Here is a 57671-nt window from a genome sequence, read left to right as displayed (position 1 = left end):
GAGGCGGCGCTCCGTCTCGGTCGCGGCCCACTCCAGGCTGGCCAGGGCGCCGGTCAGGCCGCACTCGACGGCCAGCACGCCGTCCCGGCCGGTCAGGCAGGCGTACTCGCCGGTGCCGCCGCCGTCGACGATCACCACGTCGCCGTGCTGGAGGGCCTGGAGGGCGATCGACCGCAGAAGCGTGGACGTGCCGCTGCCCGGCTGGCCGAGGGCGAGCAGATGGGGCTCGGTCGAGCGCAGGCCGGTGCGCCACACGACCGGGGGCACGTCCCGCTGCTGCTCGCCGTAGGTGAGGGGGAGGGTGCGCCGGACCTCGGTCGGGTCCGTGAAGCCGAGGACGGTCTCGCCGGGAGCGGTGACGAAACGCTGGGCGGCGATGTCGACGGGGAGCGGCAGGAGGACGCTGAGCGTCAACTGGTTGCCTTCCTCGTCCCACGTGAAGTGGTATTCGCGGCCCCGGCCCGACTTGGCCGCGAGGAGATGCTCGATCCGGGCACGGGCCTCGGCCTCGCCGTCGGTGAAGTACGCCGGGTAGCGGACCACCAGGTGCGAGATCCGGCCGCCGCCGTCGAACGCGTAGGTGGGGAAGGCCTTGTCCCAGGCGCCGCCGTGCGCGTACAGCGGCTCGGGGTCCTCGGCCGTGGAGAAGTACGGCACGAGCGCCTCGTACAGCGACTTCAGGCGCTGGGCCTGGGTCTCGTCGGGCCCGTCGGGCGACGCCGGGGCGCGGTCCCGGCCCTGCCAGGCCGCCGCCGCCATCAGGGTGATGGCGGCGAGCAGCGGCCCGTACGGCACCAGCGCCACGACCAGGATCACGGAGGCCACCAGGAACAGCAGCGCCCCCCGTCGCTCCTTGGGGGTCTCGGTCCATCTGCGCCGCCCGGCCGCTGCCAGCCGGCGCAGACCGCGCGCGATCGTGATCAGTGGGTGGAGGACGTCGGTGGCGCTGTCGGCGGCCGTCCGGGCCAGCTCCCGGCTCCGGGCGAGCTGCGCGCCGCCGTTGCTCAGAATGCGGGGGAGGGGGCGCCGGGCCACTGCTGTCTCCAGTCGGTGCGTACGGGCGGGATGCGTCCGAGGAGCGGGGTCGTCAGAACCTGATCCCGCCCAGGAGGCTCGCCAGGCTCTCGCCGCCCGCCTTGATGCTCGGGGCGATGGCCGTGCTCGCCAGGTAGAAGCCGAACAGCATGGCGACCACGGCGTGCGAGGCCTTCAGTCCGTCCTTGCGGAGGAAGATGAAGACGACGATGCCGAGCAGGACCACGCCTGAGATGGAGAGGATCATTTGAGATCTCCTGGTTCGCGGGGACAGTCACCATGAGTACTTCCAGGCTCACAGCATGTATCCATACGATAAAAGGTGCAACTGGGTGAAATTCGGACTATTTTCCCTGCAGTGATCTTTACCTCGGGCACATCGGGTCATGTGCCGCGCGAGCCAGTACCCTGGCGATTCACCCGTACGGCTGCGGCACGCGCAGGCGTACGCACCCGACGCTGCGCACTGGAGAGGCGGTCCGTCCGATGACCGAAGTCCCCGACCCCGAGGTCGTGGAGCTGGCGACCAAGATCTTCGATCTGGCCCGGCGGGGACAGACCGAGGCCCTCGTGGCGTACGTCGACGCGGGTGTTCCGGCCAACCTCACCAACGACCGCGGCGACTCGCTCGTGATGCTCGCCGCCTACCACGGCCACTCCGACGCGGTGCGCGCGCTGCTCGCCCGCGGCGCCGAGGGCGACCGGGTGAACGACCGAGGCCAGACCCCGCTCGCGGGAGCGGCGTTCAAGGGCGAGACGGAGGTCGTCAAGGCCCTCCTGGAGGGCGGCGCCGACCCGTCCGCCGGCACGCCCTCGGCCGTCGACACCGCCCGGATGTTCGGCCGGACGGAACTGCTCGAACTGTTCGGCGAGCACTGAGCCGAGCAGTCTGACCTGGAACGACTAACAAAACGGGGGAGGCGGTAAAGGGCCGCCGAAATTTCGGTCGCGGCAGGTGTAAGTGCCGAGTCATCATGACGACGTGGTTCACGGACGTGATGGTTGGGCAGGTGTTGCCGCACCGCGCGGGCCGTGACGCGGTCCGCAAGGGCCACCGACGAGAGGCAGAGGAAGATGGTCTACAGCAAGCAGGAAACGGCGGGCACTCCGACGTGTCGTCACGCGGCCAGGTAGTACACGTCCCCGGTTGCGTCGACGCTTGATGTGAGGCTGTTTCCCATGTTCGATCCGGTCATAGCGCCCAGCGGTACGCTGCTCGGCCTGCTCCAGCGGGGCCGCGGCGACGGCACACTGCACGCGCTCACCGCCCCGCGCCCCGAGGCGCTCGCGGCGTTGAACCACTGCGTGCTGCGCGATCCCCGCCACGACTGGCAGGTGGAGAACCGCTCCCTCTACTACGCCCGCCTCTACCTCGACCTGAACGGCGAGCTGGACGAGATCGAGGCCCATCTCTTCGACGCCGAGGACATCCTCGACACGGACGAGTCGCGCACCGGCCTCGCCCTCGCCGTCCTAGGGCACCTCGCCTCCTACGGCAGGCGGGACGCGCTCGAACTGCTGCGCAGGTACGCCGCCCACGGCTCCAACTGGGCCTGGGCCCTCGACGAGCTCGCCCTCAGGGACGACGACGCGGGCCTGCGCGCCCTCGCCGCGCCCGTCCTCGCGCGCTTCCCGGCCGATCCGGAGGGCGACGCCGAGCTGGCCGCCGTCGTCCGCGACGCCTTCGAGCCCCGGCCGTGGCGGCTGTGGGCGGAGGACCCGCGCGAATCGGTCGCCACGCGCGTGCGTGCCGCCCATGAATCCGGCTGTTTCGACCGCTGGCAGCGGCAGATGCGACCCACCGGGCCCCGCCCCGGGTGGAGCGTGCAGGCCGTCTTCGCATGGGCCCAGCAGGGCATCGAGCGGGGCGCGGCACTCCATGTCCCGGCCGCCCGCTGCCTCACGGCCGTGGCGGGGCCCGAGGACCGGGCCGAGATCGTCCAGGCCGCCAAGGACGGCACCGACGGGGCGCGGTGCACGGCCCTGCGCTACCTCGCCGACGGCAACGATCCCGACGCCCTCGGCCTGATCGAGGACGCCGTGGCCACCGGCTCGACGCTCGTCGTGGACGCCGCCGTCGACGCCTTCGAACGCATGCGCTCCCTCGCCGCCATCGACCGGGCCCGCGGCTGGGCCCGGCGGCCGGACGCGCTGGGCGCCGCCGCCGGACGCCTCCTCGCCTGCCGGGGCGGAACGCAGGACCGCGACCTGGTCCTCGCGGCGCTACGGGAGGCCGTACGGGGCGAAGGCCCCGACGCACCGACCCTGTGGACGCTCGTCGACGGCACCGGACGGCTCGGCATCGCCTGCGCCGCACCCGTGCTCCGCCACGTCTACCGTGAGACCGCCTCCTCCCATCTGCGCGGCCGGGCCGCCCGGGCCCTCGCCGCCACCGACCCCTCCTTCGCCACCGGCTTCGCCGTCGAGTGCCTGTGGGACTGCGAGGAGACCACCCGGGAACTCGCCGCCCGGCATGCCGAGACCGGCGACACCCGCGTCGTCGAGCGCTTGCGCCGGCTCGCCGCCGACCCGGCCGAGGAGGCCGAGGTGCAGACGGCCGTACGCAGCCGGATCGGTCCCGAGGAGACCGCAGTGTGACCCCTTGCGCGAGAACACCAGGGCGGAATCAGGCCGCGCAGGTGAACATGGGGTGACTCGCGGGTCAGGAGGGCATGTACACCGCCTGGCCTGCGCGGGTGCGCCTCAGAACGCTCATAGGACGTTCCTCGTCCGGAAAGATCCACGTTGACGCGCCCACGTCCGGCACGGCGACAACTCGGGTATGCGTGTCGTCATCGTGACCGAATCCTTTCCCCCCGACGTGAACGGCGTGGCCCACTGCGCGCTCCAGACCGCCCGGCACCTCGTCGAGCGCGGTCACGACCCCGTCGTCGTCGCCCCGGCCCCCGCACCCGGGAACAAGCTGCACGCCGCCCAGGCGCCGTGCCCCGTCGTCCATGTCCCCTCCCTCCCGCTCCCCGGCTACCCCCAGGTCCGCGTCGCCCTGCCCAGCCGGCGCCTGGCCGCCACCCTCATCGAGCACCGCCCCGATGTCGTCCACCTGGCCAGCCCCTTCGTCCTCGGCGTGCGCGGCATGGCAGCCGCCGCCCGGCTCGGCATCCCCGCCGTCGCCGTCTACCAGACCGACCTGGCCGGATACGCCCGCACCTACATGGGCGCCGGAGAGGCCGCCGCCTGGCGGCGCATCCGCTCCGTCCACGGCGCCGCCGACCTCACCCTCGCCCCGTCCAGCGCCTCGCTGCACGACCTGGAGACGCACGGCGTGCCCCGGGTCAAGCTGTGGCAGCGCGGCGTGGACACCGAACGGTTCCGGCCCGACCGCCGCGACGAGGCCCTGCGCCGCGAACTCGCCCCGAACGGAGAGCTGATCGTCGGCTACGTCGGCCGGCTCGCCCCCGAGAAGCAGGTCGAACTCCTCGCCGGTGTCTGCGGCCTGGAGGGCGTCCGGGTCGTGGTCGTCGGCGACGGCCCCAGCCGGCCCGGCCTGGAGCAGGCGCTGCCCGGCGCCGTCTTCCTCGGCCGGCGCACCGGTGACGACCTCGCCCGGGTCTTCGCCTCGTTCGACGTCTTCGCGCACACGGGCCCCTTCGAGACCTTCTGCCAGACGGTCCAGGAGGCCATGGCCAGCGGCCTGCCCGTCGTGGCGCCCGCCGCGGGCGGACCGCTGGACCTGGTCGCGCACGGGCACACCGGGCTGCTGGTGCCGCCGCGCGACGCGACCGCCGTCCGGGACGCGGTGCGCGCCCTGGCCGCCGACCCCGGGCTGCGGACCGCCTTCGGCGCCGCCGGGCGGGCCACCGTCGAGGGCCGCACCTGGGCGGCCGTCGGCGACCAGCTGATCGGGCACTACGCGAACGTGCTCGCCGGGCGCAGGACGGCGGTGGCGGCATGAGTGACTCCCGTGCGGGCGGCAGCAGCCGCCAGTCGCTGCGGATCGTCCGGCTCGCCAACTTCGTCGCGCCCGCGTCCGGCGGGCTGCGCACCGCGCTGCGCGAACTCGGCAAGGGCTTCAAGGCGGCGGGCCATGAGCCCGTCCTCGTGATCCCCGGCGAGCGGATGACCGACCAGGAGACCGAGCAGGGACGGGTGATCACCCTGCCCGGGCCGCTGCTGCCCGGCACCGGCGGCTACCGCGTCCTCGCCGACAAGCGGCGGGTGGCCCGGCTGCTGGAGGAGCTGGCGCCGGACCGGCTGGAGGTGTCCGACCGGACGACCCTCAGGTGGACCGGCAAGTGGGCGCGGCGCGCCCGGGTCCCGGCCGTGATGGTCTCCCACGAGACCGCCGACGGCGTGCTGCGCACCTGGGGCCTGCCCGAGGGGGCCGCCCGGCGGGCCGCGGACGCCCTCAACGTGCGTACGGCCCACACCTACGCGCGCGTGGTGTGCACGACCGAGTTCGCCGAGCGGGAGTTCGTGCGGATCGGGGCACGCAACGTCGTCCGGGCCCCGCTCGGCGTCGACCTGGTGCAGCGGCACCCCGCCCTGCACGACCCGGAGGTGCGGGCGCGGCACGCGCGCGTGGACGAGACGCTGCTCGTGATGTGCTCGCGGCTGTCCGTGGAGAAGCGGCCCGGTACGGCGCTGGACGCCCTGGAGGCGCTGCGGCGGCGCGGACGGCGGGCGGTGCTGGTGGTGGCCGGGGACGGTCCGCTGCGCGCCCGGCTCGAACAGCGGGCCCGCGAGAGCGGCCTGCCGGTCACCTTCCTCGGGCACGTCTCCGACCGCGGGCTGCTCGGCGCTCTGCAGGCGTCCGCCGACGTGGCGGTGGCGCCCGGGCCCGCCGAGACCTTCGGGCTCGCCGCGCTGGAGTCCATGGCGTGCGGCACGCCCGTGGTGGCGAGCGCGTCGTCCGCGCTGCCGGAGGTGATCGGCTCCGCCGGAGCCGTCGCCGCGGACCACGGGGACGCCTTCGCGGACGCCGTGGACCTGCTGCTGGAACGCCCGGAGGCGGACCGGCGCGAGGCGGCACGCGCGCGTGCGGAGTGCTTCGGCTGGAACGCGGCGGTCGACGCCTTCCTCGCCGCGCATGACGCGGCCGTCCCCGTGCGTCCGTACGTGCCCGGAGGCGTGGCATGAGACCCGCGCGGTGCGAGGGGCCCGGGCGCTTCGACGGGCCCCCGAGGTTCGTGGCCCTCGGCGACTCGCTGACCGAGGGCGTGGGCGACCCCGTCGGTGACGGGTGGCGCGGCTGGGCCGCGCTGCTCGCCGCCGGGCTCACCGAGGGGCCTGCGCGTTTCACCAACCTGGCGGTGAGCGGATCGCAGACCCGGGACGTGCTGGAGCGGCAGCTCCCCGCCGCGCTGGAGCTGCGGCCCGACCTCGTGTCCGTCGTCATCGGCGTCAACGACACCCTGCGCTGCACCTTCGACATCCAGGCCGTGGCCGCCCGGCTCGACCGGGTGTACGCGGCCTTCACCGAGCGGGGCGCGGTCCTGCTCACCGCCTGCCTGCCCGACCCGGGCGCGATGCTCGGCCTGCCGGGGGCCCTGGCCCACCCCCTGGCCCGGCGGCAACGGGCCGTGAACACCGTGGTGCACGCCCTGTCCGACCGGTACGGGGCCCTGCACCTGCACGCCTGTGAGGGCGACTGGATCACCGACCGCGCCCTGTGGAGCGCGGACCGGCTCCACCCCGGAGAGCGCGGGCACCGGCAGCTGGCCCTGCGCTTCCACGCACTGCTCGCCGAGCACGGCCTCGCGACCGGGCCCGCGCCCTCGCCCGAGCCGGAGTTCCCCGCCCCGACCAGGACGGCGAGCCTGTGGTGGCTGGCCACGGCCGGTACCGGCTGGGTGGCCCGCCGGTGCACCGACCTGCTGCCCCAGCTCCTGACCCTCGCCGCCGACGAACTCCGGCACCGCGCCCGGGGCACGAGCGCCCGGCTCGACCTGAGGGCCTCCGCGGCGGTGTCGGCGGCCCTCGCCGCGCTCTCGGTGGCGGAACAACCGGACGCGGCCTGACAGGGGCAGAGCCCGCTGTCTGTTCGGTCAGCACACCCGGAGGCGCCGCACCGCCACGAAACGCACCGGTGTGCCGGGAACCGCCTGGGCGGCGGCCGGGAGGTCGGCGGCGCGGACCACCGCGATCACCGGATAGCCCCCGGTGGTCGGATGGTCGGCCAGGAACACCACCGGCCTGCCGTCGGGCGGAACCTGGACGGCTCCCAGCACCATGCCCTCGCTGGGCAGTTCCCCGGCCTGGGCCCGCTCCAGGGCGGGTCCCTCCGTGCGCAGGCCGATGCGGTTGCTCGCGGCGGACACCCGGTAGGTGCCCGAGAGGAAGGCGCGTATGGCCTCCGGCGTGAACCAGCCGTCGCGCGGGCCGAGCGTGACCCGCAGGACCAGCTCGGCCGGTGGCGCCGGCTGCGGGGCGACGTCCACGCGCGCGTGCACGCCGGTCGGCCGGCCCAGCGGCAGCACCGTGCCGTCCGTCAGAGGGGGCGGGCCGAGCCCCGACAGCAGGTCGGTCGAGCGGCTGCCGAGCACGGGCTCGACGGCGATCCCCCCGGAGACACCCACGTAGGCGCGGACGCCCGACACGGCGGGCCCGACGTCCAACAGCGCCCCGGCGGGCACGCGCACCGGCGCGCCCCAGGCCACGGGCCGTCCGTCCACCGTGACCCGGCAGGGCGCGCCCGCCACCGCCACGGTGACGGCCGATCGGGGCCGCACGGCACAGCCGTTGAGGGTCGTCTCCAGCACGGCCGTCCCGGACGGGTTGCCGGCCAGCCGGTTGACGAGGTCCGCGGCCGGCCCGTCCAGCGCCCCGGAGCGGGGCACCCCGAGGTGGGCGTGCCCGGGGCGGCCCCGGTCCTGCACGGTGGTCAGGGCGCCGGACCGTACGACGACGAGCGCGCGATCCGTCATGGGCCCGCCTCGGGGACGAACCGCACGCGCGTGCCCGGCGACAACAGCGCCGCCGGCACGCGCGCGTGGTCCCACAGCACGGCGTCCGTCGTGCCGATCAGCTGCCAGCCCCCCGGCGAGGAGCGCGGGTACACGCCCGTGTACGGGCCCGCCAGCGCCACCGACCCCGCCGGGACGGCCGTGCGCGGGGTGCCCCGGCGCGGGACGTCGTAGCGCGGCGGCAGGCCGGTGAGGTAGCCGAAGCCGGGCGCGAAGCCGCAGAAGGCGACCCGGAACTCGGTCTCGGTGTGGATGCGGGCGACCTCCCGCTCCGGCACGCCCCAGTGCGCGGCGACGTCGGCCAGGTCCGGGCCGTCGTAGCGCACCGGGATCTCGACCACCTCACGCGCGCGTGGCGGGACGGGCGGCAGCTCGGTGGCGGTCAGTTCGGCGGCCAGCCGCGCGGGGGAGTCGAGCCCGTCGAGGAGGACCGTGCGGGCCGCGGGGACGATCTCGCGGACCGACAGCGAGCCCTCCGCGCGGCGGCGCAGCAGCTCCGCGTGCAGGGCCTGGGCCTCGTCGCCCGAGGAGACCTCGACGAGCAGCGCGTCCTCGCCGACGGGCAGCACCTTCATGCGAAGGCCTCCACCCGGATCCCCGACGTCTCCAGCCGCTCCCGCACGCGGCGCGCCAGCTCCACCGCGCCGGGCGTGTCGCCGTGCAGGCACAGGGAACGCGCCCGGACCCCGATCCGCGCCCCCGAGTGGGAGGTGACCTCGCCGGAGCGGGCCAGGCTCAGGGAACGCTCCACTACGGCCTCCGGGTCGGTGACCACGGCGCCCTCCTGGGAGCGGGGTACGAGGGTGCCCGCGTCGGTGTAGGCGCGGTCCGCGAACGCCTCCGTGACGACCGGCAGACCGGCCTTCCCGGCCAGCTCCAGCAGGCGCGAGCCGGGCAGGCCCAGCACAGGCAGCGCGGCGTCCGCGAGGAGCACGCCGTCGACGACCGCGGCGGCCTGCTCCTCGTCGTGCACGACCCGGTTGTAGAGCGCGCCGTGCGGTTTGACGTAGGCCACGCGGGCGCCCGCCGCGCGCGCGAACACCTCCAGGGCGCCGATCTGGTAGGCCACCTCGGCCGCCAGCTCGGCGGGCGGCACGTCCATCGCGCGCCGCCCGAACCCGGCCAGGTCCCGGTAGGACACCTGGGCGCCGATCCGGACCCCGCGCGCGGCCGCCAGCTCGCACACCCGGCGCATGGTGGCCGCGTCCCCGGCGTGGAAGCCGCACGCCACGTTGGCGCTGGTGACGACGGACAGCAGCCGTTCGTCGTCGGTGAGCCGCCAGCGGCCGAAGCCCTCGCCGAGGTCGGCGTTCAGGTCGATCGAGGTCACGAGTCGGGTCTCCTGTCAGGCCACGCGGTACTGCTCGTCGCGGGCGTCGGTGAGGAACATCTGCCCCGGTGCGTGGGTGAGGGCGAACGGCGGACGCGAGGCCATCACGGCCGCCTGCGGGGTCACCCCGCAGGCCCAGAACACCGGGATGTCGTCCGGCTCGGCGTCCACCGCGTCGCCGAAGTCGGGGCGGCCGAGGTCGTCGATGCCGAGCCCGGACGGATCGCCGCAGTGTACGGGGCTGCCGTGCACCGCCGGCAGCAGACTGCTCTCCCGGATCGCCGCCGCCAGCTGCCGGGGCGGCACCGGCCGCATCGACACCACCAACGGTCCGTGCAGCCGCCCCGCCGGACGGCACTGCCGGCTCGTCACGTACATCGGGACGTTGCGGCCCTGCTCGAGATGGCGGATCGGCACGCCCGCCTCGCCCAGCGCCCACTCGAACGTGAAGCTGCACCCGATCAGGAACGACACCAGGTCGTCCCGCCAGTGGGCGCGCACGTCCGTCGGCTCGTCCACCAGCTCGCCGTCCCGCCACACCCGGTAGCGCGGCAGGTCCGTGCGCAGATCAGCGCCCTGAGCGAGCACGGTGGTCCAGGAACCGGCGTCCGTGACGTCGAGGACCGGGCACGGCTTGGGGTTGCGCTGGCAGAACAGCAGCATGTCGTAGGCCCAGTCGGCGGGCACCGAGATCAGGTTGACCTGGGTGTGGCCCGCCGCGACCCCGGCCGTGGGGCCGGTCAGTCCTGCGCGGAAGCGGGCCCGGGCCGATTCCGGGCTCCACGCGCGCGCGTGCTCGTCGACGAGGACCACGGGACGGTCCCCGGTCCCGGTGCTCGTACCGTTCACCGTGCTCGTACGGTTCACGTCAGCTCCTTCCCGCGCGTCTCCGGCAGCCCCAGCAGGGCCAGCGAGCGCGCCGCCCACGCCCCAGCTGTCCGCCAGGAAACCGACCGTCGTCGGGAACACGGCACCCACCGCGCGCCCGGTGTTGTACGTGAAGCCCTGCCCCGTGCCGCGCACCGCCGTCGGGTACAGCTCGCTCAGGTAGGAGCCGAAGCCGCTGAAGATCGCCGACATGCAGAACCCGAGCGGGAAACCGAGCACCAGGACCAGGGTGTTGGCGCCGCTCGGGATGTTCGCGTACGCCAGGATGCAGATCGCCGAGAGCAGGGCGAAGAGCCAGATGTTGCGCCGCCGGCCCAGCTTGTCGGTGAGGTAGCCGCCGGTCAGATAGCCGATGAAGGCGCCCGAGATGAGGAACGTCAGATAGCCGCCGGTGCCGACGACCGACAGGTCGCGCTCGGACTTCAGGTACGTCGGCACCCAGGTGGCCAGGGTGTAGTAGCCGCCCTGGACACCGGTCGACAGCAGTCCGGCGAAGAGCGTGATCCGGAACAGGCCGGGCTTGAAGATGGCCTTGAACGAGCCCTTCTCCGCGCTCTGTTCACGAGCGGCCGCCGCCTCGGGCGCGTCGTGCACACTGCGCCGCAGCCAGATGACGAGCAGTGCGGGCAGCGCCCCGGTCCAGAACATGATGCGCCAGGCCAGATCGTCGCCGGCGATCGAGAAGACGAACGTGTACACGATCACGGCGAGGCCCCAGCCCACGGCCCAGGAGCTCTGGATCACACCGAGCGTACGGCCTCGGTGCTTGGCGCTCGCGTACTCGGCGACCAGGATCGCGCCGACCGCCCACTCGCCGCCGAAACCGAGGCCCTGGAGGGCGCGGAAGACCAGCAGCGTCTCGTAGTTGGGCGCGAAACCGCAGGCGACGGTGAAGACCGCGTACGTGATCACCGTGAGCATCAGCGCCTTCACACGGCCGATGCGGTCCGCGAGGACGCCCGCGAGGGCGCCGCCGATCGCGGAGACCACCAGCGTGACCGTCGTGAACAGGCCGGTCTGGCCGCTGTTCAGGCCGAAGTACGCCGACAGCGCGACCATGCTCAGCGGCAGCGTGAAGTAGTCGTACGAGTCCAGGGCATAGCCGCCGAAGGCACCCGCGAACGCGCGGCGGCCGCGCGGGCCCAGGGCCCGCAGCCAGCCGAACGCCCCGTCGCCGGCGGTGCGTTCGGCTGCCGCGGGGGGCGTGTCATCGGTGAGGGCCTGGGGTGGAGGGGTTGTGCTCATCTGCACCTCGCAGAGGGAGGACGGAGGGTGCTTCAGGGAGCCGTGCCGTGCGGAGTTGGCCGGCGCCGCGGTGAGGGAGGCGGCGCCGTGCGTAGCACCGTAGAGGATTGTTCAACGATCCCTCAATACCCACGTTGTTTCGTTCTTGTTTTCTGCGATTGAATTCCGGCATGGCAGAGCAGCTGAAGGACCTCGCCGACGACCGGGCTCTCCTGGGGCGCACCAGTACCGCGGAACGGGTCTCGGACATCCTCAGGAGCCGGATCGCCGAGGGCTACTTCCCGCCCGGCACCCGCCTGTCGGAGGACAGCATCGGCGGGGCGCTCGGCGTCTCCCGCAACACGCTGCGCGAGGCGTTCCGGCTGCTCACGCACGAACGCCTGCTCGTCCACGAGCTGAACCGGGGCGTCTTCGTCCGCGTGCTGACCGTGGAGGACGTCGAGGACATCTACCGCACCCGGCGGCTCGTGGAGTGCGCCGTGGTCCGCGGCCTGGGGGAGCCGCCGTACGACCTCGACGGGCTCGCCGGTGCGGTGGAGGAAGGGCGGCGTGCGGCCCGCGAAGGCGACTGGAAGGGAGTGGGTACGGCCAACATCCACTTCCACCGGGAGTTGGTGGCGCTGGCCGGGAGCGAGCGTACGGCGGAGCTGATGCGCAGTGTCTTCGCCGAACTGCGCCTCGCGTTCCACGTGGTGGACGAGCCGCAGCGGCTGCACGAACCCTATATCGCGCGAAATGTCGCCATACTCCAGGCTCTTCAGGACGGGGACCGCGAGCAGGCCGAGAGCCTGCTCGCCGGTTACCTCGACGACTCGCTGGAGCGGGTCGTGGAGGTGTACCGCCGTCGCGTCGGTGACGACGGCTGAGGGCCGGGCGGCGGGAGAGGCGCACCGCGTCGTTTGGGTCGATGTCAGACCCAGGACCTAGTCTGTGCACCGTGACTTCGCCTGCATCGACGGACAGCGTTCCGCCCCAGCTCAGCGCGGGGCCGCGCCCCGCCCCGGGGCCGGCCGCCGACGAGGGCCTGGCGCGGCGCCTGCGCGCGCTCGCCTGCACCGCGCCGCTGCACGACCTGGACGCGCGCAAGGCCAACCTCGCCGGCGAGTACTCGGTGTACGGCATGGCGGAGGTGGCCCTCGCGGCCATCGACCTCGTCACGCTGAACATGGACTTCGACACGGGCGCGGACTACGACCAGATCGTCGCCCGGCTCATCCCGCGCATCGCCGCCCAGGCCCCGCAGCGGCCCGCCGCCGAGCACGAGCGGGTGGCCCGCTGGGTCCTGGAGAACCTGATCAACGTCGGCAGCGTCGACCGCGGCTTCCGCGCGGTGTACGGCACCTTCGGGGCGGACGGCAGCTATGTGCGCCGCGACTACGACTTCAAGCTGATCGAGGAGGTCCCCGGCCCCGGCGGCACGGTCTACCTCCGTACGACGGACGAGGCGGTCAACGTCCTCGTCGGCGCCCTCGACACGGACGTCACCAGCGCGCAGATCGCCGCCGAGGTCAAGCTAGAGGTGCTGATCAGCCGCGGCCGGCTCGCCGACGCCCAGCTCGCGGCCGAACAGGCCCGCTACCGCACCGTGCAGTACTCGGAGACCTTGCGCAGGGCCCTGGACGCGACCCGGCGCAATGTCCGCGCGGTGGACTGGCTCACCGCGGTGCCCGACATGATCGCCGAGGCCCTGGAGCACGTGGCCGACCGCTACCGCCACGAGAACGCGATCCTCACGAACATCCGCAAGGCGCGCGACGAGTCCGAGGACCCCGAGCACAAGCGGCGTGCCGCCGAGCTGGTCGACATCGTCAAGGACTGCATCCGCCGGCACACGCAGCTGCAGTCCCGGCTGCTGGAGGCCGGACCGCTGTTCCGCGCCGAGCAGGACCGGCAGGCCTTCGCCACGCCCATGACGACGTCGGGGATCGACCTGTACGGGCATCTCGTCTCGCCCGTCCTGCCGCTGCCGCTGGAGCAGGCCGTGCGGGTCACGGACGCGTTCTTCGGACGCGGCACCGGGTTGCGCACGCCGGTGTCCGTCCGGGTCGGGGACCTCGTCGACATACTGCTGACGCCGCCGGTGGAGCGGGAGCATCTGGGTGCGGAGATGCCCGAGCCGGATCTCATCGCCACGCCCGACGACAGCCGGTTCAGCGAGGAGCAGATGGCGGCCGCGCAGGAGCTGCTCGACCTGCCGGCGGATGCGCCGCGCCGGTTGTCCGGGTTGCTGGCCGAGGCCCGGCGGCAGGATCCCGAGCTGCCGTATCTGGTGGCCCTGCTGGCGGTGCATGCGGCGAGTCCGCCGGTCGGTACGGCCTATCGCCAGGGCGAGCAGAAGCTGCTGTTCGCCGTGGACGACGGGACGGAGCTGGACGATCCGGAGTTCGGCGGGGCGGACCTGATCGTCGGCACCGCGCTGCTGGACGCGGCGGGGATGGCGGCGGACCGGACGGAAGCGGCATGAGTCAGTACGAGTGGCACAAGGAGTCCCGACCGTGAGCGAGCACGTCGAGTGGAGTGATCCGGAGGCGACGGCCCCCGCGGCCACCGCCGCCGTCACCCCCGCCGACGCCGCCGACGCGGCGCGGCTCGTGTCCTTCGGGCTGCAGCCCAAGCTGCAGCCCGCCCGCGACCAGGAGTACGCGGACCTGCTGCGGCGCTACCGCGAGGACCCGTCCTTCGCCCGGCTCGCCGACGCCGTGGCGACCGGGCTGGGGCTGATCGTGCTGGAGGTGTCCCCGCGCGCGGGCATGGCCGTGACCGCCGCCGAGGACTCGGTGTTCGCCGTCCGCATGGGGGACTACGCGCGTCGCACGTCCGCCGACGGCGGCGACCGCTTCCTGCACGGACTCGCCCATCTCGCCGTCGCCGCCATGGCGTTCCCGCGCCCCGAGGACCTCGCCGACGACGGCTACATCGGCCGCGTCACGGTCAACGGCGTCGACGCCTTCGTCCGCCAGGCCTGCCGCCGCCTGGAGGAGCGCGCCGCCGAGCAGGGCGAGAACACCGACCCGGCGACCGACGCACCCGGCCTGGAGGCCGCCTGGCGGATCTGGGTCCGGCGCAGCGCGACGGGCGCCACCAAGGACGCGCGCCGGCTGGCCGGTTCGACCACCGGCATCGTCGCCAAGGCCGTCGCGTTCCTCACCGACTCCGGCTTCCTCCAGCGCACCGGCGACGACAACGGCGGCACGTACCGCACTACCGCCCGCTACCAGCTCCAGGTCCGCGACATGGCAGGCAGCGCCGCCCTGGCCGAACTGCTGGAACTGGGCGTCGTCCCGGTCACCGACGGCACGCCGACGCTGCTGCCCCCCGAGGAGAGCGACGACCTGGACCTGGTCGCCGACGCCGGGCTGCCGTTCCACTCCTCCTGAACTCCCCCCACCTGACGAAGACTTACGAGAGTCCGCCATGTACGAGCTGTCCCGCGTCCGCCTCTACTCCATCGGGCCCGCCGGTGCGCGCTACGCCGACACCGTGCTCGACCTGCGGGGCGTGGGCGACATCGTGCCCGACCCCGCGCCCACGCAGGCGGAGTTCTTCGAGGAGGAGCCCGTCGGCCCGCCGCGCCGGCCCGCGCCCGCCGGCGTGCTCTTCCTGGAGAACGGCGGCGGCAAGTCGGTGCTGCTCAAGCTGATCTTCTCCGTGATGCTGCCGGGCCACCGGAACACCCTCGGCGGCGCCAGCTCCGGCGTGCTGCGCAAGTTCCTGCTCGCCGACGACTGCGGACATGTGGCACTGGAGTGGCAGCACGTACTGACCGGCGAGTGCGTCGTCGTCGGCAAGGTCAGCGAGTGGCGCGGGCGGCAGGTCTCCAACGACCCGCGGAAGTTCGCCGAGGCCTGGTACTCCTTCCGGCCCGGGCCGGGACTGAGCCTCGACAACCTCCCGGTGGCCGAGTCCACCGCCGTACGGGCCCCGGTCGAGGGCCAGTCGGGGGCGCGCGGGCGGCGGCGCACCATGAAGGGCTTCCGCGACGCCCTCACCGAGGCGGGCAGGACCTACCCGCACCTGGAGGTGCACTGGGAGGAGATCCACGACCGCTGGATCGAGCACCTGGGCGACCTCGGCCTCGACCCCGAACTCTTCCGCTACCAGCGCGAGATGAACGCCGACGAAGGCGAGGCCGCCGGCCTCTTCGCGGTCAAGAAGGACGCCGACTTCACCGACCTGCTGCTGCGCGCCGTCACCGACACGCGTGACACCGACGGGCTCGCCGACCTGGTCAGCGGCTTCGGCAACAAGCTGGGCCGGCGCGCCGAGCTGATCGCCGAGCGCGACTTCACCGCCGGGTCGGTCGACCTGCTCGGCCGGATCGTCGAGGCCGCCGAGGCCCGCTCACGCGCGCGTGACATCCACGCCGGAGCCGAGCGCCGTACCCGGACCCTGGCCCGCAGGCTGTCCGCACGCGGCGCCCAGGAGCGGGTCCGGGCCGCCGACCTGGCCCAGCGGGTCACCGCCGCCGCGTACGCCGTCACGCACGCCGAGGCGGCCCGCGAGCGCAGCGCGCTCATCTCCGCCGAACTCGCCTACCGGCACGCCTCGCTGGCCCTCGCCGCCGCCGAGAAGTCCGCCGCCGCGCAGAAGCGTGAACTCGCCGACGCCCGCACGCTGTACTCGGCGTGGCAGGCCGCCGAAGCCGTGCTGCGCCACCGCGCCGCCGCCGACCGCGTCGCCCGGGTGTCCGCCGCGATCCAGGAGGCCGAGCGGGACGCCGCCCCCGCGCTGGCCGCCCGCGCCAAGGCCGCCGTCGACCTCGTACGGGCCCTGCACGCCGCCGCGGAGAAGGCGGAGAGCCACGCCAACGAGGAGGAGGAGCGGTCCGCCGCCCTCCAAGAGGTCAGCGACGCGGCCTACCGGGACTCCACCGCCGCCGCCACACAGGCGCAGCGGGCCCGCAGCGAGGTCGGACACCTCAAGCAGCGCCTCGCCGAGGTCGAGCAGGAGACCGCCGAGGCGGTCCGGGCCGGCTGGCTCGACGACAGCGCGCCGGACGCCGACCCGGCCCGCGCGGCCCTCGCCGCCAGCGACGCCGAGAAGACCGCCGTCGCGGCCTGGGACTCCGCCCGCGAGGCGTCCCGCCGGGCCACGGAGCACGCGCGCGAGGCCGCCGCCACCGAGACCCGGGCGGAACTGACCGCGGCCCGCGCGGCGGACGCGGCGACGGCGGCGGAGCGGTCGTACGAGGCCGAGCGCCGCACCGCCGAGGCCCTCGCGGCCGAGGAGCGGCTGGCGGAACTGCTCAGCCTGACCTCGGAGACCCGCCCGGGCATTCCGCAGCCCCGCCAGGGCACGGACCGCGAGCAGCCCGCCCCGTCCGGGTCGAGCGAGCAGGGGCTCACCCCCGCGGAACTCGACCGCTTCGCCGACGACCTGCGCGAGCTGCTCGACGACGCCGTCTCCTCCGCCGAGCGGCAGCTGTTCGAGCTGCGTACGGCCGCCGCCGACGACGCCCGCATCCTCGGCGCGCTCGGTGACGGCGGGCTGCTGCCGCCCGGCCCGGACGTGCTGGCCACGGTCGAGTTCCTCGGCGAGCACGGCATCCCGGCGCTGCCCGGCTGGCGCTATCTCGCCCAGGCCGTCGACCCGGCCGACCACGCGCGCGTGCTGGCCGCCCGGCCCGAACTCGTCGACGGCGTGATCATCACCGACCCGGACTCCCACGCCCGCGCCCGGGAGGCGCTGGGCGACGCGGCGCTGCTGCCGCGCTCCGCCGTGGCCGTCGGCACCGCCGCCGCGCTGCTCGCCCCGACCCCCGCGCCGGACACCGACAGCGGCGAGGTGTTCCTCGTGCCGCCGAACCCGGCCATGCACGACGAGCACGCCGCCGACGAGGAGCGGCAGGCGCTGCGCGCCCGGGCGACCGAGCGGGACGAGGAGATCCGCACGCTCGCCGCCCGCCTCGGCAAGGACCGGGAGCTGGCCGCCCGGCTCGCCTCCTGGCGCACCGGCTGCCCGGCCGGCCGACTGGCCGAGCTCGCGCAGGCGGCGCACGACACCCGCGTGTTCGCCGAGGAGTCGGAAGCCGAGCTGGCCGAGGCGCGCACCGTCCGGGCCGAGGCCGACGAGGCCGCCGCCGAGGCCGCACGCGTCCGGGACGAGCGGCAGGAGGCCGCCCAGAAGGCCCGCCGCTCCGCCGACGCCCTCGCCGGACTCGCCTTCCGGCTGCGCGAGCGGGCCGGCTGGCAGGTCAAGCTGCGCGAACTGGCCGACGAGGCGGCCGAGGCCGAGGCGAGCGCCCAGGCCTGCCTGGAGCGGGCCCGGGCCGCCGACGAGGACCGGCGGGCCGCCCAGCGCGCTGCCGACGACGCCCGCCGCACCGCCCGCGCCCTGCGCGCCGAGCGCTCCGAGATCGCGGGCGCCCCCGACGACGTACCCGAGGACGACGCCCAGACCCCGAAGGCCTCCCTGCCTGCCCTGCGCGAGGCCTACCGGGCGGCATCACAGCTGTACGAGAAGGTCGGCGTCGGCGCCGACCTGCGCGCCGAGCAGGCCCGCGCGGAGAGCGACGAGAGCGCGGCCCGCGCGGAGCTGGACCGGCTGAGCAACAAGGTCCGCACGCGCGCGGAGCAGCTCCTCGAATCCCCCGACGGATCGGACGGGCCCAGCCGCCAGGCCGCCGCCGCCCGTGCCGAGGAGCTGGTGCAGCTCCTGGAGACCCGTATGTCGAGCGCGAGCGAGCAGCTCGGCCGGCTGCGTGGCGAGGCGGAACGGCACGCGCCCGAGGACGGCGAGGCCCACACCGACCTCCCCGAGGAGCTCCGGCCGCGCGACGCCGAGCACGCGCAGACCCTGCTGCGCACCGCCACGGCCGAACTCGCCTCCCACACGGAGGCGCTGAACCAGGCCAGGGAGGCGCACGCCGAACTCCTCGACGCCCACCGCGCCGCCGAGGACGCCGCGAGCGGCTTCGACGAGATCGCCGCCATGCTCCGCGACCTGCTGCGCGAACACGGCACCGAGGAAGAGCAGGAGGAGACGGAGCCGTACCCCGGCAGCCCCGAGGAGGCCCGGCAGTCCGCCGCCGAGGCCCGCCGCTCCCTGCGCGGCTGCGCCGCCGACCTGTCCGCCGCCGAGGCCGCGGTCCGCGAGGCCAGCGACATCCTCGTCCGGCACGCCAACTCCACGCGCTACGAGCAGGTCCGCACCCCGGCCCGGCAGCAGATCCGCGAACTGCCCGCGTCCGCGCTGCCCGAGCACGCCCAGAAGTGGGCGGACGCCTTCGCGCCCCGCCTGCGGGTCCTCACCGACGAACTGGAGCAGCTGGAGCGCAACCGCGACTCGATCGTGGACCGGCTGCGCGGACTGGTCGAATCGGCCCTGGCCACCCTGCGCTCCGCCCAGCGGCTCTCCCGGCTGCCCGAGGGCCTCGGCGAGTGGTCGGGGCAGGAGTTCCTGCGCATCCGCTTCGAGGAGCCCGACCAGGCCACGCTCACCGAACGGCTGGGCGAGGTCATCGACGAGGCGACCCGGGCCGCCGTGAAGAAGAACTCCGACCTGCGCCGCGACGGCATGTCCCTGCTGCTGCGGGGCGTCGCCGCGGCCCTCCAGCCCAAGGGCGTCGCCGTCGAGATCCTCAAGCCCGACGCGGTACTGCGTGCCGAGCGCGTCCCCGTCGGGCAGATGGGCGACGTCTTCTCCGGCGGCCAGCTCCTCACCGCGGCCATCGCCCTGTACTGCACGATGGCCGCGCTGCGCTCGAACGACCGCGGCCGCGACAAGCACCGGCACGCCGGCACGCTGTTCCTCGACAACCCCATCGGCCGCGCCAACGCCACGTACCTGCTGGAACTCCAGCGGGCGGTGTCGGACGCCCTGGGCGTCCAGCTCCTGTACACCACGGGCCTGTTCGACACCACCGCGCTGGCCGAGTTCCCCCTGGTCATCCGCATGCGCAACGACGCCGACCTCAGGGCCGGCCTGAAGTACATCAGCGTCGAGGAACACCTCCGCCCGGGCCTGCCGCAGCAGCCCCAGGCGGGAGAGGCGGTCCACAGCGAGATCACGGCGACCAGGATGTACAAACGCCCGGTGTCCTAGGCTCGGGTGTCCTCCCGCAGGAGATCCGCGCACTTCTCGCCGATCATCATGGTCGTGATGCAGGGGTTGACGGTCACAAGGTCGGGCATGACCGACCCGTCTGCGAGCCGCAACCCCTCCACCCCCTTCACGCGCAACCGCGCGTCCAAGGGGGCCGAAGGATCGTCGTCCGCACCCATCTTCACCGTGCAGGACGGGTGATAGACGGTGTTGTGCGTCTTGTGGATGTAGTCGAGCAGTTCCTCGTCGGTCCGGACGTCCGGACCGGGGGCCAGCTCCGCGCCCGCCCACCCGCTCAACGCGGGCTGTTCCGCGATCCGGCGCGCCAGTTTCAGCCCGTACGTCATCACCCGCACATCGTGCTCGTGCGTGAAGTACCGCGGATCGACCCTCGGTTTGTCCCGGTAGTCCCGGGTCCGCAACCGCACCGTCCCCCGCGACCTCGCCCGCGTCACGTTGGGTGTGAGGCAGAACGCGTTCTCAGAGGTGGGGTAGCCGTGCCGGGCCGTGTTCATGTCGAACGGCACCGACCCGTAGTGGAACATCAGGTCCGGCCGGTCGAGCCCCGGCTCGGTGTCGTAGAAGATGCCCGCCTCCCACCACTGGCTGGACGTGGTGGTCATGGGCTGCCGGGCCTCCCACATGATCACGCCCTCGGGATGGTCCTGGAGGTTCTCCCCGACACCCGGGGCGTCGACGACGACCTCCACACCCGCCTCCCGCAGGTGCCCGGCCGGGCCGATGCCCGACAGCATCAGCAGCTTCGGCGAGTCGATCGCCCCGCACGATACGATCACCTCGCGCCGGGCCCGTACCGTCCGGGTGTGGATCAGGTCCGGGTCGAGGTACTCGGCGCCCACGCAGCGCCGCCCGTCGAGGACCAGCTTCTTGGCGCGTACTCCCGTCCGTACCTCCAGGTTGGGCCGCTTGCCGAGGACCGGGTGCAGATAGGCGACCGAGGAGGACTGGCGGATGTTGTTCTCGTCGGCGTTGATCTGGAACCAGTTGGCGCCCCGGACCACCGTGCGGCCCGTGTTGAAGGCGACCGTGGGGATGCCCGCCTGCGCGCACGCCTCCAGCAGGGCCGTGCCGCACGGGTCGTCGCTCTTCAGCGTGCGCAGCTTCACCGGGCCGGTGCGGCCGTGGTGGTCGCCGGGCGCGTCGTTGTTCTCCAGCCGCCGGTACAGCGGGAACAGGTCGGCCGCGCTCCAGCCCGTGCAGCCCGCGGCCGCCCAGTCGTCGAGGTCCTCGGCCGGCGCCCAGAAGGCGATGCAGGAGTTGTGGGAGGAGCAGCCGCCGAGCACCTTCGCCCGCGCGTGCCGCATGAAGCTGTTGCCGCTGGCCTGCGGCTCGACGGGGTAGTCCCAGTCGTAGCCGGACTCCAGCAGCCCCATCCAGCGCTCCAGCCGCAGGACGTCGTCGTCGCCGACGTCGCTGGGGCCGGCCTCCAGCACGCACACCGTGACGGAGGGGTCCTCGGAGAGCCGGGCCGCCACCACGTTGCCCGCGGTGCCGCCGCCGACCACGACGTAGTCGAACTCATGCGTACTCATGGGCCTCCTTCGGTCCTCAGTCGGCCGCCGGTGCGGCGAGGGGAGCGGCGGCCGGGACCTCCGAGCGGTGCTCGGCGAGCACGCCGGTGCGGTGCCGCTGGACGAACCAGTAGTAGGCGAAGCCGCCGCCCGCGATGACCGCGACGAACAGCACCGCGCCCCAGCGCAGGTACCAGTGGTAGGGCTCCGTGGCGTTGTAGACGGCGGCCCGCGGCCAGATCAGGTTGAGCGTCATGGCCGCGCCCCACAGCACGGCCAGGATGTTGACCGGCAGACCCCAGCGGCCCAGCGAGAAGCGGCCCCCGTCCGCGGGCTGCCACTTTCCGCGCAGCCGGGCGACCAGCAGCGGCACCGTGACGCCCAGGTAGGCGAGGTAGATCATGATGATGCCGATGCTGGTGACGACGGTGAAGATCTGCGGCTGGCGGATGTTGACCACCAGGATCGCCAGCGCCAGGATCCCGATGATCACGGTCGGCAGGACCGGCGTCTGGAACCGCGGATGGCACTTGGCCAGCTTCGAGGACGCGGGCAGGTTGTTGTCGCGGGCCATCGCGAACGCCAGCCGGACGGCGGCCGTGTGCACCGCCAGGGCGCACACCGTCACCGCGATGAGCACGCACCACAGCATCGCCTTGCCGGCCGTCGGGCCGAGCACGTCCAGGACGATGTACTGGAGGCCGTCCGTGGACAGCTTCTCGCCGTTCAGACTGGACACGCTCATCAACGCGAGCAACAGGATCAACCCGCCGAGGATGAACGACGCGACGATCGCCCGGATGATCGCGCGGGGCGCGTTCCGGGTCGGGTCCAGGGACTCCTCGCCGAGCGAGGCGGCCGTGTCGAAGCCGTACATGACGTACGCCGAGGCCAGCGAGGCCACCAGGAAGGCGCCGAGGTACCCGTTGCCGTAGCCGGCGCCGGTGCCGTGCGTCTCCATCACGACCTGCGGACCACGGGTGATGTGGACGGCGAACAGGACGATCAATACGACAGTGGCGATCAACTCGATGAACACGCCCGCCGTGTTGATCCTGGCCATCAACTTGACGCCGAAGGCGTTCACGAGGGTCGTGAAAAGGATCAACACCGCGGCCAGGATGACCGCGTTGGTCGCCACGTCGTACGTACCGGTGCCGTCCCCCACGAACTGGAAGACCGACGAGATCTGCGGCAGCGTCAACTGGTAGGCCAGCGCCACGGCCGATATGGACACGATCGAGGCGATCAACATCATCCACCCGGCGAGCCAGCCCAGATGCGGATTGCCGATCTTCTTCGACCAGTTGTAGACCGAGCCCGCCACGGGATAGCGGGCGGCGAGCTCGGCGAAGCACAGCGCGACCATGAACTGGCCGGCGAAGACCATCGGCCACGACCACCAGTAGGCGGGGCCGCCGCTGCCGTAGCCGAAGTAGAACAGCTGGAAGGTGCCGGTCAGGATGGAGATGTAGCTGATCCCGGCGGCGAAGGTGTGGAAGTTGCCGAGGGTGCGCTTGAGTTCGGGTCTGTAGCCGAACTCGGTGAGTTCGGCGTCGTCCTGGCCGTGTGAGTCTGCGGACTGCGCGGTTGCTTTCATGGGCGGTTCCTCAATGGTGGTCCTCAGGGCGGTTTCCGGTCAGTCGAACCAACCCTGGGGGCTGGGGCGGGTGTTGCGCCAGATGTGCTTCGTCTCGCGGTACTCGGCGAGCCCCGCCGGCCCGAGTTCGCGTCCGAAGCCGGACTGCTTGAATCCGCCCCACTCCGCCTGCGGGACGTAGGGGTGGTAGTCGTTGATCCAGACCGTGCCGAGCCGCAGCCGGGCCGCGACCCGTGCCGCGCGGGCCTCGTCGCTCGTCCACACGGCGCCCGCGAGGCCGTAGACGGTGTCGTCGGCGAGCCGTACGGCCTCCTCCTCGCTCGTGAACCGCTCGACGGTGAGGACCGGCCCGAAGGACTCCTCCCGCACCACCGACATCCCCGCGGCGCACTCGTCCAGCACGGTGGGCAGGTAGTAGAAGCCGCCCACGAGGTCCGGCCGGTCGGGGCGCGTGCCGCCGCAGCGCAGCACCGCGCCCTCCGCCAGGCCCCGCGCCACGTACGCCTCGACCTTGGCCCGGTGCGCGGCCGAGATCAGCGGGCCGGTCTGCGCCCGCTCGTCGAACGGCCCGCCCAGCCGGATGTCCCGCGCCCGGCGTACGACCTCGTCGACGAACCGGTCGTGCAGCGCGTCCTCCACGAGCAGCCGCGCCCCGGCCGAGCACACCTGCCCCGAGTGCAGGAACACGGCGGTCAGCGCCATGTCGACGGCCGTCTCGAAGTCGGCGTCGGCGAAGACGAGGTTGGGGTTCTTGCCGCCGAGTTCGAGGGCCACCTTCTTCACCGTCCCCGCCGCGGCCGCCATCAGGCGGCGGCCCGTCTCCAGGCCGCCGGTGAAGGAGACGAGGTCCACGTCCGGATGGTCGGCGAGCGGGGCTCCCGCTTCCGGGCCGGTGCCGAGGACGAGATTGCCGACGCCCGGCGGAAGTCCGGCTTCCGCCAGTAGCCGCAGGAGGTGGATCGCGGTGTGCGGGGTCAGTTCGCTCGGCTTGAGCACGACCGTGTTGCCCGCCGCCAGGGCCGGGGCGACCTTCCACGCCGTCTGGAGGAGCGGGTAGTTCCAGGGCGTGATGAGCCCGCACACACCGACCGGCTCGTACACCACCCGGCTGTCGACGTCCGCCCGGCCGGTGTCCACCACCCGGCCGGTCTCGCTCGCCACCAACCGCCCGAAGTAGCGGAAGCAGTTCGCGATGTCGTCGATGTCGTACTCGCTCTCCACGAGCCGCTTGCCCGTGTCCAGGGACTCGGCGCGGGCGAGGGCCTCCTTGTCGCGTCCGAGGAGGTCCGCGACGCGCAGCAGCAGGTCGCCTCGTTCGTGCGCCGGGGTCCGCGGCCAGGGCCCCTCGTCGAAGGCGCGGCGGGCCGCGGCAATGGCCTCCACGGTGTCCTTGCCGCCCGCCTCGTCCACGACCCCGACCAGGGAGCCGTCGGCCGGGCAGCGGATCTCACGGGTGCGCTCGTCCACCGCGCCCCGCCACGCGCCGTCAATGAACAGGTCCGGCATGCGCGCCTCCCAGACGCTCGACGAGCCATGCGTGGAAGATCCCGATGTGGTGCTCGTTGGGGACCAGCACACCGCCCTTGCGGTACGCGCGGGAAGACATCGCCGGCTGCGTCCGTTCACAGGCCTCGAAGTCCTGGACGTTCACCCTGTGGAAGAGCTCCACGGACTTCGACACGTCCGCCCCCGACTCCACCACCTCGGGCGCGTACAGCCAGTCGCACTCGACGACCGTGCGGTCCTCGGCGAGCGGGAACATGCGGTGCAGGATGACGTGGTCGGGGACGAGGTTGACGAACACGGTCGGCTTGACCGTGATGGCGTAGTAGCGGCGGTCCTGGTCGGCGCTCACCGCCGGGAGCTTGCCGAAGCCCTCGCTGCCGTCCACCGTGAAGCCCTTGACCTCGTCGCCGAACTCGGCGCCGTGGCCCACGTAGTACTGGGCGGCGTAGCCGTCGGCGAACTCCGGGAGCACCTCGGTCAGTTCCGGGTGGATCGTCGCGCAGTGGTAGCACTCCATGAAGTTCTCGACGATCAGCTTCCAGTTCGCCTGCACGTCATAGGTGATGCGTTTGCCGAGTGCGAGGTTGTCCGTGCCGTAGTGCTCGATCGCGGCGATGTCGCCGAGCCGCTCGACGGCCGCGTGCACGACCGTGTCCTCGAAGGAGGGCGGCTCGTCCGCCAGGCACACCCAGGCGTAGCCGAGCCACTCGCGCAGGGCCACCTTGATCAACCCGTACGCGGTGCGGTCGACGTCCGGCATCTTGATCAAGTTGGGTGCGGCGATCAACTTGCCGTCAAGGTCGTACGTCCACGCGTGATACGGACACTGGAGCGTACGGCGGATCTCGCCCGACTCCTCCATGCACAGCCGGGCCCCGCGGTGCCGGCAGACGTTGAGGAAGGCGCGCAGGTCCCCGTTGCGGGTGCGGGTGATGATGACGCTCTCGCGACCGACCTGGACGGTGCGGAAGGCGCCCGGCCGGTCCAGGTCGGAGCCGCGGACCGCGCAGAACCACATCGACTCGAAGATGCGCTCCTGCTCCTGCCGGAAGACGTCCGGGTCGGTGTAGTAGCGGCCGGGGAGGGTGGCGATCAGGCTCGGGGTGATCGGGGTCGTCGTCACGAGAGGAACGCCTCCTACCGGCGGATTCGGGTCATCTTCGGATCGAACAGCGGCTCGTCGGCGACCGTGGCCGGGACCTTCTCGCCGAAGTACTCGATGTGCACGCCGGTGCCCGCGGCGAGAGGGGCGGGCAGCCAGGCGTACGCGACGCAGCGGCCGAGCGTGTAGCCGTACGACGCGCTGGTGACGTAGCCCGCTGCGGTGCCGTCGACGTACACCGGCTCCTTGCCGAGGACGACGGCGGCGGGGTCGTCGAGGAGCAGGGGGGTGAGGCGGCGGGTGGGCTCCGCAGCCCCGCGCAGGGCCGCCTGCCCGACGAAGCCCTCCTTGTCCATGCGCACGGCGAAGCCGAGACCCGCCTCGAACGGGTCGTGCTCGTCGGTCATGTCGACGCCCCAGGCGCGGTAGCCCTTCTCCAGGCGCAGGGAGTTGAACGCCGAGCGGCCGGCCGCGACCACCCCGAGCTCCCGGCCGGCCTCCCACAGCGTGTCCCAGAGCCGGAGCCCCAGGTCGGCGGTGGTGTACAGCTCCCAGCCCAGCTCGCCGACGTAGCTCAGCCGCATCGCGGTCACCGGGACGTGCCCGATGTACGTCTCCTTAGCGCGGAAGTAGCCGAAGCCCTCGTGCGAGAAGTCGTCGGGGGTGAGCGGCTGGACGAGGTCGCGGGCGAGCGGGCCCCAGACGCCGACGCAGCAGGTGCCGGAGGTGATGTCCCGGATGTGGATGTCGCCGGGCGCGTGGCGCAGGAGCCAGTCGAGGTCGGCGGGGGAGTTGGCGCCGACCTGGAAGCGGTCGGGGGCGAGGCGGGCCACGGTCAGGTCGGAGCGGATGCCCCCCGACTCGTCGAGAAGGAGGGTGTAAGTGACCGCTCCGGGCTTCTTGCGGAGGTTGTTGGTGGTCATGCGGTCGAGGAAGCCGAGGGCTCCGGGGCCGGTGACCTCCAGGCGGCGCAGGGGGGTCATGTCGTAGAGGGCGACCCGCTCGCGTGTCGCCTTCGCCTCGGCCGCCGCGACGGGGGACCAGTGGCGGGCCGACCAGGCGTTGCGCTCGGGGAGGGGGCCGAGGCCGGCCACGAGCGGGGCGTTCGCCTCGTACCAGTGCGGGCGCTCCCAGCCGCCGCCCTCCAGGAAGTACGCGCCGAGCTGCTGCTGACGGGCGTAGAAGGGGCTGACGCGCAGCGGACGCGGCCGTTCCATCGGCTGGAGCGGATGGACGACGTCGTACACCTCGACGAACTGCTGCGCACCGCGCTCGCGGACGTACGACGGTGAACGCTGCGCCTCCTCGAAGCGGGTGAGGTCGCACTCGTGCAGGTCGAGCGACGGCCGCCCGTCCACCATCCACTCGGCGACGGCCTTGGCGACACCGGCGGAGTGCGTGACCCAGACGGCCTCGGCCAGCCAGAAGCCGCGCAGCCGCCGCGACTCGCCGAGGACCGGCATGCCGTCCGGGGTGAAGGAGAACACGCCGTTGAAGCCGGCCTCGATCTCGGCGTCACGCAGTGCGGGCATGAGGCGGCGGCAGTCGGCCCAGCTGGGGGCCCAGTCCTCCTCCGTGAAGGGATAGGAGGAAGGCATGTCCATGTCCCGGGCGCGGGCCTCGTCGTACGGCAGCACCGCGAACGGGTCGACGGGCAGGGGCCGGTGGGCGTAGGAGCCGATGCCGATGCGGTCGGTGTGCTCGCGGAAGTACAGGTCCCGGTCCTGGAAGCGGAGGATCGGCTTCGAGGCCTCCGCGGTGGCACCGCTCAGCTCGGGGAGCGGCCTGGTCCTGGCGTACTGGTGGGCGAGCGGTTGCAGCGGCACGTCGACCCCGGCCATGCGGCCGATGACCGGGCCCCAGAAACCCGCCGCCGAGACGACGTGGTCGGCGGGGAAGGTGCCCCGGTCGGTGACGACGGCGGTGACCCGGCCGTCGTCCCGCTCGATGCCGGTGACCGTGTGCCGGTCCAGGAAGCGGGCGCCGCGCGCGGTGGCCCGGGCCATCTGGGCGCGGGCGGCGAGCAGAGCGCGGGCCAGGCCGTCGTCCGGTGTGTGGAAACCGCCGAGGACCATCGACTCGTCGATCAGCGGCCACAGTTCCTTGCAGCGCGCGGCGCTGACGATCTCGCCGCGCACGCCCCAGGAAGCGGCGAAACCGGCCCTGCGGTGCAGCTCGGCGAGGCGCTCGGAGGTGGTGGCCAGTTCCAGGCCGCCCACCGGGTCGAAACACGGGACGCCGTCGACGTCGAGGGAGCCGAACTTCTCGACCGTGTACCGGGCGAGGGCGGTAAGCGTCTTGGACGGGCTGGTCCGGAAGACGAGGCCGGGCGCGTGCGAGGTGGAGCCGCCGGGAGCGGGCAGGGGCCCCTGTTCGAGGACGGTGACGTCGGTCCAGCCGCGTGCGGTCAGCTCGTCGGCGAGGGAACAGCCGACGATGCCGGCGCCGACGACGACCACGCGGGGGTTTTCGGGTGTGCTGGACATGCCCCTCCTTGCCGGGACGGGTGGGCTCGTTGGGGGGAGTGGGGCGGTGGGCCTGTGCGGTTTGTGGGACCGGGCTCTGGAGGCTCAGGGCGTCGGCACGTTCCGGCGCTCCGCCGCGATCGTGGTGTCCGGGCCGTGTCCGGTGTGGACGGTCGTGTCGCCGGGCAGGGTGAGCAGCCGGTTGCGCAGGGACGCCTCGATGGCCGGGCGGTCCGAGTAGGAGCGGCCGGTGGCGCCCGGGCCGCCGTGGAAGAGGGTGTCACCGGTGAACACGGCGTCGAGGAAGGGGGCGTAGAGGGAGCAGCTGCCCCAGGTGTGGCCGGGTGTGTGAACGACCCGCACATGGATGCCGGCGACGGTGAGGACGCGGCCGTCGACGAGGTCGCCGTCGGGCTTGCGGGCGGGATGCGTGTGGGACCACAGCTCGTGGTCGTCGGGGTGGAGCAGGACCGGCGCGCCGGTCAGGACGGACAGCTGGGGCGCCGCGTCGATGTGGTCGTCATGGGCGTGCGTGCACGCGATCGCCGTGACCCGGCGGCCGGCGACGGCCTCGTGGATCGCACGGGCGTCGTGCGCGGCGTCGACGACCCGCACCTCCTCGTCGTCACCGACGAGCCAGACGTTGTTGTCGACGTCGAACGTCTCCCCGTCGAGGCTGAACGTGCCGGAGGTGACGACGCGCTCCACGCGCACGGCGCTCACAGGACGACCACCGAGCGCAGCACCTCACCCCGGTGCATCTTCGCGAACGCCCCTTCCACCTGGTCCAGCGGGATCGTCTCGCTGACGAACGCGTTCAGGTCCAGCAGCCCGTACAGGTACTGGTCGATCAGGAACGGGAAGTCGCGGCTCGGCAGACAGTCGCCGTACCAGGACGACTTGATCGCGCCGCCCCGCGAGAACACGTCGATCAGCGGCAGTTCGACCTTCATCTCAGGGGAGGGCACGCCGACCTGGACCAGCAGACCCGCGTGATCGCGCATGTAGAAGGCCTGTTGGAAGGTCTCGGGGCGGCCCACGGCGTCGATGGCGATGTCGACACCGAAGCCGCCGGTGAGTTCCCGCACCGCCTCGACCGGGTCCGTGCCCCGGGAGTTGACGGTGTGCGTCGCGCCGAACTTCTCGGCCTGGTCGAGCTTCCTGTCGTCGATGTCCACGGCGATGACCTTCATGGCGCCGTTGAGGCAGGCGCCCGCGATCGCCGCGTTGCCGACGCCGCCGCAGCCGATGACGGCGACCGAGTCGCCCCGGCCGACGTTGCCGGTGTTGACGGCGGCGCCGTATCCGGCCATCACGCCGCAGCCGATGAGGCCGGCCGCCTCGGGACGTGCGGCCGGGTCGATCTTCACCGCCTGTCCCGCCGCGACCAGCGTCTTCTCGGCGAAGGCGCCGATGCCGAGGGCGTTGGTGAGCGGTGTGCCGTCCAGCAGGGTCATCGGCTGGGCGGCGTTGCGGGAGTCGAAGCAGTACCAGGGGCGGCCACGGCGACAGGAACGGCAACCGCCGCACGGAGCACGCCAGGCGAGCACCACGTAGTCGCCGGGCTTGAGCTCGGTGACACCCGCGCCGACGGCCTCGATCGTGCCGGCCGCCTCATGACCCAGCAGGAACGGGAAGTCTTCGGTGATCGCGCCCTCCCGGTAGTGCAGATCCGTGTGGCAGACCCCGCAGGCCTGCACGGCGACGAGGACCTCGCCGGGCCCGGGATCGGGAACCAGGATCGTCTGCACCTCGACGGGTGCGCCCTTCTCGACAGCGACTACGGCACGGACCTCATGTGGCACGACCTGGCTCCTCTGCTGTTGCGCAATGCACGATGGGTTGCGCGATGAGGAACATAGTGGGAACGCCACCGAGGAGCCGTCAAGAGGTGCGAGTCATGGTTCGCGTCAACCCTTGGAAAACGGCACGGGAGGGGCGAAACACGCCGGACACACAACAGCGCGGGACCAGGGATTTCCCCTGGTCCCGCGCTGTGCGCCCTACGTTCCGGGCGACCTGCCCGCGCTACGTCAGAAGCCGTAGCCCATCCGGCGGGACAACTCGGCGGCCGCCGCCTCGGTGCGCTTGGCCACCTCCGGCAGCCGGTCCGGGCTCAGCCGGTACACCGGTCCCGAGACGCTGAGCGACGCGATGACCTTGCCGTCGTGCGCGCGGACGGGCGACGCCGCTGCCGCCAGCCCGATCTCCAGCTCCTCGACCGTGATCGCGTACCCCTGCTGCACCACGGTGTCCAACTCGCCGCGCAGCATGGACGCGACCGTGACGGTGCGCTCCGTGAAGCGGTGCAGCGGGCGTGCCAGCAGGCCCTCGCGCAGGGTGGGCGGCAGGTGGGCGAGCAGCACCTTGCCGCTGGACGTGGCGTGCAGCGGGGTGCGGCGGCCGAGCCAGTTCTGCGCGGTGACGGAGGCCGTGCCGCGGGCCTGCATGATGTTGACCGCCGCGTCGTCGTCCAGGACCGCGATGTTGACCGTCTCGCCCAGCTCGTCGGCGAGTTCCCGGCACACCGGGACACCCTCCTGCGAGACGTCCAGCCGCACTGCCGCCGCCCCCGCGAGGCGCAGTACGCCGGCGCCCAGGTAGTACTTGCCGCGGTCCTTCGCCTGGGCCACCAGGCCGCGGTTCTCCAGGACGCCGAGCAGCCGGAACGCCGTGGACTTGTGCACGTCCAGCTCGTCCGCGATCTCGGTGACGCCCGCCTCACCGTGCCGGGCGAGGATCTCCAGCACGCTCACCGCGCGGTCCACCGACTGCACGGCGCTCGCCGCGCCTCTGCCGCCCTGTTTCGCCGTGCTCCCGGTCGGGTTCTCGTCGCCGTCGGACTGCTTCTGCGTGCGGGTCATGGCTCAACTCTCACCACCTGTCGGCCCTGTTTGGGCCGCATCTGCGGGAAACCCTTGACGCGACGGTCGCCCCGCCCGGATTCTGTTGCGCATAGCGCTGGCTCATGCGCCATGTGAAACATCATGTTACCGAAGCGTCTGGATCTCGGAAGGGGACGACCACCCGAAGAGGGGTCGGCCCCGACGTCGGGGCCGGACGACGTGCACCAACACCTTTCCGTGCCCGGGCCCGCCTCGGTCCCGGCACTCCCTGAACTGCCCACAGTCTGGCCGAACGGCTCCGGGCCACGCGTCCCGGACCGAGAGGGGGGCCCGTGATTCCCGTCTGCCGCCTCGAAGACCTCCCCAAGGGTGAGTCCGTCCGCGTCGAGACGACACCGCCTGTCGCCGTGTTCCACACCGACGACGGCGATCTCTACGCCATCGACGACACCTGCACCCACCAGGACGCCTCTCTCTCCGAGGGCTGGCTGGAGGGCTCCCTGGTCGAATGCCCGCTGCACGCCGCCTCGTTCGACCTGCGCACGGGCATGCCGACCTGCCTTCCGGCGCGCCGCCCCGTCCGCACCCACCGCGTCACCGTCGACGACGGCCTCATCCACGTCCACCTCGCGGCGGAGGAGGGGACGGCTGCGTGAGGGCGATGCACGGGGGAGTGGACGGCTGCGTGGGGGCGATGTTCGGGGGAGTGGACGGCCGCGTGAGGGCGATGCGCGGAGGAGTGGACGGCCACCTGAGGGCGATGCGCGGTGGCGCGCCGGCCGGTGTGGCCAGTGCGTCCACCTTGCTGAGGGGGCGCCCCGCGACCGGTGAGGCAAGTGCGCCGCACGTTCCGAGGAGGCACCCCGCATGCGAACCGTGACCATCGTCGGTGCCTCGCTCTCCGGCCTGTACACCGCCCGGGAACTGCGCGCCCAGGGCTACGACGGGCGTCTGGTGATCGTTGGCGACGAACCCCACCACCCCTACGACCGGCCTCCTCTCTCCAAGGACTTCCTCACCGGCCGCGCCGACGAGGCCCGACTCGCCCTCACCGACGCCGAGGAGACCGCCGAGCTCGACGCCGAGTGGCTCCTCGGCGTCCGGGTCCGCGCCCTCGACGCCCGGGCCCGCACCGTCCTGCTGGACGACGGCCGCACCGTGTCCACCGACGGCCTCGTCATCGCCACGGGCGCCTCGGCCCGCCGCCTGCCCGGCGACAGCCTCGCCGGCGTGCACACGCTCCGTACCCTCGACGACGCCCTGGCCCTGCGCGAGGAACTCGCCCGGGGCCCGCGCCGCGTCGTCGTCATCGGCGGCGGCTTCATCGGCGCCGAGACCGCGTCGTCCTGCTCCTCCCTCGGCCACGCCGTCACCGTCGTCGAGGCCGCCCCGCTGCCTCTCGTGCCCCAACTCGGCGCCGACATGGCCGCCGTGTGCGCCGCACTGCACCGCCGTGGCGGTGTGGACCTCGTCACCGGCACCGGCGTGGCCGGCCTGCGGGGCACCGCGACGGTGACCGGCGTGGATCTCACCGACGGCCGCACCCTCCCCGCCGACACCGTGATCGTCGGAATCGGTGCCGTCCCCAACACCGCCTGGCTGGTCGGTTCCCCCCTGGCCGTGCGCGACGGCGTCCTGTGCGACGACGGCTGTGTGACGGCCCTGCCGCAGGTGGTCGCCGTCGGCGACGTGGCCAGTGTCGGCGGCCACCGCGCCGAGCACTGGACGTCCGCCACCCTGCAGCCCCGCATCGCCGTGACCAACCTGCTCGCCGGACGCACCGTCGAGACCGCGGACGCGCTGCCCTACTTCTGGTCCGACCAGTACGGCGCCCGCATCCAGTTCGCCGGCCGGTGCCGGGACGACGACACCGTCCGCATCACCGAGGGCGGGCTCTCCGACGGCGCACCCGCCGAGGGCGGATTCCTCGCCCGCTACGAGCGGGACGGCCGTACGACCGCGGTGCTCGCCGTGGACCGCCCGCGCCCGTTCATGCGGGCGAGACGCGAACTCGCCAGGGACGCCGGGGAGAAGCGAATGCCGTCCGTCACCCCATGATCACCCATGAGAGGGACGCGGCTCGGGATCGGCCGAGTGCCTGGTTCTGCTCCGGGCGCCTCGACAGACCCCTCGCCACACCTTCCTTACAACTGGGGCGCCATCGTTATGGACGGCACACCTTCTTTACGGCTGGGGCAACTTCCTTACGAATGGCATGGCTTCCTTACGGATGGCGCAATTTTCTTACGGATCGCGTGGCTTCCTTACGGGTGGGACAACTGCCCGGCCCCGCCCCGCCGGCGTATCCGCTCCTGCGCCCGCTCGGCAGCGCGTGCCTGACGTCGGGCCCGGCGCCGCTCGCGGCGCAGTGCCCGTGCCGTGCTGCTCGGCATGGACACCACGCCGTTGCGCTGGTTCCAGACCTGACGCGTCACCCACACGTCGAGCGCTCCCCAGGTGGCCACGATCGTGCTGACCACACTGCTGATCACCATGGGGAACGCCAGCCAGGACCCGGCCATCGTGCACAGGAACGCCACCATCGCCTGAATCAGCGTCACCGCGATGAGCAGGACCGCCCGCACCGCCGCCGTCCGTACCGGGTCCGGCAACCGGCGCCGCCGCGCCGGCTCCTCGACCCACAGGGGCCGGTAGTGCTGCTGCTCACGTATGTCACGGCCCACCTCGTGAGCCGGTACCTCCCTTGCCTGAGCCGGGACTTCCGTCTCGCCGGCTGTGGTCTCTGCCGCGGCAGCGGGAGTGCCGTGATCAGTCGCCTCGGAATTCCGATGCCCCGTCACTTGCGCCCCACCAGCCCTGGGCGCCCCGCGCCGCTCCGCCGTGCCCATCAACGTGTCACTCCCCACCGCCAGCAGACCGCTCGCTCGCATCCGAAGACCCGTGCTCCCCAGTGGCTGCCCGGCTTGCGCTGTTTTACGCCGCCCGGGTGCGGGATGCGGCTCCTGTGGCCGATTCCGCCCCCGTTTCCCGTAGAGAAGGACGAACGACCCACCCGGAAGATTCCCAGGAACCGAAAAATTTCAGCCAACCGCCCTGGCCGACCAGGGGGATTGGCCTGCCTGCTCACCATCGGTTTCGGGGAGACAACTCCCGCCATGACCGGACAACTCCCTATGCCTCGTGGCTGGCGCGGAAGTTCACCTTCCGGACCGGTCTTCGAGTTCCCTGTGCGTCGGTAGTAGGCTCGCGCCGTTTGTTGACGCACATGTGTACCCCCGGTAGGTCCGGGGGCCCGAGCTGGGGGAGGCCATGCGCTTTCGCGGGAAGTCCATCCGCCGGAAGATCGTGGCGCTGCTTCTCGTGCCGCTGGTGTCCCTGACCGCGATCTGGGCCTTCGCCACGGTGCTCACGGGGCGTGAGGCGGGCGACCTGTTCAACGTGTCGTCCGTGGTGGAGAAGATCGGCTACCCCGTCGAGGACACCGTCCGCGTCCTCCAGGAGGAACGCCGCCAGACCCTCGTCTACCTCGCCGACCCTCGTGCCTCCGAGGGGCTCGCCGCGCTCCGGCACAGCCGGACCGCCACCGACAAGGCCGTCGGCAGCATCCGCGAGAACGCCCGGAACCCGGACGTGCGCGACGCCATGGGCGAGGACACCGACGAGCGGCTGACCGCCGTCCTGGACGCCTTCGACGGCATCGAGTCGCTGCGCCGCAGCGTCGAGGACGGCACCGTCAACCGCTCCCAGGCTCTCGACCTCTACAACCGGCTGGTCGACCCGTGCTACGCCCTGCTCGCCAACCTGCGCGTGGTCGACAACGTGGACCTGGACAAGCAGTACCGCGCGCTGGTCAACCTCGCCCGGGCCCGGGAACTGCTCTCCCGCGAGGACGCCCTGCTCGGTTCCGCCCTGATCGTCGGCCGGATCTCCCACGCCGAAGAGCGTGACATCTCCGACCTCGTGGCCCAGCGCACGCTGTTGTACGACGTCAACCTCCAACTGCTGCCCGTCGCGGAGCGCGACCGGTACGAGAGCTTCTGGAAGAACGCCTCCTCCGCACCGCTGCGGGTGGCCGAGGAAGCGGCCCTCGACTCCGGAGCCGGAACGCCCCGCGGCGTCACCGCGAAGAGCTGGGACAGCGCCGCCGGCAATGTGCTCGACGAACTCGGCACCCTGAACGACCAGGCCAACGACCGCTACCAGGACCGCGTCCACCCGGTGGCCATCGGCGTCATCGCCAAGGCGGTCGTCGCCGGCGCACTCGGCCTGATCGCGCTCCTGCTCTCCCTCTTCCTCTCCGTGCGCGTCGGCCGCACCCTCATCCGCGATCTGCGGCAGCTGCGTCTGGAGGCCCACGAGGCGTCCGGAGTGCGGCTGCCCAGCGTGATGCGCCGTCTGTCGGCGGGCGAGCAGGTCGACGTCGAGACCGAGGTCCCGCGCCTGGAGTACGACAAGAACGAGATGGGCGAGGTCGGCCAGGCCCTCAACACCCTCCAGCGCGCCGCTGTCGAAGCCGCCGTCAAACAGGCCGAACTGCGCGCCGGCGTCTCCGAGGTCTTCGTCAACCTCGCGCGCCGCAGCCAGGTCCTGCTGCACAAGCAGCTCACCTTGCTCGACGCCATGGAGCGCAGGACCGAGGACACCGAGGAACTCGCCGATCTGTTCCGCCTCGACCACCTGACCACCCGCATGCGCCGGCACGCCGAGGGCCTCGTGATCCTCTCCGGCGCCGCTCCCTCCCGCCAGTGGCGCAAGCCCGTCCAGCTCATGGACGTCGTACGCGCCGCCGTCGCCGAGGTCGAGGACTACGAGCGCATCGAGGTCCGCCGTCTGCCGCGCATCGCCGTCACCGGCCCGGCCGTCGCCGACCTCACGCATCTCGTGGCCGAACTCCTGGAGAACGCCACGGTCTTCTCGCCGCCGCACACCGCCGTCCAGGTCCTGGGCGAGCGGGTCGCCAACGGCTTCACGCTCGAGATCCACGACCGCGGCCTCGGTATGGCGGCCGAGGCCCTCCTGGACGCCAACCTCCGGCTCGCCGAGACGCCGGAGTTCGAACTGTCCGACACCGACCGGCTCGGCCTGTTCGTGGTCAGCCGTCTCGCCCAGCGACAGAATGTCCGGGTCTCCCTCCAGCCCTCCCCGTACGGAGGCACGACCGCCGTCGTCTTCATCCCCGACGCGCTGCTGACGGACGACGTCCCGGACACCAACGGCCTCGGGTTCCGCCTCGACCGCCCCCAGCTGGCCAAGGAGAGCGAGCCGCAGGACAACCGCCGCGCCGCACTCTCCCAGGCGTCCGCCCAACGGCCCGGCCTGCCGGCCTCGCTCCTGGACGGACCGGTCGAGCTGGAGGCCCCTGTCGACCTGGACGCCATCGACGACTTCCCCGGCGCCATCGAGGACGAAGACAGCGAGCACGGCGGCCTGTTCCGCCCGCGCCACTCCCTCATCCGCTCCCAGGACGAGACGGCCGGCCGCCGCGCCGACCCGCACCAGCCTGCCGCCGGCTCCCGCGACGCACGCGACCGCACGGACACCGAGGACGACCTGAGCGCTCCCGTCCCGCTGTCCCGCCGCCACGCCCCCAAGCTGGTCAGCTCGCACGGGCGCCCCGTCACCGAGCAGCGCCCCCGGCGCGGGAAGACCGACGAGGAGACCACGGCCACCGGCCGAGCGGAGCCGGGGGCCACCTCCTCGCTCCCGTCGCGGCGCCGGGGTGAGGACTCCACGGGCGGCCGGGCCCCGGGCCGGCCCGGGCCGGAGCCCACGTCCCCGCTCCCGGTGCGGCGCCGCACCGAGGGCTCCGCGACCGGCGGCGAGTCGCAGCAGGACGCACCGCCGCCTCTGCCGGCCCGGCGCCGGGGCACGGAGTCCACGCGCCGGGGCATCGGCGCGGGCGGTCGCACCGAGGACCGCAGCGCATCCCCTGCCTCGTCCGGCAGCGCCGCGAGCGACCACTCGGAGCCGCCCGTTCTGCCCCAGCGGTCCCGCCGCGCGGAGATCGCCTCGAGCGGCCCGGACGCCCCCGGCCGCTTCTCCGGCCCCGCCCCGGAGATGCCCGGCGGGCCCACACACCACGAGGCCGACTCCGGCGCCGCGCGCCCGGAGACCGGCCCGGCACGGCGGGGGGACGACCCCCGCTCCGCACCACAAGCGCCTCGCTCCGGCTCCGCGCCGCTGCCCCGGCGCGTTCGGCAGGCCAACCTGGCCCCGCAGCTGAAGCGGGGTCCCGAGCCTCGTACCGAGGCCAAGGCCGAGCCCGCAGAACGCGACGCCGAGGAAGTACGCAGCCGGATGGCCTCGCTCCAGCGCGGCTGGCAGCGCGGCCGCGAGGAGAACGCCGCGGGCGACTCGGCCCACAGCGGCGCAGCACGACAAGGAACGACAGAGGGGGACGGTCGATGACCGCACCGAAGGCCACCGGCCACACCGCAGCCAACAAGGGGGAGCTGAACTGGCTCCTCGACGACCTGGTGGACCGCGTCGCGAGCATCCGCAAGGCCCTCGTGCTTTCCAGCGATGGTTTGCCGACCGGCCTGTCCAGGGACCTGACCAGGGAGGACAGCGAGCATCTGGCCGCCGTCGCCTCCGGGTTCCACAGCCTTGCCAAGGGCGTGGGACGCCACTTCGAGGCGGGCAACGTCCGCCAGACGGTCGTCGAGCTCGACGACGCCTTCCTGTTCGTGACGGCCGCCGGCGACGGCAGCTGCCTCGCCGTCCTGTCGGACGCCGACTCGGACGTCGGCCAGGTCGCCTACGAGATGACACTCCTCGTGAAGCGGGTGGGTGTGCATCTGGGCGCCGCTCCGCGCACCGATCTGCCCGCAGGCGGGTAGTGGGATGACATGAGCGCTGACGGTCAGGGAAGAAGCCACTGGTTCGACGACGAGGCCGGACCGGTCGTCCGTCCGTACGCCATGACGCGCGGCCGCACGAGCAGCCATGGCCAGCACCGGCTGGACCTGATCGCGGTCGTGGTCACGGAACCGCACGCGGACGATCCGGAGGCGGACCACATGCTCTCCCCGGAGCATGTGGACATCGTCGAGCTCTGTCGTGACGTCCCGCAGTCGGTCGCCGAACTCGCAGCGGAACTCGACCTGCCGATCGGGGTGGTACGGGTCCTTGTCGGAGATCTCGTGGACGCGGAATTCGTCCATGTGAACCGGCCCGTACCCCCTGCCGAGCTGCCGGACGAGAGTATTCTGCGCGACGTGATCAACGGCCTCCGGGCGCTGTGAGCAGCGCGGAAGCGGGGTACTGACGTGACTGGCTGGCAGTTCTGGGTCGACCGGGGCGGCACCTTCACCGACATCGTCGCGCGGCGCCCGGACGGCCGGCTGCTCACGCACAAGCTCCTGTCGGACAATCCGGCACGCTACGCCGACGCGGCGGTCGAGGGCGTCCGCACCCTGCTGGCCGGCTCCGCCGACCCCGTCGAGACGGTCCGCATGGGCACCACGGTCGCCACCAACGCCCTCCTGGAGCGCAAGGGCGAACGCACCCTCCTGGCCATCACCCGCGGCTTCCGCGACGCCCTGAGCATCGCCTACCAGAACCGCCCGAGCATCTTCGCCCGCCGTATCGACCTGCCCGAGCTGCTGTACGAACGGGTCGTCGAGATCGACGAGCGCATGGCCGCCGACGGCACAGTCCTGCGCGCCCCGGACCTGGACGCCCTTGCCGGCCCCCTCCAGGAGGCCTACGACGACGGGATCCGGGCCGTCGCCGTGGTCTGCATGCACAGCCACCTCCACCCCGCCCACGAGCAGGCCGTGGGGGAGCTCGCCGCCCGCATCGGCTTCCCGCAGATCTCGCTCTCCAGCGAGGTCAGCCCTCTGATGAAACTCGTCCCCCGCGGGGACACCGCCGTCGTCGACGCCTACCTCTCGCCCGTACTGCGCCGCTACGTCCGGCACGTCGCCGACGAACTCGAAGGCGTACGGCTGATGTTCATGCAGTCCAACGGCGGCCTGACCGAGGCCGGGCAGTTCCGCGGCAAGGACGCCATCCTGTCCGGGCCGGCCGGCGGCATCGTCGGCATGGCCCGCATGTCGCAGCTCGCCGGCTTCGACCGCGTCATCGGCTTCGACATGGGCGGCACCTCCACCGACGTCTCCCACTTCACGGGCGAGTACGAACGCGTCCTCACCAGCCGGATCGCCGGCGTTCGGCTGCGCGCCCCCATGCTGGACATCCACACCGTCGCGGCCGGGGGCGGCTCCGTCCTGCACTTCGACGGTTCCCGCTACCGCGTAGGGCCGGACTCGGCGGGCGCGGACCCGGGACCCGCCTGCTACCGCGGCGGCGGCCCGCTCGCCGTCACCGACGCCAACGTCATGCTCGGCCGCATCCAGCCCGCCCACTTCCCGAACGTCTTCGGAGCGAACGGCGACGAGCCCCTCGACGAGGCACTCGTCCGGGACCGCTTCACCGCCCTCGCACGCGAGATCGGTGAGCAGACCGGCGACGACCGCACGCCCGAGCAGGTCGCCGAGGGCTACCTGCGGATCGCCGTCGCCAACATCGCGTCCGCCGTGAAGCGGATCTCCGTCCAGAAGGGCCACGACGTCACCCGCTACGCCCTCACCACGTTCGGCGGCGCCGGCGGCCAGCACGCCTGCATGGTCGCCGACTCCCTCGGCATCCGCACCGTCCTCGTGCCGCCCATGGCCGGTGTCCTCTCCGCGCTCGGCATCGGCCTCGCCGACACCACCGCCATGCGCGAACAGTCCGTCGAGGCACCCCTGGAACCCGCCGCCATGCCCGGCGTCCGCAAGACCGCCGACGACCTCGAAGCGGCGGCACGCGCCGAACTCCTCGCCGAGGACGTCCCCGAGGAGCACATCGAGGTCACCCGCCGCGCGGAACTCCGCTATGACGGCACCGACACCACCCTCACCGTCGAGCTGACCGAGCCCGACACGATGCGGCACGCCTTCGAAGACCGTCATCGCGCCACGTACTCCTTCACCCTCGACCGCCCGATCGTCGTCGAAGCCCTCTCCGTCGAAGCCACCGGCATCACCGAACCCCCCGATCTCTCCGCTCTCGCCCCCTACGAAGCCCCCACGGACGGCAGCCCCGCGGCGCCGCGCACCGTCCGCCTCCACACGGGCGGATCCTGGCGCGACGTACCCCTCCACCGCCGCGAGGACCTTCCTCCCGGCGACACCGTCACCGGCCCGGCGATCATCACCGAAGCCGGCGCGACGACCGTCGTCGACGACGGCTGGCGGGCCGCGGCGACCGACGACGGGCATCTGGTCATGGAACGCGCCGCGATTACGCAGAGTTCCGATCTCGACACGAAAGTCGACCCGGTTCTGCTTGAGGTCTTCAACAACCTCTTCATGTCCATCGCCGAACAGATGGGCGCCCGTCTGGAGTCCACCGCCCAGTCCGTCAACATCAAGGAGCGCCTGGACTTCTCCTGCGCCCTGTTCGACCCGGACGGAAACCTGGTGGCCAACGCCCCGCACATCCCCGTCCACCTGGGCTCGATGGGGACGAGCGTCAAAGAGGTCATCCGCCGGCGCGGTTCACGCATGCGCCCGGGCGACACCTACGCCGTCAACGACCCGTACCACGGCGGCACCCACCTGCCCGACGTCACCGTGATCACCCCGGTCTTCGGCACCCCGTCACCGGCCGACACGGAGAGTGACCCGGCGATCCTCTTCTACGTCGCCTCACGCGGCCACCACGCCGAGATCGGCGGCATCGCCCCCGGCTCCATGCCCGCGAACAGCCGCACCATCGAGGAGGAGGGCGTCCTCTTCGACAACTGGCTGCTGGCCGAGAAGGGCCGCTTCCGCGAGGACGAGACCCTCCGCCTCCTCACCGAGGCGCCGTACCCCTCCCGCAACCCCAGGACCAACCTCGCCGACCTGCGCGCCCAGATCGCCGCCAACCAGAAGGGCGTCGACGAGGTCGGCCGCATGATCGAGGAGTTCGGTCTCGATGTCGTCCAGGCCTACATGAGGCACGTCCAGGACAACGCCGAGGAGGCCGTATGCCGCGTCATCGACGCCCTCGACGACGGCGACTACGCCTACGAGACCGACTCCGGTGCCGTCATCCGCGTGGCCGTGCGCGTGGACCGCGAGAAGCGTGCCGCGACCATCGACTTCACCGGCACGTCCGCGCAACTGCCCACCAACTTCAACGCGCCCTTCTCGGTCGTCAACGCGGCCGTCCTGTACGTCTTCCGCACCCTCGTCGCCGACGACATCCCCCTCAACGACGGCTGTCTGCGTCCCCTGAGCATCGTCGTACCGCCCGGCTCCCTGCTCGCCCCCGAGCCGCCGGCCGCCGTCGTCGCGGGCAACGTGGAGACCTCGCAGGCGATCACCGGTGCCCTCTACGCGGCGCTCGGCGTCCAGGCCGAGGGCTCCGGGACCATGAACAACGTCACCTTCGGCAACGCACGCCACCAGTACTACGAGACCGTCGCCTCCGGCTCCGGTGCGGGCGACGGCTTCCCGGGCGCACCCGTCGTCCAGACCCACATGACCAACTCACGCCTCACCGACCCCGAGGTCCTGGAGTGGCGACTGCCCGCGCGCCTGGAGGAGTTCGCGGTCCGGCGCGGCAGCGGCGGTGCCGGCCGGTGGCGCGGCGGGGACGGTGCCGTGCGCCGCATCCGTTTCCTGGAGCCCATGACCGTCTCCACGCTCTCCCAGCACCGCCGTGTCCCCCCGTACGGCATGGCGGGCGGCGAGCCGGGCGCTCTCGGCGCCAACCGGGTGGAACACGCCGACGGTACGGTGACCGAACTCGGCGGCAGCGGCTCCGCGGACGTCGTCCCCGGCGACGTACTCGTCATCGAAACCCCAGGCGGCGGAGGCTACGGCCGGCCGTCGCCCGACCCCCATCAAGCAGGAGAAGAGATCGATGATCTTCGGGCGTTCTGAGCGCGGCAAGCCTCCGGTCGAGCCCGTCACGCTCAAGATCCTGGTGGCCGGCGGCTTCGGCGTGGGCAAGACCACGCTCGTCGGCGCGGTCAGCGAGATCAGGCCGCTGCGCACCGAGGAACTGCTCACCGAGGCCGGGCGCCCGGTCGACGACACCAGCGGCGTGGAAGGCAAGCACACCACGACCGTCGCCATGGACTTCGGCCGTATCACACTGCGTGACGACCTGGTGCTGTATCTCTTCGGCACGCCCGGCCAGGAGCGGTTCTGGTTCATGTGGGACGAGCTGTCCGAGGGCGCGCTCGGTGCCGTCGTGCTCGCCGACACCCGCCGCCTGGAGGACTGCTTCGCCGCCGTCGACTACTTCGAACGGCGCGCCATACCGTTCCTCGTCGGCGTCAACTGCTTCGAGGGCGCCCCGCGCTACCCGGTCGAGGACGTCCGCCAGGCCCTCGACCTCGACGACGGCGTACCACTCATGATGTGCGACGCCCGCGACCGCGAGTCCGTCAAGGAAGCGCTCATCGGCGTCGTCCAGCACGCGATGGCCTACGCGGCCGACCGCCGCCAGACGGTGACCACCTGACGCGACCGCCGGCACGGCCCGTACCCCGCCGACCGGGGTACGGGCCGCAGTCGGAAACCACGCTCCACGCGCGCGTGGCTAGCTCTCGCTGTGCTCCTCCCAGCCGAAGCTCCGCTCCACGGCCTTGCGCCAGTTGTGGTGCTCGCGGTCCCGCACCGACGCCTCCATGGACGGCGTCCACTCGACGTCCTTCTGCCAGTGCGCCTTGAGTTCGTCCAGGTCGTTCCAGACCCCGGTGGCCAGACCGGCCGCGTACGCGGCGCCCAGACAGGTGGTCTCGGAGACCTTGGGCCGCACCACCGGCACATCGAGGACATCGGCCTGGTGCTGCATGAGCAGGTTGTTCTTCGTCATGCCGCCGTCGACCTTCAGGGTGGTGATGTGCACCCCGGAGTCCTGGTACATGGCGTCCACGACCTCGCGCGTCTGCCAGCTCGTCGCCTCCAGCACCGCGCGCGCGAGGTGCGCCTTCGTGACGTACCGGGTCAGGCCGGTGACCACGCCCCGCGCGTCCGAACGCCAGTACGGCGCGAACAGGCCCGAGAACGCCGGCACGATGTACGCGCCGCCGTTGTCCTCCACGCTCGCCGCCAGGGGCTCGATCTCGTCGGCGGTACGGATGATGCCGAGCTGGTCGCGGAACCACTGGACCAGCGCGCCCGTTATGGCGATCGACCCCTCCAGGCAGTAGACCGGCGCCTCAGTGCCGATCTTGTACCCCATCGTCGTCAGCAGGCCGCTCTTCGACGGCACCGGGCGGTTGCCCGTGTTGAGCAGCAGGAAGCTGCCCGTGCCGTACGTGTTCTTCGCCGTGCCCACGTCGTAGCAGGCCTGTCCGAACACGGCCGCCTGCTGATCGCCCAGTGCCGAGGCCACGGGGACGCCGGCGAGCTGGCCGACGGCGGTGCCGTACACCTCGGCCGAGGACCTGATCTCGGGCAGCATGGCCTCGGGGATGTTCATCGCCGAGAGGATCGAGGAGTCCCACTGGAGGGTCTCCAGGTTCATCAGCATGGTCCGCCCGGCGTTGGTGACGTCGGTGACGTGCTGCCCGCCGTCCGTGCCGCCGGTGAGGTTCCAGATCAGCCAGGAGTCGATCGTGCCGAAGGCGATCTCACCGCGCTCGGCACGGGCCCGCAGGTCGGGCACGTTGTCGAGCAGCCAGGCCGCCTTGGGTCCGGAGAAGTAGGTGGCCAGCGGCAGACCCGTCTGCTCGCGGAAACGGTCCTGCCCGTCCGAGCCGCCCAGCTGGTTGCACAGCGCCGCCGTCCGCGTGTCCTGCCACACGATGGCGTTGTGCACCGGCTTCCCCGTCGCGCGGTCCCACAGCAGGGTCGTCTCACGCTGGTTGGTGATCCCCATCGCGCTCAGCTGGTCGGCACGCAGCCCGGCCTTGGCGATCGCGCCGGCGACGACCGCCTGGGTCTTGGACCAGATCTCGGTGGCGTCGTGCTCCACCCAGCCCGGCTTGGGAAAGATCTGGCGGTGCTCGCGCTGGTCGACGGCGACGATCGCGCCGTCCTGGTTGAAGACGATGCAGCGGCTCGACGTGGTGCCCTGGTCGATCGCTGCGACGTACTTCTCGGCGTTGTCCGTCATGGCTACCTCTCGATCGCTCGGTCAGAAGGCTGCGTTGTAGATGAGGGCCGCGAGGACACCGCCGGCCAGCGGCCCCACCACCGGGACCCACGCGTATCCCCAGTCGGACGTGCCCTTGTTCGGGATCGGGAGGAACTGGTGCACGATGCGCGGACCGAGGTCACGTGCCGGGTTGATCGCGTAACCGGTGGGCCCACCGAGCGACAGACCGATGCCGACGACCAGCAGGGACACCAGCAGGATCGAGATGCCGGAGCCGTAGATCCCGGCTCCCTCGCCCGGGATCGGTCCGATGCCCACCCCCTGGACGACCCTGTTGTCGCCGACCAGCGCGAGGATGGGCAGCACCAGCGCGATGGTCGCGAGGATCTCCGTCATGAGGTTGGCGACCGGGTTCCTGATCTCCGGGATGGTGGAGAAGATGCCCAGGGTCGGCACCGGCTCGTCCACCGTGCCGTCCGTGGTGCCGGTCTGCCGTATGTTGGCCCGGAACTGGGCGAAGTACAGCAGGTACGCCAGGATGGCCCCCAGGATCGCCCCCACCATCTGCCCGAGCACGTAGACCCAGACCTTGTTCCACACGCCTGTGTCGACGGCCAGGCCGAACGTGACCGCGGGGTTGATGTGGCCGCCCGACAGCGGAGCGGCGGTGTACGCGCCGGCCAGGACGCCGAAGCCCCAGCCGAACGTGATGACGATCCAGCCCGAGGCTCGCGCCTTCGAGAATCTGAGGGTGACGGCGGCGCAGACGCCCGCACCGAACAGAATGAGGATCGCCGTGCCGATGATCTCGCCGACGAAGATGTCTACGTTGCTCATGGCGGCTCCTAGGCCCTGGCCTGGGGACGATCCGCCCCGGGCCTCACGTGCAGGGTGCGTTTCCCATGGCTACTTCAGCCGAAGGCAGGGGATCCCGCGCCCCGCCCGGCATCCGTGACGAGCGTGCCGTCGCAGCCGAATCGCCCGTGGGGGAAAGGGCCTTGGCGCAGGCGCGTTCACGCGCCGCAGTGCCGGATTACGCCGAGTATGTACGGCGATGTCGACTGACACCGGAAGTGTTCACCGGCACCCAAAGGGCGTCAAGGTCGCCGACCGCAACGGTTGACGGCCATGTGACGGCCGCCCGGGCTCCTGCCGGGCCGGGTGGCCGGTTGCACGGCCGCGGCGATACCCGGTCGGGTCGCTTTTCAGATCTGGGACGGACCCGCGCGGGCCTGGTCTGCCGCGCGAGGCTTGGCTGGTGGTGTCCGGCCTGCGCTGAGCACCGCCGTCGGCGACTGCACAGCCGCACCTGACTCCTCGCTCACTCGTGTCCAGGATCTACCTGACCTGCCGGTTTCTCAACCGCACGAGCCCTGCCGCGGCCCCGGCCGCCGTGCGGGGCTCTGGCGGCCGGGTCACCGGTGCCCAGGAACCGCCCCCGACAGGGCCACGGCCGCGGGTGCCGGCCCCACCTGCCCCGAGCACACGGCCCGGCCTCTTCAGCCCTCTGCAAGAGGCTCAGAGCCCCTGCAAGCCCTCCACGCGGCTTGCCCTGTCCGACCTCACCCGACTCCGCCCTCAAAGCCCACCCGGCTCCGCCACGCCACACCCCGCCGGTGCGGGCGTCGGCTCGGAGCCCCGGCGGGTCTCGTGTCCGGGCACGCCCGCCCGGCCCAGCACCCAACTCGCCCCGTGCAACGCCTTCGCCGCCTTCTTCAGCGGTGCCAGGCAAGCGGCCGCCTGCCGGTGGTCCGTCACACTGCCCGGAGCGCACAGCACCGTCGCGAGCGACAGCGTGACCGGCCGGCCACCCGCCGACCAGGGAGCGTCCAGCACGGAGGCGGCCAGCGGATCAAGACCGTCCGGATCGGCCAGCACCAGGAAGTCGTCCCCGCCGATGTGTCCCACGCGCGCGCCGCCCGTCGCGGCCTGCTCCAGCGCTCGCCCCACCGCCCGGATCAGCTCGTCCCCCGCCGCGAACCCGGCCCCGTCGTTGACCTGCTTGAAGTGGTCGACGTCCAGCCAGCTCAGCGCGAACGCCCGCCCCGCCGCGATCCGCCGGTCCACCTCACCCGTGATCGCGTCCGAGCCGGGCAGACGCGTCAGCGGATTGAGCCCCGCCGCCTCCTCCACCCGTGTCTCGGCCAGCGCCCGCACGAGGTCCGCGAGCCGTACGACACCCACACACCGCCCGTACTCGTCCACCACGGCAACGTCGTCCGACGTACGGTCCCGTCCGCCGACCGCCACCACGTCCAGGACCTCCCAGGCGGTCGCGTCGACACCCACCGTCCGCGGCGGGTCACCGAGCTTGGCCGCGGGCCGGTCGGCGTACAGGGCGTGCCCGTAGCGCCCCGACATCGACAGCAGGAAGCGGGAGCGGTGCACCGACCGGACCGGCACCCCCGCGGTGTCCACGAGCAGCACCCCCGACACGTCCGGCGACCCGGTCAGCAGTGCTCGCACCTGCCCCGCGGACGCTGTGGCGGGCAGCAAGGCGGCGGGCCGCACGAACTCCCGCACCGACGGCCCGGACCGCGGCACGGCGATCTGGCCGGGGGAGCGGGGCGGAATGTAGACGTCCGCGGCGGGCAGCCGGGCCGGCGGCGCGAACAGCTCGCCCTGCGCCAGCTGCGCCCCGGCCGCCAGCGCCGCCGCGCACTGCCCTTCGGTCTCCACGCCCTCGACGGCCAGGAGCGCTCCCAGTTCATCGCACAGCGTCCGCATCGACCGCACCACCGCCGGCCGCTCCAGAAGCGACGCGTCCAGCTTCACCAGGCCGGGCGCGATGTCCGAGAGCAGCCGCAGGGGCACGTCCCCGTCCCCGACACCGTCCGCGCAGATCCGGAAGCCCTGGCCGCGCAGCGTGGCCACCGCCTCCAGCAGCGCCTGCTGCGGCACGTGCGTGTACGGCGGACAGACGTCGACCGTCACCTCCCACGGGAGCCGCCCCGCCTCGCGCACGGCGTCGTGCAGGGACGGGAGCCCGCCCAGGTCGGCGAGGGTGCCGGCGAACACGTTGACGAACAGCGGAAGCAGGGTCTCCTTGCGCACCGCCGCACGGACCGCCGACACCGCCAGCCGGCAGTCCAGCTCGGGGTCCCGGCGGGCCTCGGCCAGGATGTCGCCGGTCTCCGGGCGGACGAGTATCTCCAGTCCCGCGACCACTCCCGTCGTCAGGTTGACCACCGGTTGGAAAGCGAAGCGGAGAGTATCCGTCCAGGAGGGCACGGGAGCATGATGACTCCACCGGCGCACGCCCGAGCGCAGTTCATGAGACGTTCACGCAGGATTCCGGCGCGGTCACACAGCGTAGGACGACGTCCCCGGAGCGGTCGCGCGCCCGGCAACCGCGCCGGCACAGCCCCTGAATCCGTACTGCCGTCCGGGCGTTTCACCGCACCGCGATCACCGCCGACCCATGCCCGAAGAGCCCCTGGTTCGCGCTGATGCCGACGCGCGCTCCCCCCACCTGCCGGTCACCGGCCTCGCCCCTCAACTGCCAGGCCAGTTCGCACACCTGGGCGATCGCCTGGGCCGGAACCGCCTCGCCGAAGGAGGCCAGCCCACCGCTGACGTTCACCGGTATGCGACCGCCCAGGGCCGTCGCACCGTCCCGCAGCAGCTTCACCCCCTCGCCCTCGCCGCACAGCCCCAGGTCCTCGTACCACTGCAACTCCAGGGCCGTGGACAGGTCGTAGACCTCGGCCAGCGACAGGTCCTCTGGCCCAATACCCGCCTCCTCGTAGGCCGCCCGGGCGATCGACTCGCGGAACGTCTCTCCTGGCGGGTCCACCGCCACCGCGGAGTCCGTGGCGATGTCCGGCAGGTCCAGCACGGTGTTCGGATACCGCGGTGTCACCGTGGAGACGGCCCGGATCCGCACAGGCTCCGCCTGACCGTGCCGCCGCGCGAACTCCATGCTCGACAGCACCAGGGCCGCACCGCCGTCGGAGGTCGCGCAGATGTCGAGCAGCCGCAGCGGATCGGCGACCACAGCCGAGGCGGCGACTTCCTCGGCGGTGACGCGGCTGCGGTAGCGGGCGTTCGGGTTGAGCGCTCCCATGGCCGCGTTCTTCACCTTCACCTGTGCGAAGTCCTCCGGCGTGTCGCCGTGCACGGCCATGCGCCGGCGGGCGTACAGCCCGAAGTAGACGGGGTTGGTCGCCCCGAGGACGCGGAAGCGCAGCCAGTCGGGGTCATCGGGCCGGTCTCCGCCCGCAGGACGGAAGAATCCCTTGGGGGCCGCGTCGGCCCCGACCACGAGCACCACATCGGCGAGCCCGGCGAGGATCTGCGCCCGCGCGGTGTCGACAGCCTGCGCCCCGGACGCGCACGCCGCGTACACGCTCGCGACCCGGGCCCCTTGCCAACCCAGTGCTTTCGCGAACGTGGCTCCCGCGACGTACCCCGGATAGCCGCCCCGCACCGTGTCCGCACCGATGACCGAGCCGATGTCCCGCCACTCCAACCCGGCATCGGCGAGGGCCGCGCGGGCCGCCGCGACGCCGTACTCGACGAAGCTCCGCCCCCACTTGCCCCACGGATGCATGCCCGCGCCGAGCACCGCCACCTCGTCCGTCACGCCTTCACCCCCGTCGGCCGCCAGTGCCACGTCGTCCATGTCGTCTCCGCGTCCTCATGGAGCACGCCGGGCACGACCTCCGCCTCCATGCCCACCGCCAGATCGGCGACGGTGACCCCGGGAGCCGCCTGTCCCAGCACCACGATCCGCTCGGCCTCCAGCTCCACAGCGATCAACGCGCACGGCTCCCATGGAAGTTCCGGATCGGTCACGTAGGGTGACGGCGGCCGATACCGGCTGTCCGTGTACGACCAGACACGCCCGCGCCGGGACAGCGGGATCTCCTCCAGCTCCCCGCCCGAGCAGTCGGGGTTGCGGCAGTTGTGGTCCTCGCGCGGGAAGAAGACCGAGGCGCAGGCCGTACAGCGCGTGCCGAGCAGCCGGAAACCGTCCCCCTCCCCGGCGAACCATCCCGCCACCACGGGTGTTCGTGTACGCGCCACAGTCCCTCCAGCAGACCAGACCTGACGGAACGTCAGAAGTCTGCCACGGTCCGCCCGAGATCGGCAGGCCGCCGACCCGGAAGGGAGAGGCAACGGCGGTGTGCTCTCGCCTTCGAGCCCGAGCCCTACCCGGACACCTACTTCGACTTCCCGGTGTCCAGGAAGTCGCTCACCAGCGCCCACTGAGCCGCCTGCCCGAGACGCCCTCCCCGTGATCGGCTACAGTCCGCCGCGTGTCCGAAACTCAGCACTCCAGTTCCAATTCCGCGCCGGACTCCCACTGTTCGAGCTGCGGTGCGCCCTACGGAGAGGGCGTCTCCGGCTGGCCCCGCACCTGCCCGGCGTGCGGTGCCGTGGCCTACCGCAATCCACTCCCGGTCGCGGTGGCCCTCCAGCCCGTGTACGACACCAAGGGCACCGCCCTGGTCGTCATCACACGAACCGTCGCTCCCGCGCGCGGGGGCATCGCCCTGCCCGGCGGCTACATCGACGACCGGGAGGACTGGCGGCAGGCCGTCGTACGCGAGCTCAAGGAGGAAACCGGCATCGACGCGGCCGGCCGCGACGTACGGCTCGTCGACGCCATGAGCTCGCCCGACGGGCACCTGCTGCTGTTCGGTCTCCTCCCGGAACGCCCGGCCGAGGGCCTGCCGCCCTCCGCCGCCACCGACGAGACCGAAGGCTGGCACCTCCTGCGCCGACCGGAAGAGCTCGCCTTCCCGCTGCACACCGTGGCCGTACGGGCCTGGTTCGAGGGCCGGTACTGAGCTCAGCGCTCCCCGGCCCCGCGCACGCGCACCGGGTAGGACGGCACGCCCCCGCCGTCCTCACCCTCCCGCTCGACGACCACCCGCGAACCCATCCACCGAGCGGTGTAGCGCTCGATCTCCGGCTCGTCCCTCCCTTCGCCCCCGTCCGGCACGACCAGCCCGCCCCCGGTCCGTCCCCGGGCGGGCGCCCACACCTCCAGTTCCAGACCGCCGTCCTCCCCGCGTACCGGAAGAACGGCACCCGCGCGTGCGAACACCGGGATCCGGGACAGCGGCGCGTCGACGAGCACCTGCGCCGGGCCCTCGTACGCCTGCTCCGTCACCGTGTCGTACCAGCGCCCCCGAGGCAGCTGCACGGCGCGCCGGCCTTCCCCCGGACCGAGCACCGGCGCCACCAGCAGGCTGTCACCGAGCAGGAAGGCGTCCCCGCAGTCACGCAGCGCCCGCTCCTCCGGCGCGCCCCACCACAGGGGCCGCACATAGGGCGCCCCGGTACGCCGGGCCAGATGCGCCAGCGTCAAGAAGTACGGCAACAGCCGCCGGCGTTCGACGAGCGCCACGCGCGCGTGCTCCAGCACCTCGGGACCGAACTCCCAGGGCTCCCTCCGCCCCGCCCGCAGACTCGCGTGCGTACGGAAGAGCGGCAGGTACGCGCCCAGCTGGAACCACCGCAGGTACAGCTCGGGTGAAGGATCCCCGTCGAAGCCTCCGATGTCCGGCCCCGAGTACGGGACGCCGCACAGCCCGAGACCTATGACCAACGCCAAAGATGCCCGCAGCCCCGGCCAGCCGGTGGCCACGTCCCCCGACCACGTCCCGCCGTAGCGCTGCATGCCGACCCACCCGGAGCGGGAGAACACAAACGGCCGCTCCCGGGGAGCGAGTCTCCGCAACCCTTCGAAGCCCGCCCTGGCCATGCACAGCGCGTACACGTTGTGCGCCTCGCGATGGTCACCGCCCCGCCCCTCCAGGGAGTGCCGAGCCGAACGCGGCAGCGTCGACTCCCCGAAGGCGGAGAACGACGTCGGCTCGTTCATGTCGTGCCAGAAACCGGAGAACCCCTGCGCGAGCCGCTCCTCGTAGAGACGGCCCCACCACTCCCGCACGCGCGCGTGCGTGAAGTCCGGAAACACCGCCTCCCCGGGCCACACCACCCCCTGCACGACCTGACCCGAAGCGTCCTTCACGAACACGTCCTCCGCCGCGCCACCGTCGTACACGGCGTTGCCGGGCATCGCCTTGACGGCCGGGTCGACGATCGACACCAGCCGGATGCCGTCCCGCCGGAGCTCCTCGGCCAGAACCGGCAGCTTCGGAAAGCGGTCCTGGTCGACGGTGAACACCTGATGCGCGTCGAAGTGGTCGATGTCCAGGTGCACGGCGTCGAGCGGCAGACCGTGCTCCAGGTACCCCGCGACGATCCGACGCACCTCCTGCTCGCTGCCGAACCCCCACCGCGCGTGGTGATGGCCCAGCGCCCACGCGGGCGGCAGCGCGGGCGCCCCCGTGAGCGAGGCCCAGGCGAGCAGCACGCGCGCGGGGGTGCCCACCATCACCCAGCAGCGCAGCGGACCGCCGTCCATCCGCAGCTCGCTCGTTCCGGCACGGTCGTGCCCGGAACCGGCCCCCTCCTCACCCTCCCGCAGGGTCACCGTGCCGTCCCACGAGCTGTCGTGGAACACCAGATGCGTACCGCCGTCGGACACCACCAGCTGCACCGGCATCGTGATGTACAGCGGGTCGTCACCAGGCGCGAAGGAGTACCCCGGATCGGTGTTCCACAGCCGGTACGTCCCGTCCGGCAGCCGAGGACCCGCGGCACGCCCCCCGAGCCCGAAGAACCGCGCGTCGGCGGCCACCTCCGACCGCTGCATCCACCGCGCCGGGCCGCCGCCGACCGGCTCCCACCAGCGCGGTGGCAGATCACGGCGAAGGGTCACGCCACCGGGGGTGCACACCTCCACCGCGCCGTGCCGCGAGACGGCCACCGTCACCCGCTCGGCCACCACCCGCCAGCCGCCGTCCTTGTCCGGCTCCAGCACCGCCCGGGAATCCGGCTCCGGACAGCGGCCGGCCAGCGCGTACGACGGCTCGGGTTCCGCCCCGTCCCAGCCCCAGAAGACGGCACCGTTCACGGCGACGAGAATCCGCAGCTCCGACCGGCTGAACCGGACGACACCGCCGCCCGGCAGAGGCTCCACCTCCCGCACGGGTCCGGGCACCCGCGCACGCTCCGCCCCCCGCGAGGGCAGCCCGGTGGCGTCGGCCCGCCGCCTGCGCCACGCTGCTCGTACGGTACGCACACCCTGCGCCGCCCCTACCGAACCCACCGCTTTCACCGAACGCACCAGGTCACGACCGTTCATGCTGCTCACCCTGCCACTGACCGCCCCACACGCGCGTGTCGTTCAACTGCCGTTCACCCGTGCCAGGACCACATCTTCACGACACGGACTATGTGGGGCGCACCCTGGTGCCGAAGTCGATCACATGGCATTGTCCGTGCCAGCCGCGTCACGCGCACACCCCAGCCCGTGCGCGGAGGACGCACACGACGCGCACAGTCCGGGAGCCGACCATGTCGACCGATAGTCTTCAGCCGCTCTGGCAGCCAGACCCCGAGCGCATCGACCGGGCACGCATCACCAGGTTCCAGGCCTGGGCCGCCGAGCACCACGGCGCCCCCGCCGAAGGCGGCTACGCGGCCCTCCAGCGCTGGTCCGTCGATGACCTGGAGACCTTCTGGAAAGCCGTCACCGAGTGGTTCGACGTCCGCTTCTCGACCCCCTACGCGCGCGTGCTCGGCGACCGCTCCATGCCCGGCGCCCAGTGGTTCCCCGGGGCGACCCTCAACTACGCCGAACACGCCCTGCGCGCGGCCGACACCCGCGCGGACGAACCGGCCCTCCTGCACGTCGACGAGACACACGAACCACGCCCCGTGACCTGGGCCGAGCTGCGCCGCCAGGTCGGCTCCCTGGCCGCCGAGCTGCGCGCCCTCGGCGTACGTCCCGGAGACCGCGTCAGCGGCTACCTCCCCAACGTCCCGCAAGCCGTGGTCGCCCTCCTCGCCACAGCCGCCGTGGGCGGCGTCTGGACGTCCTGCGCCCCCGACTTCGGCGCCCGCAGCGTCCTCGACCGCTTCCAGCAGGTCGAACCCGTCGTACTGTTCACCGTCGACGGCTACCGCTACGGCGGCAAGGAGCACGACCGACGCGAGATCGTCGCCGAACTGCGCCGCGAACTGCCCACCCTGCGCGCCGTCGTCCACATCCCCCTCCTCGGCACCGACGCACCCGAGGGCGCCCTGGACTGGTCGTCCCTCACCTCCGGCGACACCGCCCCCGTCTTCGAGCAGGTGCCCTTCGACCACCCCCTGTGGGTGCTCTACTCCTCCGGCACGACCGGCCTGCCCAAGGCCATCGTCCAGTCCCAGGGCGGCATCCTGGTCGAGCACCTCAAGCAACTCGGCCTGCACTGCGACCTGGGCCCCGAGGACCGCTTCTTCTGGTACACCTCGACCGGCTGGATGATGTGGAACTTCCTCGTCTCCGGCCTGCTCACGGGCACCACGATCGTCCTCTACGACGGCAGCCCGGGCTACCCGGACACCGCCGCCCAGTGGCGGATCGCCGAACGCACCAAGGCCACCCTCTACGGCACCTCGGCCGCCTACGTCATGGCCTGCCGCAAGGCGGGCGTGCACCCGTCCCGCGACTTCGACCTGTCCTCCGTCCAGTGCGTCGCCACCACCGGCTCGCCCCTGCCGCCCGACGGCTTTCGCTGGCTCCACGACGAGGTCCGCGACAACCTGTGGATCGCCTCCGTCAGCGGCGGCACGGACGTCTGCTCCTGCTTCGCCGGAGCCGTACCGACCCTCCCGGTCCACCTCGGCGAACTCCAGGCCCCCTGCCTCGGCACCGACCTCCAGTCCTGGGACCCGAACGGCAACCCCCTGATCCACGAGGTCGGCGAACTCGTGGTCACCAACCCCATGCCGTCGATGCCCATCCACTTCTGGAACGACCCCGACGGCAGCCGCTACCACGACAGCTACTTCGACACCTACCCCGGCGTCTGGCGCCACGGCGACTGGATCACCGTCACCTCCCGCGGATCCGTCATCATCCACGGCCGCTCCGACTCCACGCTCAACCGCCAGGGCGTACGCATGGGATCCGCCGACATCTACGAAGCCGTCGAACGCCTCCCCGAGATCCGGGAGTCCCTCGTCATCGGCATCGAACAGCCCGACGGCGGCTACTGGATGCCCCTCTTCGTGCACCTGGCCCCGGGAGCCGTCCTCGACGAGCCCCTGCTGAGCCGCATCAATCAGACCATCCGTGAACAACTCTCACCGCGCCACGTCCCCGACGAGATCATCGAAGTGCCCGGCATCCCGCACACCCTCACCGGCAAGCGCATCGAGGTCCCGGTCAAACGTCTCCTCCAAGGCACCCCGCTGGAGCAGGCGGTCAACCCGGGCTCCATCGACAACCTCGACCTGCTGGCCTTCTACGAAGACCTGGCCCGCAAGCGCTCCTGACCTGCTGTTTTCGCCGTCAGTAACGTGCGTGATCACCCTGCCGCGCCCCCGTTGTCAGTGCCGCCGATTACTGTGAGTGAGCATTGATCGACCGTGCACAGGGGGAACACAATGACGCACACCGACAGCCGGACCATGCGACGCGTCCTGCGCCGCGAAATCGCCGGCACCATCGGCCTGCTGACCGACGAGCACGACTTCCGGGCCATGCGGCGCTACCGCAGCTTCACCTTCGACGACCACGCGACCTACCTGAAACAGATGGAGGCCCTCCTCCGGACACGGGCCCTACAGGGCAGCCACACCACGGTCGCCCTCTTCGACCCGGAGGAATACTCCGAGTTCTGCGAGCAGAAGGGCCTGGACCCCGACCTCCCGTCGACCCGCACCCGGTTCACGGCGCGACTCGCGCTGACCGGCCCGACCCTCCCGTACGAGGGCCAGCCGCTGGCCGACCTCCTCCCGGCCCTCGTCGACGAGGCCGTCCGGCAGGCCACCTGGGAGTACGCGAGCACCCTCCTCGCCCGCCTGGGCGCCTGCACCTCCTGCGGCGAGGACATCGGACGCGCCGCCTTCGCCCGCGCCTCGGACCTCCTCGTCCGCATCCTCGACACAGCCCCACCCGGCGGCCGGCACCTCGTGTGCAGCGTCACCGGACCACCCGAAACCCTCGTCGCCGCCCTCCATGCCACGGACACCGGCAGCACTCTGGAGCTGGACGAGGCCGAAGCCCTCGAGTTCACCACCGTCCTGGCCCTCGGCCTGGCCACCGAAAGCCCCGGAGGACTCGTCATCCGCGCCAGCGCCCCGGACACCCCCGACCGCGTCTACGGCTGGCGCCTGCGCGCGTACGGACTCGAACCCCTCACCGCAGGGGAAGTCTTCGACGCCTACTGCACCGACATCGAATCCGGAGACCTCATCTCCCCGGAATCCAACGTCGACTACTGCGCACCGCCCGACCTTGGAGACGAGAACCCCGCACAAGGACACCACCACTGAAACGCGGGAGGGGCGCCCCACCTCAGTGGAGCGCCCCTCCCGGGCAGCCATCGGCCGGCCGTGTCCGGCCTACTCGCCCGACAACACCGCCTGCGCCGCGCTCCGCGCGTCCTCGGCGCTGTCCGACGCCCGCGCCGCAGCGGCGGCACGCTCGCACTGCGCCAGCGTGTACTTCGCCAGCGTCGCCCGGACATAGGGAATCGACGCCGCACCCATCGAGAGAGAGGTGACACCCAGACCGGCCAGCACACAAGCGAGCAGCGGGTCCGACGCGGCCTCACCGCAGACACCACAGCTCTTGCCCTCGGCCTTCGCCGCCTCGGCGGACAGCGCCACCAGGTCGAGCAGCGCGGGCTGCCACGGATCCTGGAGACGGGACACCGCACCCACCTGACGGTCGGCGGCGAACGTGTACTGCGCCAGGTCGTTCGTCCCCAGCGACAGGAACTCGACCTCCTGGAGGATCGAGCGGGCCCGCAGCGCGGCCGACGGGATCTCGACCATCGCGCCGAACTTCGCCCGCAGACCCGCCTCACGGCACGCGTCCGCGAAGGCCCGGGCATCCGTACGGTCCGCCACCATCGGGGCCATGACCTCGAGATAGACCGGCAGCCCCTCCGCGGCCTTCGCGAGGGCGGTCAGCTGCGTGCGCAGGACCTCCGGGTGATCGAGCAGCGTCCGCAGCCCCCGCACGCCCAGCGCCGGGTTGGGCTCGTCGGCGGGCGTGAGGAAGTCGAGCGGCTTGTCCGCGCCCGCGTCCAGAACCCGCACCACGACACGCCCCTCGGGGAACGCCTCGAGCACCTGCCGGTACGCCGCGGTCTGCTTCTCCTCGGACGGCGCCTGCTTGCTGTCATCAAGGAAGAGGAACTCGGTACGGAAGAGACCGACGCCCTCGGCACCGGCCTCGACGGCGGCCGCCACATCCGCAGGGCCGCCGATGTTCGCCAGCAGCGGCATCTTGTGACCGTCCGCGGTGGCACCGGGCCCGGACGACGCGGCCAGCGCCGCCTTCCGCTCGGCGGCCGCGGCCTCGAGCTGAGCCTTCTTCTCGTCGCTCGGCTCCACGAAGATCTCGCCCGTGCTGCCGTCGACGGCGATCATCGTGCCCTCGGCGAGCTCACCGGCACCCGGCAGCGCGACCACGGCCGGCACACCGAGCGCCCGAGCCAGAATCGCGCTGTGGCTGGTCGGACCGCCCTCCTCGGTGACGAAGCCGAGCACCAGAGTCGGATCGAGCAGCGCGGTGTCGGCAGGCGCGAGGTCACGGGCCACCAGGACATAGGGCTCGTCGCTGTCGGGGACGCCCGGCATCGGCACCCCCAGCAGACGGGCGACGATACGATTCCGCACGTCATCGAGGTCGGCCACGCGCCCGGCGAGGTACTCACCGGCGCCGGCCAGCAGCTCGCGGTACGAGGCGAACGCGTCGTACACCCCCCGCTCGGCCGTGCTGCCGACAGCGATCCGCCGCTCCACGTCGGCCATCAGCTCGGGATCCTGGGCCATCATGGCCTGCGCCTCGAGCACCGCCTGGGCTTCGCCCCCCGCCAGATTGCCGCGCGCCATCAGGTCGGCCGCCACAGCCTCCACGGCCTTGCGGGCGCGCCCCTGTTCGCGCTCCGCCTCCTCCGCCGGGATCTGCTTCGCGGGCGGCTCGAGCACCGCCGTTCCCATATGCCGAACCTCGCCGATCGCCACACCGTGGCTCACACCGACGCCTCGCAGCGTTGTCTCCATCTCACCCGTCTCCGAATAGTGCGGCGGGTCCCGCCGCCGCGTTGGTTGTCGTACTCGCCGTCATACGACGGCACTGACGTCACTTCCAGAGGAAGAGACTGTCGCCGGCCTTCACATCGCCGTTGTCGCGAAGATCGGAGAGCGCTTCGGCCGTGGCCTCCAGGGCGACGACCGGGCAGACAGCGGACTTGCCGGCGGCCTCGACGGCGGCCGGGTTCCAGCGCACGATGCCCTGCCCGCGCCGGACGGTGTCGCCCTTGTTCACGAGCAGCTCGAAACCCTCGCCGTTGAGCTGCACCGTGTCGATACCGAGGTGGGTGAGCACGCCGTGTCCGCTCTCGTCGACGACGACGAACGCGTGGGGGTGCAGGGAGACGATGACGCCGTCCACGGGCGAGACGGCTTCGGAAGACTCACGTACGGGGTCGATCGCTGTGCCCGGGCCGACCATGGCCCCGGAGAAGACCGGATCCGGCACGGCTGCCAGTCCGATGGCGCGTCCTGCGAGTGGGGACGTCACGGTGGTCATGGGAAGCCTCCCAGGGGTGGAGATCGATATGGGCCGTCCCTGCGGGTACCGGGCGGCACACTGTTCAGCAGGGTATGTCACCTGAAGTGCGGTTCCGCGCGAGCACTCCGAAGTGGTCTAGACCATACCGCAAATCGATTTGCACCCGCTCCACGGCCGCGTGTACAGTCGTACTCCTGCTTGGGGCTGAGCGACGCAAGCTAGTGTCCTCGCCCGGCAGCACCCAACTTGTCAGATCCTATCTCGGGGTCGCCTTCTGCATGCCCGCAGGACGGTGGTCAGAGAGACGGAAGAACACTGATAGAGTTTGGAACAGCGAAGGGAAGCGCCCGGAGGAAAGCCCGAGAGGGTGAGTACAAAGGAAGCGACCGTTCCTTGAGAACTCAACAGCGTGCCAAAAGTCAACGCCAGATATGTTGATACCCCGTCTCCAGTATCAGCTGGGACGAGGTTCCTTTGAAAAAACACAGCGAGGACGCTGTGAACGGTCGGGC

42 protein-coding genes and 1 pseudogene (1 of these 43 running past the window's edge) are annotated in these 57671 nt (G+C 72.2%); 19 read left to right on the top strand and 24 right to left on the bottom strand.

Annotated elements, in window-relative coordinates; all coding sequences use genetic code 11:
- On the bottom strand, positions 1–1035 hold the 5' portion of the coding sequence (locus tag IE255_RS21025) for a hypothetical protein (RefSeq protein WP_190051903.1). Its footprint begins 696 nt before the window's first position; the window shows 1035 of its 1731 coding nt (coding positions 1–1035); the start codon lies at positions 1033–1035; its stop codon lies off the left edge, out of view.
- A gap of 52 nt (positions 1036–1087) precedes the next feature.
- Positions 1088–1282, bottom strand: a complete 195-nt coding sequence (locus tag IE255_RS21020) for a hypothetical protein (RefSeq protein ID WP_190051902.1) — start codon at positions 1280–1282, stop codon at positions 1088–1090.
- A gap of 239 nt (positions 1283–1521) precedes the next feature.
- On the opposite strand from IE255_RS21020, the gene IE255_RS21015 reads away from it, so the two are divergent.
- The 5 genes from IE255_RS21015 to IE255_RS20995 all read left to right on the top strand — a co-directional run bounded on the left by IE255_RS21015 (position 1522) and on the right by IE255_RS20995 (position 7013).
- Positions 1522–1914: an ankyrin repeat domain-containing protein gene (locus tag IE255_RS21015; RefSeq protein WP_190051901.1), complete on the top strand. Its 393-nt coding sequence runs from the start codon at positions 1522–1524 to the stop codon at positions 1912–1914.
- A gap of 300 nt (positions 1915–2214) precedes the next feature.
- Positions 2215–3633 (top strand): HEAT repeat domain-containing protein, encoded by a 1419-nt coding sequence (locus IE255_RS21010; RefSeq protein ID WP_190051900.1) that lies wholly within the window; start codon positions 2215–2217, stop codon positions 3631–3633.
- 184 nt (positions 3634–3817) lie between these two features.
- Positions 3818–4948: a glycosyltransferase family 4 protein gene (locus tag IE255_RS21005; RefSeq protein WP_190051899.1), complete on the top strand. Its 1131-nt coding sequence runs from the start codon at positions 3818–3820 to the stop codon at positions 4946–4948.
- Positions 4945–6132 carry a glycosyltransferase gene (locus tag IE255_RS21000; RefSeq protein WP_190051898.1) on the top strand — a complete coding sequence of 396 codons (1188 nt, stop codon included), beginning with the start codon at positions 4945–4947 and terminating at the stop codon, positions 6130–6132. The genes IE255_RS21005 and IE255_RS21000 overlap by 4 nt, the downstream gene beginning before the upstream one ends.
- Positions 6129–7013: an SGNH/GDSL hydrolase family protein gene (locus IE255_RS20995; RefSeq protein WP_190051897.1), complete on the top strand. Its 885-nt coding sequence runs from the start codon at positions 6129–6131 to the stop codon at positions 7011–7013. The genes IE255_RS21000 and IE255_RS20995 overlap by 4 nt, the downstream gene beginning before the upstream one ends.
- Positions 7014–7040: 27 nt before the next feature.
- Here the strand turns inward: IE255_RS20995 and IE255_RS20990 are convergent, their stop codons facing one another.
- The 5 genes and pseudogenes from IE255_RS20990 to IE255_RS20970 all read right to left on the bottom strand — a co-directional run bounded on the left by IE255_RS20990 (position 7041) and on the right by IE255_RS20970 (position 11421).
- Positions 7041–7919: a 5-oxoprolinase subunit C family protein gene (locus IE255_RS20990; protein WP_190051896.1), complete on the bottom strand. Its 879-nt coding sequence runs from the start codon at positions 7917–7919 to the stop codon at positions 7041–7043.
- Positions 7916–8533 carry a 5-oxoprolinase subunit PxpB gene (gene pxpB / locus IE255_RS20985; RefSeq protein ID WP_190051895.1) on the bottom strand — a complete coding sequence of 206 codons (618 nt, stop codon included), beginning with the start codon at positions 8531–8533 and terminating at the stop codon, positions 7916–7918. Before pxpB ends, IE255_RS20990 begins: the two co-directional genes overlap by 4 nt.
- Positions 8530–9288 (bottom strand): LamB/YcsF family protein, encoded by a 759-nt coding sequence (locus IE255_RS20980; protein ID WP_190051894.1) that lies wholly within the window; start codon positions 9286–9288, stop codon positions 8530–8532. Before IE255_RS20980 ends, pxpB begins: the two co-directional genes overlap by 4 nt.
- A gap of 15 nt (positions 9289–9303) precedes the next feature.
- Complete coding sequence (locus tag IE255_RS20975) at positions 9304–10137, bottom strand: putative hydro-lyase (protein WP_190052255.1); 834 nt, start codon at positions 10135–10137, stop codon at positions 9304–9306.
- A gap of 14 nt (positions 10138–10151) precedes the next feature.
- Positions 10152–11421 (bottom strand): annotated as a pseudogene (locus tag IE255_RS20970) (MFS transporter).
- A gap of 170 nt (positions 11422–11591) precedes the next feature.
- Here IE255_RS20970 and IE255_RS20965 point away from each other — a divergent pair.
- The 4 genes from IE255_RS20965 (at position 11592) to IE255_RS20950 (ending at position 19464) form a co-directional block, all read left to right on the top strand.
- Positions 11592–12287 (top strand): GntR family transcriptional regulator, encoded by a 696-nt coding sequence (locus IE255_RS20965; RefSeq protein ID WP_190051893.1) that lies wholly within the window; start codon positions 11592–11594, stop codon positions 12285–12287.
- A 71-nt stretch (positions 12288–12358) separates the two neighbouring features.
- Positions 12359–13885 (top strand): hypothetical protein, encoded by a 1527-nt coding sequence (locus IE255_RS20960; protein WP_190051892.1) that lies wholly within the window; start codon positions 12359–12361, stop codon positions 13883–13885.
- A 31-nt stretch (positions 13886–13916) separates the two neighbouring features.
- On the top strand, positions 13917–14798 hold the full coding sequence (locus tag IE255_RS20955; protein WP_190051891.1) for a hypothetical protein: 882 nt from the start codon (positions 13917–13919) through the stop codon (positions 14796–14798).
- 37 nt (positions 14799–14835) lie between these two features.
- Positions 14836–19464 (top strand): hypothetical protein, encoded by a 4629-nt coding sequence (locus IE255_RS20950; protein ID WP_190051890.1) that lies wholly within the window; start codon positions 14836–14838, stop codon positions 19462–19464.
- Here the strand turns inward: IE255_RS20950 and IE255_RS20945 are convergent.
- The 8 genes from IE255_RS20945 to IE255_RS20910 all read right to left on the bottom strand — a co-directional run bounded on the left by IE255_RS20945 (position 19461) and on the right by IE255_RS20910 (position 30533).
- Positions 19461–21017, bottom strand: coding sequence for a GMC family oxidoreductase (locus IE255_RS20945; protein ID WP_190051889.1), 1557 nt, complete (start codon positions 21015–21017; stop codon positions 19461–19463). The two genes, IE255_RS20950 and IE255_RS20945, sit on opposite strands and share 4 nt — an antisense overlap.
- Before the next feature lie 16 nt (positions 21018–21033).
- Positions 21034–22596: an APC family permease gene (locus IE255_RS20940; protein ID WP_190051888.1), complete on the bottom strand. Its 1563-nt coding sequence runs from the start codon at positions 22594–22596 to the stop codon at positions 21034–21036.
- Between the two features lie 39 nt (positions 22597–22635).
- Complete coding sequence (locus IE255_RS20935; protein ID WP_190051887.1) at positions 22636–24102, bottom strand: aldehyde dehydrogenase family protein; 1467 nt, start codon at positions 24100–24102, stop codon at positions 22636–22638.
- Entirely contained in the window at positions 24083–25225 is a 1143-nt protein-coding gene (locus tag IE255_RS20930) for an aromatic ring-hydroxylating oxygenase subunit alpha (protein ID WP_190051886.1), read from the bottom strand. The genes IE255_RS20935 and IE255_RS20930 overlap by 20 nt, the downstream gene beginning before the upstream one ends.
- Before the next feature lie 14 nt (positions 25226–25239).
- Positions 25240–27690, bottom strand: a complete 2451-nt coding sequence (locus IE255_RS20925) for a GcvT family protein (RefSeq protein ID WP_190051885.1) — start codon at positions 27688–27690, stop codon at positions 25240–25242.
- Positions 27691–27774: 84 nt separating this feature from the next.
- Positions 27775–28392 (bottom strand): MBL fold metallo-hydrolase, encoded by a 618-nt coding sequence (locus tag IE255_RS20920; RefSeq protein ID WP_190051884.1) that lies wholly within the window; start codon positions 28390–28392, stop codon positions 27775–27777.
- Complete coding sequence (locus IE255_RS20915) at positions 28389–29474, bottom strand: S-(hydroxymethyl)mycothiol dehydrogenase (protein ID WP_190051883.1); 1086 nt, start codon at positions 29472–29474, stop codon at positions 28389–28391. The genes IE255_RS20920 and IE255_RS20915 overlap by 4 nt, the downstream gene beginning before the upstream one ends.
- Before the next feature lie 228 nt (positions 29475–29702).
- A complete protein-coding gene (locus IE255_RS20910; protein ID WP_190051882.1) occupies positions 29703–30533 on the bottom strand; it encodes an IclR family transcriptional regulator in 831 nt (276 codons plus the stop codon).
- A gap of 314 nt (positions 30534–30847) precedes the next feature.
- Between IE255_RS20910 and IE255_RS20905 the strand changes: the two genes are divergently transcribed.
- Positions 30848–31171: a bifunctional 3-phenylpropionate/cinnamic acid dioxygenase ferredoxin subunit gene (locus tag IE255_RS20905; protein WP_190051881.1), complete on the top strand. Its 324-nt coding sequence runs from the start codon at positions 30848–30850 to the stop codon at positions 31169–31171.
- Positions 31172–31382: 211 nt separating this feature from the next.
- Positions 31383–32573, top strand: a complete 1191-nt coding sequence (locus tag IE255_RS20900; protein ID WP_190051880.1) for an NAD(P)/FAD-dependent oxidoreductase — start codon at positions 31383–31385, stop codon at positions 32571–32573.
- Between the two features lie 206 nt (positions 32574–32779).
- Here the strand turns inward: IE255_RS20900 and IE255_RS20895 are convergent, their stop codons facing one another.
- A complete protein-coding gene (locus tag IE255_RS20895) occupies positions 32780–33382 on the bottom strand; it encodes a hypothetical protein (RefSeq protein WP_308280902.1) in 603 nt (200 codons plus the stop codon).
- Between the two features lie 403 nt (positions 33383–33785).
- Here IE255_RS20895 and IE255_RS20890 point away from each other — a divergent pair, with 403 nt between their 5' ends.
- Genes IE255_RS20890 through IE255_RS20870 form a run of 5 tightly spaced genes read left to right on the top strand, consistent with a single transcriptional unit; the run spans position 33786 to position 41981 of the window.
- Positions 33786–36884: a sensor histidine kinase gene (locus IE255_RS20890; protein ID WP_190051878.1), complete on the top strand. Its 3099-nt coding sequence runs from the start codon at positions 33786–33788 to the stop codon at positions 36882–36884.
- Entirely contained in the window at positions 36881–37315 is a 435-nt protein-coding gene (locus IE255_RS20885; RefSeq protein ID WP_190051877.1) for a roadblock/LC7 domain-containing protein, read from the top strand. The genes IE255_RS20890 and IE255_RS20885 overlap by 4 nt, the downstream gene beginning before the upstream one ends.
- 9 nt (positions 37316–37324) lie before the next feature.
- Positions 37325–37720: a DUF742 domain-containing protein gene (locus IE255_RS20880; protein WP_190051876.1), complete on the top strand. Its 396-nt coding sequence runs from the start codon at positions 37325–37327 to the stop codon at positions 37718–37720.
- Positions 37721–37744: 24 nt separating this feature from the next.
- Positions 37745–41395 (top strand): hydantoinase B/oxoprolinase family protein, encoded by a 3651-nt coding sequence (locus IE255_RS20875; protein ID WP_190051875.1) that lies wholly within the window; start codon positions 37745–37747, stop codon positions 41393–41395.
- Positions 41376–41981 carry a GTP-binding protein gene (locus IE255_RS20870; protein WP_190051874.1) on the top strand — a complete coding sequence of 202 codons (606 nt, stop codon included), beginning with the start codon at positions 41376–41378 and terminating at the stop codon, positions 41979–41981. The genes IE255_RS20875 and IE255_RS20870 overlap by 20 nt, the downstream gene beginning before the upstream one ends.
- A 78-nt stretch (positions 41982–42059) precedes the next feature.
- Here IE255_RS20870 and glpK read toward each other — a convergent pair whose 3' ends face one another.
- The 5 genes from glpK to IE255_RS20845 form a co-directional block, all read right to left on the bottom strand.
- Positions 42060–43580, bottom strand: a complete 1521-nt coding sequence (gene glpK / locus IE255_RS20865; protein WP_190051873.1) for a glycerol kinase GlpK — start codon at positions 43578–43580, stop codon at positions 42060–42062.
- Between the two features lie 21 nt (positions 43581–43601).
- Positions 43602–44399: an MIP/aquaporin family protein gene (locus IE255_RS20860; protein ID WP_190051872.1), complete on the bottom strand. Its 798-nt coding sequence runs from the start codon at positions 44397–44399 to the stop codon at positions 43602–43604.
- Positions 44400–45140: 741 nt separating this feature from the next.
- Positions 45141–46793: a GGDEF domain-containing protein gene (locus IE255_RS20855; RefSeq protein WP_190051871.1), complete on the bottom strand. Its 1653-nt coding sequence runs from the start codon at positions 46791–46793 to the stop codon at positions 45141–45143.
- A 163-nt stretch (positions 46794–46956) separates the two neighbouring features.
- Positions 46957–48147: a lipid-transfer protein gene (locus IE255_RS20850; RefSeq protein WP_190052253.1), complete on the bottom strand. Its 1191-nt coding sequence runs from the start codon at positions 48145–48147 to the stop codon at positions 46957–46959.
- The gene (locus IE255_RS20845) at positions 48144–48569 is read right to left on the bottom strand and encodes a Zn-ribbon domain-containing OB-fold protein (protein ID WP_190052254.1); all 426 of its coding nucleotides are present in this window, start codon (positions 48567–48569) and stop codon (positions 48144–48146) included. Before IE255_RS20845 ends, IE255_RS20850 begins: the two co-directional genes overlap by 4 nt.
- 254 nt (positions 48570–48823) lie before the next feature.
- On the opposite strand from IE255_RS20845, the gene IE255_RS20840 reads away from it, so the two are divergent.
- Positions 48824–49357, top strand: a complete 534-nt coding sequence (locus tag IE255_RS20840) for an NUDIX domain-containing protein (protein WP_190051870.1) — start codon at positions 48824–48826, stop codon at positions 49355–49357.
- 2 nt (positions 49358–49359) lie between these two features.
- On the opposite strand, the gene IE255_RS20835 is transcribed toward IE255_RS20840, so the two are convergent.
- Positions 49360–51726: a glycoside hydrolase family 31 protein gene (locus IE255_RS20835; RefSeq protein ID WP_190051869.1), complete on the bottom strand. Its 2367-nt coding sequence runs from the start codon at positions 51724–51726 to the stop codon at positions 49360–49362.
- Between the two features lie 212 nt (positions 51727–51938).
- On the opposite strand from IE255_RS20835, the gene IE255_RS20830 reads away from it, so the two are divergent.
- Positions 51939–53906, top strand: a complete 1968-nt coding sequence (locus tag IE255_RS20830; protein WP_190051868.1) for an acetoacetate--CoA ligase — start codon at positions 51939–51941, stop codon at positions 53904–53906.
- A 111-nt stretch (positions 53907–54017) separates the two neighbouring features.
- A complete protein-coding gene (locus tag IE255_RS20825; protein ID WP_190051867.1) occupies positions 54018–54908 on the top strand; it encodes a DUF8829 domain-containing protein in 891 nt (296 codons plus the stop codon).
- Positions 54909–54977: 69 nt separating this feature from the next.
- Here IE255_RS20825 and ptsP read toward each other — a convergent pair whose 3' ends face one another.
- Together ptsP and IE255_RS20815 are read right to left on the bottom strand one after the other, a co-directional pair.
- Entirely contained in the window at positions 54978–56648 is a 1671-nt protein-coding gene (gene ptsP / locus IE255_RS20820; RefSeq protein WP_190051866.1) for a phosphoenolpyruvate--protein phosphotransferase, read from the bottom strand.
- Between the two features lie 79 nt (positions 56649–56727).
- A complete protein-coding gene (locus IE255_RS20815) occupies positions 56728–57177 on the bottom strand; it encodes a PTS sugar transporter subunit IIA (protein WP_190051865.1) in 450 nt (149 codons plus the stop codon).
- Positions 57178–57671: the final 494 nt, after the last annotated feature.

Origin of the sequence: Streptomyces lomondensis (assembly GCF_014651035.1) — a bacterium.
Classification (GTDB): domain Bacteria; phylum Actinomycetota; class Actinomycetes; order Streptomycetales; family Streptomycetaceae; genus Streptomyces; species Streptomyces lomondensis.
The sequence above is the reverse complement of the archived record's forward strand: the minus strand, read 5'-3'. Positions and strand labels throughout refer to the sequence as shown.

Coding starts and splice junctions, on each gene's coding strand:
- pxpB (WP_190051895.1), bottom strand. CDS start 8,533: ATGAAGGTGCTGCCCGTCGGCGAGGACGCGCTGCTCGTCGAGGTCTCC.
- IE255_RS20880 (WP_190051876.1), top strand. CDS start 37,325: ATGAGCGCTGACGGTCAGGGAAGAAGCCACTGGTTCGACGACGAGGCC.
- IE255_RS20830 (WP_190051868.1), top strand. CDS start 51,939: ATGTCGACCGATAGTCTTCAGCCGCTCTGGCAGCCAGACCCCGAGCGC.
- IE255_RS20815 (WP_190051865.1), bottom strand. CDS start 57,177: ATGACCACCGTGACGTCCCCACTCGCAGGACGCGCCATCGGACTGGCA.
- IE255_RS20965 (WP_190051893.1), top strand. CDS start 11,592: ATGGCAGAGCAGCTGAAGGACCTCGCCGACGACCGGGCTCTCCTGGGG.
- IE255_RS20910 (WP_190051882.1), bottom strand. CDS start 30,533: ATGACCCGCACGCAGAAGCAGTCCGACGGCGACGAGAACCCGACCGGG.
- IE255_RS21005 (WP_190051899.1), top strand. CDS start 3,818: ATGCGTGTCGTCATCGTGACCGAATCCTTTCCCCCCGACGTGAACGGC.
- IE255_RS20870 (WP_190051874.1), top strand. CDS start 41,376: ATGATCTTCGGGCGTTCTGAGCGCGGCAAGCCTCCGGTCGAGCCCGTC.
- IE255_RS20890 (WP_190051878.1), top strand. CDS start 33,786: ATGCGCTTTCGCGGGAAGTCCATCCGCCGGAAGATCGTGGCGCTGCTT.
- IE255_RS20835 (WP_190051869.1), bottom strand. CDS start 51,726: ATGAACGGTCGTGACCTGGTGCGTTCGGTGAAAGCGGTGGGTTCGGTA.
- IE255_RS20925 (WP_190051885.1), bottom strand. CDS start 27,690: ATGTCCAGCACACCCGAAAACCCCCGCGTGGTCGTCGTCGGCGCCGGC.
- IE255_RS20990 (WP_190051896.1), bottom strand. CDS start 7,919: ATGACGGATCGCGCGCTCGTCGTCGTACGGTCCGGCGCCCTGACCACC.
- IE255_RS20945 (WP_190051889.1), bottom strand. CDS start 21,017: ATGAGTACGCATGAGTTCGACTACGTCGTGGTCGGCGGCGGCACCGCG.
- IE255_RS21015 (WP_190051901.1), top strand. CDS start 1,522: ATGACCGAAGTCCCCGACCCCGAGGTCGTGGAGCTGGCGACCAAGATC.
- IE255_RS20885 (WP_190051877.1), top strand. CDS start 36,881: ATGACCGCACCGAAGGCCACCGGCCACACCGCAGCCAACAAGGGGGAG.
- IE255_RS20825 (WP_190051867.1), top strand. CDS start 54,018: ATGACGCACACCGACAGCCGGACCATGCGACGCGTCCTGCGCCGCGAA.
- glpK (WP_190051873.1), bottom strand. CDS start 43,580: ATGACGGACAACGCCGAGAAGTACGTCGCAGCGATCGACCAGGGCACC.
- IE255_RS20935 (WP_190051887.1), bottom strand. CDS start 24,102: ATGCCGGACCTGTTCATTGACGGCGCGTGGCGGGGCGCGGTGGACGAG.
- IE255_RS21020 (WP_190051902.1), bottom strand. CDS start 1,282: ATGATCCTCTCCATCTCAGGCGTGGTCCTGCTCGGCATCGTCGTCTTC.
- IE255_RS21010 (WP_190051900.1), top strand. CDS start 2,215: ATGTTCGATCCGGTCATAGCGCCCAGCGGTACGCTGCTCGGCCTGCTC.
- IE255_RS20950 (WP_190051890.1), top strand. CDS start 14,836: ATGTACGAGCTGTCCCGCGTCCGCCTCTACTCCATCGGGCCCGCCGGT.
- IE255_RS20860 (WP_190051872.1), bottom strand. CDS start 44,399: ATGAGCAACGTAGACATCTTCGTCGGCGAGATCATCGGCACGGCGATC.
- IE255_RS20900 (WP_190051880.1), top strand. CDS start 31,383: ATGCGAACCGTGACCATCGTCGGTGCCTCGCTCTCCGGCCTGTACACC.
- ptsP (WP_190051866.1), bottom strand. CDS start 56,648: ATGGAGACAACGCTGCGAGGCGTCGGTGTGAGCCACGGTGTGGCGATC.
- IE255_RS21000 (WP_190051898.1), top strand. CDS start 4,945: ATGAGTGACTCCCGTGCGGGCGGCAGCAGCCGCCAGTCGCTGCGGATC.
- IE255_RS20995 (WP_190051897.1), top strand. CDS start 6,129: ATGAGACCCGCGCGGTGCGAGGGGCCCGGGCGCTTCGACGGGCCCCCG.
- IE255_RS20940 (WP_190051888.1), bottom strand. CDS start 22,596: ATGAAAGCAACCGCGCAGTCCGCAGACTCACACGGCCAGGACGACGCC.